General features: G+C 58.5%; 55 protein-coding genes (1 of these 55 running past the window's edge). 1 reads left to right on the top strand and 54 read right to left on the bottom strand.

What is annotated here, in order from left to right; translation table 11 throughout:
• Positions 1 to 223, top strand: a 223-nt coding sequence (locus ACESLM_RS11305; RefSeq protein ID WP_372631688.1) for a hypothetical protein, incomplete at its 5' end; no start/stop codon positions are given.
• Positions 224 to 280: 57 nt separating this feature from the next.
• Here ACESLM_RS11305 and ACESLM_RS11310 read toward each other — a convergent pair.
• The 54 genes from ACESLM_RS11310 to ACESLM_RS11575 all read right to left on the bottom strand — a co-directional run.
• Positions 281 to 1540 carry a competence/damage-inducible protein A gene (locus ACESLM_RS11310; RefSeq protein ID WP_372631689.1) on the bottom strand — a complete coding sequence of 420 codons (1260 nt, stop codon included), beginning with the start codon at positions 1538 to 1540 and terminating at the stop codon, positions 281 to 283.
• 58 nt (positions 1541 to 1598) lie between these two features.
• Positions 1599 to 2177 carry a CDP-diacylglycerol--glycerol-3-phosphate 3-phosphatidyltransferase gene (gene pgsA, locus ACESLM_RS11315; protein ID WP_372631690.1) on the bottom strand — a complete coding sequence of 193 codons (579 nt, stop codon included), beginning with the start codon at positions 2175 to 2177 and terminating at the stop codon, positions 1599 to 1601.
• Complete coding sequence (gene rimO, locus ACESLM_RS11320) at positions 2174 to 3502, bottom strand: 30S ribosomal protein S12 methylthiotransferase RimO (protein WP_372631691.1); 1329 nt, start codon at positions 3500 to 3502, stop codon at positions 2174 to 2176. Before rimO ends, pgsA begins: the two co-directional genes overlap by 4 nt.
• An 85-nt stretch (positions 3503 to 3587) precedes the next feature.
• The gene (locus ACESLM_RS11325; RefSeq protein WP_372631692.1) at positions 3588 to 4079 is read right to left on the bottom strand and encodes a YajQ family cyclic di-GMP-binding protein; all 492 of its coding nucleotides are present in this window, start codon (positions 4077 to 4079) and stop codon (positions 3588 to 3590) included.
• A 122-nt stretch (positions 4080 to 4201) separates the two neighbouring features.
• Positions 4202 to 5059, bottom strand: a complete 858-nt coding sequence (locus ACESLM_RS11330; protein ID WP_372631693.1) for a helix-turn-helix domain-containing protein — start codon at positions 5057 to 5059, stop codon at positions 4202 to 4204.
• A 53-nt stretch (positions 5060 to 5112) separates the two neighbouring features.
• Complete coding sequence (locus ACESLM_RS11335) at positions 5113 to 5883, bottom strand: DUF3388 domain-containing protein (protein WP_094043495.1); 771 nt, start codon at positions 5881 to 5883, stop codon at positions 5113 to 5115.
• Between the two features lie 224 nt (positions 5884 to 6107).
• The gene (locus tag ACESLM_RS11340; RefSeq protein WP_094043493.1) at positions 6108 to 6362 is read right to left on the bottom strand and encodes a DUF3243 domain-containing protein; all 255 of its coding nucleotides are present in this window, start codon (positions 6360 to 6362) and stop codon (positions 6108 to 6110) included.
• Between the two features lie 187 nt (positions 6363 to 6549).
• Positions 6550 to 7284 (bottom strand): elongation factor P 5-aminopentanone reductase, encoded by a 735-nt coding sequence (gene ymfI, locus ACESLM_RS11345; RefSeq protein WP_372631694.1) that lies wholly within the window; start codon positions 7282 to 7284, stop codon positions 6550 to 6552.
• The gene (gene yfmH / locus ACESLM_RS11350) at positions 7281 to 8561 is read right to left on the bottom strand and encodes an EF-P 5-aminopentanol modification-associated protein YfmH (protein WP_372631695.1); all 1281 of its coding nucleotides are present in this window, start codon (positions 8559 to 8561) and stop codon (positions 7281 to 7283) included. Before yfmH ends, ymfI begins: the two co-directional genes overlap by 4 nt.
• A gap of 2 nt (positions 8562 to 8563) precedes the next feature.
• A complete protein-coding gene (yfmF, locus tag ACESLM_RS11355) occupies positions 8564 to 9844 on the bottom strand; it encodes an EF-P 5-aminopentanol modification-associated protein YfmF (protein WP_372631696.1) in 1281 nt (426 codons plus the stop codon).
• Positions 9845 to 10047: 203 nt separating this feature from the next.
• The gene (gene sleB / locus ACESLM_RS11360; RefSeq protein ID WP_372631697.1) at positions 10048 to 10839 is read right to left on the bottom strand and encodes a spore cortex-lytic enzyme; all 792 of its coding nucleotides are present in this window, start codon (positions 10837 to 10839) and stop codon (positions 10048 to 10050) included.
• Positions 10840 to 10936: 97 nt separating this feature from the next.
• Positions 10937 to 13822, bottom strand: coding sequence for an FtsK/SpoIIIE family DNA translocase (locus ACESLM_RS11365; RefSeq protein WP_372631698.1), 2886 nt, complete (start codon positions 13820 to 13822; stop codon positions 10937 to 10939).
• Between the two features lie 64 nt (positions 13823 to 13886).
• A complete protein-coding gene (locus ACESLM_RS11370) occupies positions 13887 to 14159 on the bottom strand; it encodes a YlzJ-like family protein (RefSeq protein WP_372631699.1) in 273 nt (90 codons plus the stop codon).
• On the bottom strand, positions 14156 to 14911 hold the full coding sequence (locus ACESLM_RS11375) for a ClpP family protease (RefSeq protein ID WP_372631700.1): 756 nt from the start codon (positions 14909 to 14911) through the stop codon (positions 14156 to 14158). Before ACESLM_RS11375 ends, ACESLM_RS11370 begins: the two co-directional genes overlap by 4 nt.
• Before the next feature lie 131 nt (positions 14912 to 15042).
• The gene (locus ACESLM_RS11380; protein ID WP_372631701.1) at positions 15043 to 16722 is read right to left on the bottom strand and encodes a ribonuclease J; all 1680 of its coding nucleotides are present in this window, start codon (positions 16720 to 16722) and stop codon (positions 15043 to 15045) included.
• 388 nt (positions 16723 to 17110) lie between these two features.
• Positions 17111 to 17989: a 4-hydroxy-tetrahydrodipicolinate synthase gene (gene dapA / locus ACESLM_RS11385; protein ID WP_372631702.1), complete on the bottom strand. Its 879-nt coding sequence runs from the start codon at positions 17987 to 17989 to the stop codon at positions 17111 to 17113.
• A 15-nt stretch (positions 17990 to 18004) separates the two neighbouring features.
• The gene (dapG, locus tag ACESLM_RS11390; protein WP_372631703.1) at positions 18005 to 19237 is read right to left on the bottom strand and encodes an aspartate kinase; all 1233 of its coding nucleotides are present in this window, start codon (positions 19235 to 19237) and stop codon (positions 18005 to 18007) included.
• A gap of 69 nt (positions 19238 to 19306) precedes the next feature.
• Positions 19307 to 19903 carry a dipicolinate synthase subunit B gene (locus ACESLM_RS11395; protein ID WP_094043471.1) on the bottom strand — a complete coding sequence of 199 codons (597 nt, stop codon included), beginning with the start codon at positions 19901 to 19903 and terminating at the stop codon, positions 19307 to 19309.
• Complete coding sequence (gene dpsA, locus ACESLM_RS11400) at positions 19900 to 20799, bottom strand: dipicolinate synthase subunit DpsA (protein WP_372631740.1); 900 nt, start codon at positions 20797 to 20799, stop codon at positions 19900 to 19902. Before dpsA ends, ACESLM_RS11395 begins: the two co-directional genes overlap by 4 nt.
• A gap of 672 nt (positions 20800 to 21471) precedes the next feature.
• The gene (gene dut / locus ACESLM_RS11405; RefSeq protein ID WP_372631704.1) at positions 21472 to 21915 is read right to left on the bottom strand and encodes a dUTP diphosphatase; all 444 of its coding nucleotides are present in this window, start codon (positions 21913 to 21915) and stop codon (positions 21472 to 21474) included.
• The gene (locus ACESLM_RS11410; RefSeq protein WP_372631705.1) at positions 21878 to 23158 is read right to left on the bottom strand and encodes a M16 family metallopeptidase; all 1281 of its coding nucleotides are present in this window, start codon (positions 23156 to 23158) and stop codon (positions 21878 to 21880) included. Before ACESLM_RS11410 ends, dut begins: the two co-directional genes overlap by 38 nt.
• Positions 23159 to 23224: 66 nt before the next feature.
• On the bottom strand, positions 23225 to 24220 hold the full coding sequence (locus tag ACESLM_RS11415) for a polysaccharide deacetylase family protein (protein WP_372631706.1): 996 nt from the start codon (positions 24218 to 24220) through the stop codon (positions 23225 to 23227).
• Positions 24221 to 24381: 161 nt separating this feature from the next.
• Complete coding sequence (gene pnp / locus ACESLM_RS11420; protein WP_372631707.1) at positions 24382 to 26481, bottom strand: polyribonucleotide nucleotidyltransferase; 2100 nt, start codon at positions 26479 to 26481, stop codon at positions 24382 to 24384.
• A 210-nt stretch (positions 26482 to 26691) separates the two neighbouring features.
• Positions 26692 to 26961, bottom strand: coding sequence for a 30S ribosomal protein S15 (gene rpsO, locus ACESLM_RS11425; protein WP_372631708.1), 270 nt, complete (start codon positions 26959 to 26961; stop codon positions 26692 to 26694).
• A gap of 156 nt (positions 26962 to 27117) precedes the next feature.
• Positions 27118 to 28098, bottom strand: a complete 981-nt coding sequence (locus tag ACESLM_RS11430) for a bifunctional riboflavin kinase/FAD synthetase (RefSeq protein ID WP_372631709.1) — start codon at positions 28096 to 28098, stop codon at positions 27118 to 27120.
• 17 nt (positions 28099 to 28115) lie between these two features.
• Positions 28116 to 29075 (bottom strand): tRNA pseudouridine(55) synthase TruB, encoded by a 960-nt coding sequence (truB, locus tag ACESLM_RS11435; protein WP_372631710.1) that lies wholly within the window; start codon positions 29073 to 29075, stop codon positions 28116 to 28118.
• Positions 29072 to 30070 (bottom strand): DHH family phosphoesterase, encoded by a 999-nt coding sequence (locus ACESLM_RS11440; RefSeq protein ID WP_094043457.1) that lies wholly within the window; start codon positions 30068 to 30070, stop codon positions 29072 to 29074. Before ACESLM_RS11440 ends, truB begins: the two co-directional genes overlap by 4 nt.
• 22 nt (positions 30071 to 30092) lie before the next feature.
• A complete protein-coding gene (gene rbfA, locus ACESLM_RS11445; RefSeq protein WP_094043455.1) occupies positions 30093 to 30449 on the bottom strand; it encodes a 30S ribosome-binding factor RbfA in 357 nt (118 codons plus the stop codon).
• 29 nt (positions 30450 to 30478) lie between these two features.
• Positions 30479 to 33598, bottom strand: coding sequence for a translation initiation factor IF-2 (gene infB / locus ACESLM_RS11450; protein ID WP_372631711.1), 3120 nt, complete (start codon positions 33596 to 33598; stop codon positions 30479 to 30481).
• Positions 33591 to 33923: a YlxQ family RNA-binding protein gene (locus ACESLM_RS11455; RefSeq protein WP_094043451.1), complete on the bottom strand. Its 333-nt coding sequence runs from the start codon at positions 33921 to 33923 to the stop codon at positions 33591 to 33593. The genes infB and ACESLM_RS11455 overlap by 8 nt, the downstream gene beginning before the upstream one ends.
• Complete coding sequence (gene rnpM, locus ACESLM_RS11460; RefSeq protein WP_094043449.1) at positions 33907 to 34227, bottom strand: RNase P modulator RnpM; 321 nt, start codon at positions 34225 to 34227, stop codon at positions 33907 to 33909. The genes ACESLM_RS11455 and rnpM overlap by 17 nt, the downstream gene beginning before the upstream one ends.
• A gap of 11 nt (positions 34228 to 34238) precedes the next feature.
• Positions 34239 to 35336: a transcription termination factor NusA gene (nusA, locus tag ACESLM_RS11465; protein ID WP_372631712.1), complete on the bottom strand. Its 1098-nt coding sequence runs from the start codon at positions 35334 to 35336 to the stop codon at positions 34239 to 34241.
• 70 nt (positions 35337 to 35406) lie between these two features.
• Positions 35407 to 35868: a ribosome maturation factor RimP gene (rimP, locus tag ACESLM_RS11470; RefSeq protein ID WP_372631713.1), complete on the bottom strand. Its 462-nt coding sequence runs from the start codon at positions 35866 to 35868 to the stop codon at positions 35407 to 35409.
• Between the two features lie 216 nt (positions 35869 to 36084).
• Complete coding sequence (locus ACESLM_RS11475) at positions 36085 to 40398, bottom strand: PolC-type DNA polymerase III (RefSeq protein WP_372631714.1); 4314 nt, start codon at positions 40396 to 40398, stop codon at positions 36085 to 36087.
• A 363-nt stretch (positions 40399 to 40761) separates the two neighbouring features.
• Positions 40762 to 42210: a proline--tRNA ligase gene (proS, locus tag ACESLM_RS11480; protein WP_372631715.1), complete on the bottom strand. Its 1449-nt coding sequence runs from the start codon at positions 42208 to 42210 to the stop codon at positions 40762 to 40764.
• A gap of 27 nt (positions 42211 to 42237) precedes the next feature.
• Positions 42238 to 43497, bottom strand: a complete 1260-nt coding sequence (rseP, locus tag ACESLM_RS11485) for an RIP metalloprotease RseP (protein ID WP_372631716.1) — start codon at positions 43495 to 43497, stop codon at positions 42238 to 42240.
• A 110-nt stretch (positions 43498 to 43607) separates the two neighbouring features.
• Positions 43608 to 44750, bottom strand: coding sequence for a 1-deoxy-D-xylulose-5-phosphate reductoisomerase (locus ACESLM_RS11490; protein ID WP_372631717.1), 1143 nt, complete (start codon positions 44748 to 44750; stop codon positions 43608 to 43610).
• A gap of 47 nt (positions 44751 to 44797) precedes the next feature.
• The gene (locus ACESLM_RS11495; protein WP_372631718.1) at positions 44798 to 45589 is read right to left on the bottom strand and encodes a phosphatidate cytidylyltransferase; all 792 of its coding nucleotides are present in this window, start codon (positions 45587 to 45589) and stop codon (positions 44798 to 44800) included.
• 4 nt (positions 45590 to 45593) lie between these two features.
• Positions 45594 to 46394: an undecaprenyl pyrophosphate synthase gene (locus ACESLM_RS11500; RefSeq protein ID WP_372631719.1), complete on the bottom strand. Its 801-nt coding sequence runs from the start codon at positions 46392 to 46394 to the stop codon at positions 45594 to 45596.
• A gap of 91 nt (positions 46395 to 46485) precedes the next feature.
• A complete protein-coding gene (gene frr, locus ACESLM_RS11505; protein ID WP_094043433.1) occupies positions 46486 to 47040 on the bottom strand; it encodes a ribosome recycling factor in 555 nt (184 codons plus the stop codon).
• A complete protein-coding gene (gene pyrH, locus ACESLM_RS11510) occupies positions 47040 to 47768 on the bottom strand; it encodes a UMP kinase (RefSeq protein WP_372631720.1) in 729 nt (242 codons plus the stop codon). The genes frr and pyrH overlap by 1 nt, the downstream gene beginning before the upstream one ends.
• A gap of 67 nt (positions 47769 to 47835) precedes the next feature.
• On the bottom strand, positions 47836 to 48486 hold the full coding sequence (gene tsf, locus ACESLM_RS11515; RefSeq protein WP_094043429.1) for a translation elongation factor Ts: 651 nt from the start codon (positions 48484 to 48486) through the stop codon (positions 47836 to 47838).
• 145 nt (positions 48487 to 48631) lie between these two features.
• Positions 48632 to 49330, bottom strand: coding sequence for a 30S ribosomal protein S2 (gene rpsB / locus ACESLM_RS11520; protein ID WP_372631721.1), 699 nt, complete (start codon positions 49328 to 49330; stop codon positions 48632 to 48634).
• 207 nt (positions 49331 to 49537) lie between these two features.
• Positions 49538 to 50134, bottom strand: coding sequence for a hypothetical protein (locus ACESLM_RS11525; protein WP_372631722.1), 597 nt, complete (start codon positions 50132 to 50134; stop codon positions 49538 to 49540).
• The gene (locus ACESLM_RS11530; protein ID WP_372631723.1) at positions 50127 to 50732 is read right to left on the bottom strand and encodes a hypothetical protein; all 606 of its coding nucleotides are present in this window, start codon (positions 50730 to 50732) and stop codon (positions 50127 to 50129) included. The genes ACESLM_RS11525 and ACESLM_RS11530 overlap by 8 nt, the downstream gene beginning before the upstream one ends.
• A 38-nt stretch (positions 50733 to 50770) precedes the next feature.
• The gene (locus ACESLM_RS11535) at positions 50771 to 51091 is read right to left on the bottom strand and encodes a hypothetical protein (RefSeq protein ID WP_372631724.1); all 321 of its coding nucleotides are present in this window, start codon (positions 51089 to 51091) and stop codon (positions 50771 to 50773) included.
• 22 nt (positions 51092 to 51113) lie between these two features.
• Positions 51114 to 52529: a flagellar assembly protein A gene (locus tag ACESLM_RS11540; protein WP_372631725.1), complete on the bottom strand. Its 1416-nt coding sequence runs from the start codon at positions 52527 to 52529 to the stop codon at positions 51114 to 51116.
• Between the two features lie 15 nt (positions 52530 to 52544).
• A complete protein-coding gene (locus ACESLM_RS11545) occupies positions 52545 to 53333 on the bottom strand; it encodes a FliA/WhiG family RNA polymerase sigma factor (protein WP_372631726.1) in 789 nt (262 codons plus the stop codon).
• A gap of 16 nt (positions 53334 to 53349) precedes the next feature.
• Positions 53350 to 53778 (bottom strand): hypothetical protein, encoded by a 429-nt coding sequence (locus ACESLM_RS11550; RefSeq protein ID WP_372631727.1) that lies wholly within the window; start codon positions 53776 to 53778, stop codon positions 53350 to 53352.
• Between the two features lies 1 nt (position 53779).
• Positions 53780 to 54277, bottom strand: coding sequence for a chemotaxis protein CheD (locus tag ACESLM_RS11555; protein WP_198960624.1), 498 nt, complete (start codon positions 54275 to 54277; stop codon positions 53780 to 53782).
• Positions 54274 to 54891 (bottom strand): chemotaxis protein CheC, encoded by a 618-nt coding sequence (locus tag ACESLM_RS11560; RefSeq protein WP_372631728.1) that lies wholly within the window; start codon positions 54889 to 54891, stop codon positions 54274 to 54276. The genes ACESLM_RS11555 and ACESLM_RS11560 overlap by 4 nt, the downstream gene beginning before the upstream one ends.
• A gap of 3 nt (positions 54892 to 54894) precedes the next feature.
• Positions 54895 to 55356: a chemotaxis protein CheW gene (locus ACESLM_RS11565; RefSeq protein ID WP_372631729.1), complete on the bottom strand. Its 462-nt coding sequence runs from the start codon at positions 55354 to 55356 to the stop codon at positions 54895 to 54897.
• Positions 55357 to 55385: 29 nt separating this feature from the next.
• Positions 55386 to 57488, bottom strand: a complete 2103-nt coding sequence (locus tag ACESLM_RS11570; protein ID WP_372631730.1) for a chemotaxis protein CheW — start codon at positions 57486 to 57488, stop codon at positions 55386 to 55388.
• Positions 57489 to 57525: 37 nt separating this feature from the next.
• Positions 57526 to 57671, bottom strand: the 3' end of a protein-coding gene (locus ACESLM_RS11575) for a protein-glutamate methylesterase/protein-glutamine glutaminase (RefSeq protein ID WP_372631731.1). 1312 nt of this gene lie beyond the right edge of the window; 146 of the gene's 1458 nt are visible here — the last part of the coding sequence; its start codon lies off the right edge, out of view; the stop codon is at positions 57526 to 57528.

Raw genomic sequence — 57671 nt, forward strand, 5'->3', positions numbered from 1 at the left:
CACGACCATCCTGAATGGACGGGATAATGGCCATACGCACCTCAAAGCGCACCACTCCCGCTCTTCCACGCACATCCTGAACGAACGGGATAATGGCCATACGCACCTCAAAGCGCACCACTCCCGCTCTTCCACGCACATCCTGAACGAACGGGATAATGGCCATACGCGCCTCAAAGCGCACCATTCCCGCTATCACGACCATCCTGAATGGACGGGATAATGGCCATACGCGCCTCAAAACGAGACAATCGGCGCACCTAAGCAACAGAGAGACCGACTAATCCCTCCGCTGACCGGACAAAGACTGCCAGAGCATATAGAGAGCGCGCTTCGTCGCCCGAAGCCGAATGCCCTCCCGATCGCCCGACAGTTGAAGCTTCTCCACCCTCGTCTCGCGCCCCCGCTCGGCCAAGCCGACATAAACAAGGCCGACGGGTTTGTCCTCCGCCGCTGCCGGCCCCGCGTTACCGGTCACGGACAACGAGAAGTCAGCGTCCATAGCTGCTCGCGCGCCCTCTGCCATCGCGAGAGCCGTCTCGGCGCTGATCGCTCCCGGAGCGCCATCACCCTCCAACAGCTCCCGGGGCACTCCGAGCTGCCGCATCTTCGCTTCGTTGCTGTACGAGACGATACCGCCCCGGTACACGACCGCGCTGCCCGGAATCGTCGTGATCAGCTCCGAAACCATGCCGCCGGTGCAGCTCTCCGCCAGCGCGAGAGTACGCTGCTGTCCGGTCAACAGCCTCACAACCGAAGCTTCGATCGGCACGTCTTCCTCTGCGAACAAGAAGGCCTCCGTGCGCCCGCGAATCGCCGCAAGCGTCGCTTCCAGCTTACGCGCGGCCTCCTCCGCGTCCGCAGCCTTCGTCGACACGCGGACCGCTACTTCGCCTTCCTTCGCGTAAGGGGCGATCGTAGGGTCCTGCTGAGCCTCAATGAGATCGAGCAGCACATCCTCCAGCATCGATTCCCCGATACCGGCGAACTTCAGCATAACGGAATGGAGCGAATGAGCAGGACCTAGCTGCTCCTTCAACCAAGCCGATCCGTCGTTGTCGAACATCGGCTTCATCTCGCGCGGCGGCCCCGGCAGCAGCACATACAACGTTCCGTCCGCGCTCAGCGCGTTGCCGACGGCCAAACCCGTATCGTTGCGCAGCGGGGCCGCTCCCTCGATCAGAAGCGCCTGCCTCCTGTTGCTCTCAATGAACGAGCCTCCGCGGCCGACGAACATCTTCAAGATCTTATCCATCGTCGGCTCGTGCAGCTCTATCCCCTTGCCCAAGTATTCGGCAAGCGCGTCCCGCGTCAAGTCGTCCTGCGTCGGTCCAAGCCCGCCCGTGAATACGAGCAGGTCCGCTCTGCTCCGCGCGATGCCGATCGCTTCCATCAATCGCTGCTTGTTGTCGCCCACCACGGTCTGATAATAAACATCAATGCCCAGCTCTGCCAAACCGCGCGACAGATACTGGGCGTTCGTGTTTACGATTTGACCGAGGAGCAGTTCCGTACCGACGGCAATAATCTCTGCTCTCATGAAACCGCACCCCATGAGGTCCGGACAAATCCGCAGACGAGCCCGAAGGCCGCCCGGCTCAGTCCGAGACCGGAATCAGATTTTTGTTTTTCAGGAAATAATCGACGCCCGAATAAACGGTGATCAGCACGGCCGCCCACACGACGACGAGGTCGATGCGCAGATCGATGAAGTTAAACGGAAAATTGTTCAGCAGCAGCACGATAATCATCGTGATCTGAATCGCCGTTTTCCATTTGCCCCATTTGCTGGCGGCGAGAACCGCCCCTTCCAGCAGCGCGACCTGCCGAAGCCCCGTTACCGCCCATTCGCGGCTGATGATGATAATCGCCACCCAAGCGCCCAACTTCTCCATCTCGACCAAGGCGATCAAGACGGCGGCCATCAGCAGCTTGTCCGCGAGCGGATCGAGCAGCTTGCCGAGATTCGTCACGATTTTGCGCTTGCGCGCGATATAGCCGTCCAAGCCGTCCGTACTCGCAGCAATGATGAACAGCAGCAGCGCGCACACTTGGTTGTAGGAAATCGAATACTCTCCGATCGTGAGCGATCCCAAGTTCAACTTGACCAACAGGAAGATCGTGACGATCGGCACGAGAAAGATTCTGACAAGCGTGATCCGGTTTGCGAGGTTCACGCGATTCCCTCCCCTGACAAATCGTACTCGTACGCATGGGTAATCCGAACCTTGCTCATCTGACCGATCTCCACTGGACAGTTAGTAATGAATACTTCCCCGTCGACTTCAGGCGCATCGTATTGGCTGCGGCCGATATAGACGTCGCTGCGTCCGTCATAGCGCTCGACCAGCACGTCGATCGTGCGGCCGACATATTTGGCCGCGTTCTCGTTGGCAACCTCGCGCTGAATCTCCATCAGCGTATTGGCGCGGAACTGCTTCACTTCGTCCGGCACCTGGTTCGGCAGCCGATTCGCCGGCGTATCTTCCTCTTGGGAATACGTGAACACGCCAAGCCGGTCGAACCTCATCTCGCGGACGAAGTCGCACAGCCTCTCGAACTCTTCGTCCGTCTCTCCCGGGAAGCCGACGATCATCGACGTGCGCAGAGCAGCATCCGGAATGCGCGCGCGTATTTTGCCGATCAGTTCGCGTACGTCGCGCTGGCGTCCCGGGCGGCGCATTCTCTTCAGAATCGCATCCTCGCTGTGCTGCAGCGGCATATCGATATAGTCGCATACCTTCGGATTGGCCGCGATCGTCTCGATCAGCTCGTCCGTGAAGAAGCCCGGATAGGCATAATGCAGGCGCACCCACTCGATGCCCGGCACTTCGCTTACCCGGTTCAGCAGTTCCGGCAGTCTGAACCCTTCGTACAGGTCGGTGCCGTAATTCGTAGAGTCCTGCGCGATCAGGCTGACTTCCTTAACGCCCTGCTTCGCGAGATTTTCTACCTCTGCCAGAATCGATTCGATAGAGCGGCTGCGGAATTTGCCCCGCATGATCGGAATGCTGCAGAATGTGCACGCGTTATCGCAGCCCTCGGCGATCTTGACGAACGCCGTGTGCCGCGCCGTGCTCAGAATTCTCGGCATCGCCTCTTCATAGTTGAACACGGGATTGCCGACGTAGACCGGCTTCGTTCCGCGCAGCGCCTCGTCGATGATGTCGTTGATGCGATGGAAATCGCCCGTTCCGACGATTCCGTCGATCTCCGGCATCTCGTCCATCAGTTCCTTCTTGTAGCGCTGTGTCAGGCAGCCCGACACGATGAGCGCCTTAAGACGGGACGTCTCTTTCAGCTCCGCCAGATTCAAAATCGTGTTCACCGACTCTTCCTTCGCGGCATCGATGAACCCGCACGTATTTACGATAACGACCGTCGCGTCCTCCGGCTTCTCTACCAGCTTGAAGCCTCTCTGGTGGACGAGTCCCGACATAATCTCGGAGTCGACCAAGTTCTTCTCGCAACCCAGCGTGACGACGCTGACTTTCTCTACCATCGATGACTTCCCCCAAACGTACGTCCGTTGTGATATCCACAACAGTATAAACGAACCCGCCGAACGGTGTCAAAAGCAGGCACGGTTAACGATAGTTCGTGAATTGCAGCTCCAGCGGCAATCCCGCGCCTTTAAGCAGCGACATCACCGATTGCAGGTCGTCCTTGCTTTTGCCGGTAACCCTAAGCTGATCGCCCTGGATCTGGCTCTTGACCTTCAGCTTGGAATCGCGGATCAGCACGTTGATCTTCTTCGCGCTCTCCTGGTCGATCCCCTGCCTCAGTTTGATCACCTGACGCACCGTGCCTCCGGAAGCCGGTTCGATCTTGCCGTAGTCGAGGTTCAGAATCGGCACGCCTCTTTTGATCATTTTCGACTGAAGAATGTCGACGACGCTTTGCAGCTTGAAATCGCTGTCCGAGAGCACCGTCAATTGAACGTCCTCCAGCTTGATGTCGCTCTTGCTCCCTTTGAAATCGAATCGGGTTTCGATTTCCTTCAGCGCTTGCTGAACCGCATTGTTCATTTCCTGCATGTCCACTTTCGATACGACGTCGAACGAGTATTCCGATGCCATGTGATCCTCTTCCTTTCATCTATTACCCATTTATGGCTTTATTATATCACGACTAATCCCCCGGATTAAAACAAAAAGCCCTCCGCAGAGGGCTTGGCCTGTCTCAGGCCGGGTCGAACGCGTCATTCCGTTCCATCGGACGCGCCCGCGGCAACCGGCGTAAAAATGTATTTCGTCGAGCCCGAAGCGTTGCCGTCGTCGAACGTTGCTTCATCCACGAAAAATTCGACGAGATCGGTTCGGCCGACGTTCACGTAAAGCGGGACCGTCAAGTCGAAATTCAGCGTATCCGGCCCGGATACGTTTTTGGAGAACTTCACGGTTCCGTTCCGATTGTTCTCGCGCACCTCGATCCACGCCCGGCCGTAAACCACCAATTTGAGTTGATGTCCGGTTCCCGGCGTAACGTCGTAATAGTTCACGCTGCCGACTTTCTTGACGAAGGTCAGCGTAACCGGCTCGATCGACGGCGTCGGAGACAGCGTCTCGGAAGGCGTTACGCTTGGCGTCTCGGACGGCACGCTCGGAGACGCCGTTTCCGTTGAAATCGGCGGGTTCGGATTCAGCTCTCTCGTATCCGGATCCTTGTTATTGGTCCAGTAGACGTAAATCACGGCGAGGATCAAAATCGGAAATGCCCACATCAGCAGCGATACGGCGAATTTGCCCCACCGATCGTTATGCTGCACGCTTCGGCGCCTAGGCTTGATCATCGGCTCGGGAATAGCCGTCTCCGACGAAGGAGGCTGCGGCAGCTCCCGGTGATAGAGGCGAAGCACCTCTTCCGCATCCAGCCCGACCGTCTCTGCGTACGTTTTCACGAATGCACGCACATAAAAAGACCCCGGGAGCACTTTGTATTCGCCCGTTTCGATCGCTTCCAGATATCTTTTACGAATTTTCGTGTACTCTTGAATATCGTCCAGCGTATATCCGCGCTGCTCTCGCGCTTTACGCAGCAAAGCGCCCAAATCGGACATGCCTCTCACCTCCCGGTTTCATGATACGTTTCATGATGTCGCTTGTCTTGTTTTTAGAAGTCGTCGCCGAGCCCGGCCGTCGTAAACTTCTCGTATGTAATTTCTTCGTCCGGCGTATTGCGGAGCTCCACGATGCAGTCGAACACGTCGTAATCGAATTGCGACTCCCTTACGAAAATGTCCGGATGCTCGATGACCTTCGTCGAAGGCATGGCCATAATCTCCTGCAACAGCGCGTAATGCTTCTCGTTCGAGCGGATCGTGCTGACGATGCCGTCGATGATAAAGACGTTGTTCGGATGCATCTCGTCCTCGGACAATTGGCTTCTGACCGTCTGCCTCAGCAGCGTCGAAGAGACGAACGCCCAGCGCTTGTTCGCGCATACGCTGCCCGCGATGATCGATTCCGTCTTGCCGACGCGCGGCATCCCTCTGAGCCCGATCGTCTGATTCCCTTCCCTCTTGAACAACTCTCCGAGAAAATCGACCAGAAGTCCCAGCTCGTCCCGAGTGAACCGGAACGTCTTCTTGTCGTCCGAATCCCGTTCGATGTATCGGCCGTGGCGCACGGCCAAAATATCGGTCAGCTTAGGTTGACGCAGCTTGTTGACGGTAATGTTGTCGACTTTGCGAAGCATCTTGCCGAGCAATTCGATCTTCTCTTCGTCATCGGTTTGCAGGAGCATTCCCCGGGTTCGGTCTTCCACGCCGTTGATCGTCAGAATGTTCACTTCCAGCATCCCAAGCAATGAAGCGATATCGCCGAGCAGGCCCGGACGGTTTTTATGAATTTTGTATTCCATGTACCATTGTTTGGGTTCCATCCTGCACCTCGTTCAAATTACGGAAAATAATGCCAATATGGATAGCGTCGGTGACGATTATTCCGTTTTGTTCGCTCTTCTCCTTTATTCTACAACGCTCCTCATTATCCTGCAAAATAAAACGGATTATTACTCCGAAAGTCCTATAAAATTCGAAAGTTCGGCAAACGTCCATATGGACAGAAAAGCCCCCGTGTAGGGGCTTTCCCGAGCTATGATGCTGCTTAAGTGCTGCTGTCCGCCAACTTCACCATCAACCGGGCCATCGTTTTGCGCTCCGAGTCGTCGCCGACGTCCCAGAGCTCTTTCAGAACCCGCTCCTCGTCATTTTTCGGATCGACCTTCTGATCCAGAAACTCGCCGATTTCGTAAGCCAGCTTAGAGATGGCGTCTTCGCTGATCCCGAGCCGTTTGGCCGCTTCCACGCGATCGCCCAAAAACTTCTTCCAAGTGTCGAAATTGCTGAGTACGGTTGACATTGAGCAGCCTCCTTGCGGGTTGAAATAAAATCGCCCAACGGTAATATGCCCGTCGCTACGGGATTTTATTCTCATCGTCTGCCCATCTTCGCGTTCAGTTCGCGTTCAGTTCGCGTTCAGTCCGCCTTCTCCGCTCGACTGCGTCTTGCTCCTGCCGCCATCGTACGGACCGCGTCCCCTGCCGCCGCTACATCCGCCAGCCGCCGTTCAGGCCGAGCGTCTGCCCCGTCACGTAACCCGCTTCGTCCGACACGAGATATCGCACCAGCTGCGCCACTTCCTCCGGGCGGCCCAGCCTGCCCGCCGGAATCTCTTCGCACAACGCCAGCCTGTCCTCGGAGTCGAGCGCGCCCAGCATATCCGTCTCAATCGCGCCGGGGCTGATCGCGTTCACGGTGACGCCCGCCGGAGCCCACTCCCGGGCCAGCGATTTCGCGAACGCGTTCAAACCGCCTTTGGTCGCGGCGTATACCGCTTCTCCCGCCGCCCCGCTCTCGCCCCAAATGCTCGAGAGCAGAACGAATCGTCCCCATCTGCCCCATCGCATCGAAGGACCGAAATGCCGGGCGAGATCATACGCGCCTTTCAGGTTCACGCTCATCAGATCGTCCCAAATCCGCTCCTCCGTATCTTCGAGCAAGCCGTAGTGGGCCAGTCCGGCACAGTGCACGACGACGTTCGGCGTCCAGCCCAGCCGGTCCAGCCGCTCCTTCAGCTCCGCGACCGCCGTCCGCGACCGCAAGTCGGCCTGCAGCGCCGCGGCTTCCGCGCCGCGGCTCCGGCAATCTTCCGCCACCGCTTCCGCGGATTCCGCGGCCGAATAATACTGCAAGGCGACGTCAGCTCCGTCCGCCGCCAGCAGACGGGCGACCGCCGCTCCGATGCCGCGGGAGGCGCCCGTCACCAGCGCGACGCGCTTCAAGCCGTGCCGCTCCTCACGATAGAGATCGCCCGGCGGTCGGGATGGGCATGCTCCTTGGCCCGCTCGTTGATCTCCTCCAGCGTCAGACTCTCATAGATTTCTACGACGGCGAACAGATCCCCGCCCCGATGGCGGTATCGGGTGAACTCGCTGGCGATCGATTCCGGGCTGTTCATCATCCGCAAGAACGCCCCAATCTTTTTCCGCCGCGCTCGCTCGAATATTCCCGGTGCGATGCCGTCGCGAGCGGCCGCGTACAGCGCTTCGCTGACCCGCGACACCAATTCGTCGGGCTCGCGGGTTTCTCCCCCGATCATCGAGAACGCATAGCCCGGCCCGGTGTTGTACTCATGGCCGAAGCCGTCGGAGATCAGGTTTTCGTCGTACAGCTGCTGATACAGAGCCGTGCTGGAACCGAGCACCGCGTCCAGCATGAGCTTGGAAGCCAGCTCGCGACGCACCGCGTCGTCACCGCTGTGCGGATCGTCTTTAAATCCGAACAAGCATTTGGGCAGAGATACGGGAAGCTGCAGCTCCTTGCGATGCTGCTTGGCTTGCGGAGGCTCCTGCTCGAAGTGCCGCTTGATTTCCCCGCCGGGAGGGAACGACTTGCCCGCCTGATCCTTCCTGACGCGGGCCAGCGTCTCCTCCGGATCGATTCCGCCGACGACGAACAGCGTCATGTTCGACGGGTGATAAAACGTATTGTAGCAGTCGTACAGCATTTCCTTCGTAATCGAGCGGACCGAATCGGCCGTGCCGGCGATATCGATATGCACCGGATGCTTGTCGTACAACGCCTCGATCAACCCGAAATAGACGCGCCAATCCGGATTGTCTTTGTACATGTCGATCTCCTGCACGATAATGCCCTTTTCCTTTTCCACGTTCTCGTCCGTAAAATAAGGATTTTGCACGAAGTGCAGCAGCGTATCCAAGTTCGCCTCCACCTCGCCGGTCGCGGTAAACAAATACACGGTTCGGTCGAAGCTCGTATACGCGTTCGCGGAAGCGCCCTGGGAAGCAAACTTCGAGAAAATGTCGCCGTCCGGCTCTTCGAACATTTTGTGCTCGAGGAAATGGGCGATGCCGTCCGGCACCTTGATCGTCTCGCCGTCCGGGCGCGTAAAGTGGTTGTCCACCGAGCCGTACTTCGTCGTGAACGTCGCGTACGTCTTCGTGAAGCCGGGCTTGGGCAGCACGAACACTTCCAGCCCGTTGTCCAGCTTCTCGTGCCACAGCGTCTCCTGCAGCTTCGGATAAGCTTGCTTTGCCATGCTTACCCCTCCTCCTTCCGGTCTCGCAGGAAGTAGATCGTATCCAGCGCGACGCCTTGCGACGCTTCCGTCGCCATCTGCGGCGTCACCGCCATAATCTCGGCGATGAAGCTGTCGCCCGTCCGTTCCGCGCCGGATATGACGTTGCTGAAGTCGAAGGCGATTCTCTCGAACGCCGAGTCCTGCAGCTCCCGCAGCTGACCGACGATCATCGCCTGCGTCCGCCGCAGATCGTCTTCCGCGAACTCGCCTTTCTTCATCGCCTCGAGCTGCTCCTTGATGATCTGCACCGCCTTCTCGTAATTGGCGATCTCGATGCCCGATTGCAGCGTCATAATGCCTTTGTGGCCGTCCAGCCGCGACGAGGCGTAATACGCGAGACTCGCCTTCTCGCGCACGTTCACGAACAGCTTCGAATGCGGAAAACCGCCCAGCAATCCGTTGTAGACGAGCAGCGAAGCGTACTGATCGCTGCCGTACGTCGCCCCGACGCGAAGCCCCATATTCAGCTTGCCTTGTCCGACGTCCAGCCGCTCGACGATCGTCTGAACCTCCGGACGCGCCGACCTGAGCTCCGGCTTTGCATATGCAGCCGGTTGCCCCGGCGGAAGCCGAAACGCCTTCTCTGCCAGCGCCTGAATCTCTTCCAGCGTCGTATCGCCCGACACATACAGATCGAAGGAAGCCTCCTGCAGCCAGTTCCGATACGCTTCGTACAGCTTGGCGGCATCGTACTCGGCCAGTTGATCCTTCTTCCCCAGGGCCAGAAGCCGGAACGGTTCGTCCTTGCACATCTCCTCGACGCAGCGCTCCGCCGCGTAACGGATCTTGTCGTTAATGATCGCGTCGATCCGCTTGGAAACCGTCGTCTTCTCCGCTTCCACGTACTTGGCCTTGAACCGGCCGTCCTCTAGCGCCGGAGCGGTCAGCACCTCGCCCAGGAAAGCCATCGCTTCCCCGAGCAGCGACTGCGAAGACGACACGAAACGGTCGTTGATCATGTCGAGCCGAAACTGGACGATCTGATGGTCGCCTCTCTTGTACAGGTCGAAGCCGAAGCCCGCGCCGTACAGATCGTCCAACCGTTCCCGGAAGGAGATCGTCTCCGGATAGGATTGCGTTCCGCGCCTGAGCAAGAAAGGGGTCAACGCGACAGACGTGACGCGCTCTTCCGATAAGGGGACGCCTGCGAACAACGACAGCGCGAACGTTTTGAAGCGTTTCGTGGGCAGCACGTGCAGCCGCAGTCGCCCCAATAAGCCTCTTTGGAACTGTTCGGACATGATCTCATGCTCCTTTAATCATAATCGCAGCCCGCCGCGGATCGCGGCATTTCAGCCCCATTCTACCCGATTGGACGAACAGGAAGCAAATTCCTGGCGCAAACCCCGGTACGGAACCGGAAACCTCCGAAAATAACAACAACCAACCGCGTCGCTGCGAACGCGGGTTGGTTGCCTTGACTTGCATGTGCCGACTGGCGGGATTATCTGCAGAAAATATGCTTGCCGATCGTCTTGTATTGCGGACGCGTCCAGATCCACTTGGAAGTCGCCGTGACGGGGTTGAAGTAATAGAGGCAGCCGTCGCTCGGATCCCAGCCGCTGATCGCGTCCTTCACCGCTTTAAAGGCTTTCTCGTTGGGCGTCAAGTAAATTTGCCCGTCGGCTACTGCCGTGAACGCCCCCGGCTGGAAAATGACGCCGGAAGCCGTATTCGGAAACTCCGAAGCTTTCATGCGGTTGAGAATGACGGCGGCTACCGCGACCTGCCCTTCGTACGGTTCGCCCCTGGCTTCCCCGTATACCGCGTTGGCCATGATTTTCAGATCTTTTTCGGACAAGCCGAGATTGCTGGAGGCGGGCAGATTGTTGTTGCCTCCCCCGTCGTTGCCCGATCCGGGGTTCTCTTCGCCGCTCCCTCCGGTCCTGTCGGAAGGATGCACTTCTTCCGCCGTCGGCTTCCAATCCTTCGTCGCCTGCCACAGCTTCAGCTTCGTTTTCGGCCCGACGACTCCGTCCGACTTCATGCCGAACTTCCATTGGAACCAGGTGACGGCGTTTTTCGTTTTCGATCCGAAGTCCCCGTCCACTTTGCCGTTATAGTAGCCCAGAGCCTTTAATCGCCCCTGCAGCTCGTAAATGTCCTTGCCCGAGGAGCCTTGCTTGAGGATCGCATTGCTGAACGTTTCCTTCGTTTGGGTATGGTGCTGCAATGTATATAACCCCAGCAAGCCGAATACGACGCATACCGTTACGATCACGAGACGATAACTCACCTAAGGTCACGCCTTTCTGCATCCATGTTAGGTCTTCGACCGTTAGTATGAGAAAGGCGTTAGCCTCTTATACCCATTTTTACTCCTTTGCTTCGAATCAGGAAGGAATGCGCTGCTGGTATTGCTCCATCGTCATCAGCACCTCGCGCGGCTTGCTGCCCTCGTACGGGCCGACGACGCCTTTGGCTTCCATCGTATCGATCAGCCTTGCGGCGCGCGTATAGCCGATGCGCATGCGCCTTTGCAGGAGCGATACGGAAGCCTGCTTCGCTTCCAGCACGATCTGCACCGCCTGATCGAACAGTTCGTCGATGATTTCGTTCGGTTCGTCCGCCGCGCTGTCGTCGATCTCCGGAACCAGCTCTTCGTTGTATTCCGCTTCCGCTTGCCCGCGACAAAATCCGACGACCGCCTCCACCTCGTTGTCCGACAAGAAAGCGCCTTGCACGCGGATCGGCTTGGACGCGCCCATCGGCAGGAACAGCATGTCCCCGCGGCCGAGCAGCTTCTCCGCTCCGACCATATCGAGAATCGTCCGCGAATCCACCTGCGACGACACCCCGAACGCGATCCGACTTGGAATATTCGCCTTGATCACGCCGGTAATGACATCTACGGACGGCCGCTGCGTCGCGATGATCAAGTGGATGCCCGACGCCCGCGCCATCTGCGCCAGACGGCAGATCGCGTCCTCGACGTCTCCTGCCGCCACCATCATCAAGTCGGCAAGCTCGTCCACGATAACGACGATATAAGGCAGCACCGCGTCCGGGTTGTTGCCGCTCAGCATAAGCGCGTTGTAGCCCTCGATGTTGCGCGTTCCCGATTTGGAAAACTTCTCGTAGCGCTTCTCCATCTCCACAACGATTTTCTTCAGGGCGAGAGAAGCTCTCCGCGGGTCCGTCACGACCGGGGCGAGCAGATGCGGAATGCCGTTGTAGACGTTCAGCTCGACCATCTTCGGGTCGATCATCAGAAACTTGACCTCTTCCGGCTTCGCCTTGTACAGCAAGCTCGTAATGATGCCGTTGATGCACACCGATTTGCCCGAGCCCGTAGCTCCGGCGACGAGTAAGTGCGGCATTCTCGCCAGGTTGCCGACGATCGGCTGGCCCGAGATGTCGCGGCCGAACGCGATCGTCAGCTTCGCTTGCGACTCCTGAAACGGCTGCGTCTCCAGCACCTCGCGCAGCGTCACGACGCTGACCTCGTTGTTCGGCACCTCGATGCCGATCGCCGACTTGCCCGGGATCGGCGCTTCCATCCGAATATCCTTCGCCGCCAGCGCCAGCGCGATGTCGTCCGTCAGGCTAACGATCCGGCTTACTTTAACGCCAGTATCCGGCTGCAGCTCATACCGCGTTACGGCAGGGCCTCTGGCCACGTCCAGCACCTTCGCCCGGACGCCGAAGCTTTCCAGCGTCGCTTCCAGCTTGCGCGCCGTGTTCATGTAATCCGACGGATTGCCGGATTTGCCGCCCCCGCTCGGCTTGTCCAGCAGACTGACCGTCGGCAGCTTGTACGGCTTCGGCAGCTTCTTGATCGGCTTAGGCGCCGCTGTCACGGCCTCGCCGTCTCCCGCCGCCGCGGCCGAGATCGAACCCGCCGAGACACCCGCGCCGCCGGAGGCGCTTCGCCCCGTTTCGGCCTCGTTCGGCTCCTCGTCCGGATCGCCCTCTTCTCCGTCCGGCCAGACGGTCCCCGCTTCGTTATGTATCCCGCCGACCTCATCCGTCGGCCTCGGGAACGTATACGGACCTTCTTCCCCTGCATCGTAAGAACCGGACCATGGCTGCGACTCGTCGTCACCGTGCGGCTCCCGCTCCTCGTATTGAGGTTCGTCCGAATAGGTTTGAGCCGTAAAATCGGTAAAGCGCGGCATGTATGCCTCTTCCGTTTCCCGCTCTGGGTCGGCCGTGGCGAAGTCGGCCATCGCGGTCGTTGCCCCGGCCGTTCCTCCAGCCATTCCTGCAATCGCCGCGGCCGAAGCCGGAACGTCTGCTTCCTTTGCCGCGGGCATATCCGTACGGCGGTGAACGCCTGTACGGATTTTGATCGGATTCCGGAACGTCGTCTGCGAATCTTTCGCGGCGAACGGAAGCGGCTCCTCCTCCGCCCAATACTCCTCGTGCGAAGCGTCGTACTCCTTCTCGGACTTTCCGTGGAACAGTTGGAAAAACAGCGGCGTTTTCCGCGGAACGGGAATGAGCGAAGGCTCTTCCATGCCGTCGTCGGCCACAATCGGCGCTTGCTGTGCGACAGGTTCCGCAGCGGCTCCCGCTGCTGCGCCGCCTCTTCCTCTGCGAACGGCACCTTGAACGGGAATCGCTTTGATCGACAGCAGCTTGCGCCCCGAAGAGAATCTGGCCGCGACAAGCGGCATCACCCTCATGAGGAACAGACGCACCGAACGCCCGATTTCCACGTACGAACGGTTCGTGACGAGCATGAACGCGATCGCGATTTCGATGATCAGCACGAACTTTGCGCCGTAATAGCCGAACAGCCAGTACAGCACGGAATATTGAAGCGCTCCCAGCATTCCCCCGCCGACGTCGACGTTAAATACCTTGATGTTGTCCACAGCGGGCGCCTGCCAGAGCAGTTCCTTTAGTTGATTCATCGTTTGATTGACGATGCCGGACGGCGTAATGGCTTCCAGTACCCCGAGACTGCTGTCGATCGAAGCCATCGCGCTCCATAGCGTCATAATCAGAGAAACGAGCACGAAGCCGGAACGCCTCGCCGTCCACCCTCTCGGCCACGCGCGCTTGACCATGACATATAAGCCGAACCAGATGCCGGCCAGAGCGAGCAGATAATAATGCTTGCCTAGCAAAAATCCGAACAGCTTGGATAGAGATCGACCTACCGCGGCTTCGCCGGAGATGGCAATAACGGATAACGTAATCAGTACAATGCCGTAAATTTCGAATTTTAAGCTTGCCGCGAACGAGGCCCGCTTCTTCCTGCGCTTGGCCAAATTTGCCACCTCCCGGTTCAACATTATATCACAGTTGACGGGAGGTTGGCATGACCGCTCCGACCTACATGCCGAAGCGGGGAACGTCGTAGAGGCTCGAAGCCGGGGGAATCGGCTCGTCTTGCGGCATATAGCCGATCAATTGGCCCGGCGCGTACTCCGTCTTCAAATAACAGTCCAGCGGAGCCGACAGCAGCCGAACGATCCTCCCGACCCCCGGCGCCACGGGGACGAGTTGGACCGTCATGCCTTTAACCGTCGTTTCCACGAACGGACCCGGTTCGTTCCCCATGCCGTCGAGGACAAGCTCCAGGGGCATCGCCGTATAGATCGTCACTGCATGATCGCCCCTTCCTTCGCTCCGGTTTTGACCTTGCGTTCTTTGATGCGGCGGTTCAGCTCCCGCAGCGCGTCCCCCACTCCCCCGACCGCATCGATCAGGCCGTGCTTCACCGCATCCTGGCCGATCACCGTCGTGCCGATATCCCGGGTCAGCTCTCCCGTTTTGAACATCAATTCCTTGAACGTCTGCTCCGAAACTTTCGAATGACCGATTACGAAGCGGGTGACCCGCTCCTGCATCTTCTCCAAGTAATCGAATGTCTGAGGCACGCCGATTACCAGCCCGCTCATTCGGATCGGATGGATCGTCATCGTCGCCGTTTCCGCGATGTAAGAGGCGTCAGCCGACACCGCGATCGGTACGCCGATCGAGTGCCCTCCGCCCAGCACGAGCGCTACCGAAGGTTTCGTCAGGGACGAGATCATCTCCGCGATCGCAAGCCCCGCCTCCACGTCTCCTCCGACCGTGTTGAGCACGATGAGCAGCCCTTCGATTTTCGGATTCTGTTCGGCGGCGATCAGCTGCGGAATGACATGCTCGTACTTCGTCGTCTTGTTCTGCGGAGGCAAAATCAGATGCCCCTCGATCTGGCCGATAATCGTCAAGCAGAAAACATGGCTCTCGGCCGAAGGAACCGTCGTCTGGCCGAGCTGCACGACCGCTTCCGTAGCCGACTGTTTTCGGGCTTCCTCCGACTGCGGCCCCGGCTGCTCCGACGTCTGGCCGGGCTTTTCTTTATCGCTCATTTCATCAAGCCTCCCGATGCTCCCGATAGGTTAATGGCTTGACATAGTATGGGCTTTTCGAACAAAAAAAACCGTCTTCCGATCGCCGAAGCGGTGGAAAACGGTTTTTAGACGAGTGTGGGTTTGTGTTTCTATACTTCCATGATGATCGGCAGGATCATCGGTCTTCTTCTTGTTTGCTCATAAAGGAAACGGCCGAGCGCGTCCTTGACGTTCGTCTTGAGCGAGGCCCATTCGTTCACGTTGTCGTTCATCAGCTTGTGCAGCGTGCTCGTCACGATGCGGTTCGCCTCTTCCAGCAACCCTTCCGATTCGCGAACGTAGACGAAGCCTCTCGAGATGATGTCCGGACCGGACAGAATCGTGCCGTCCTGCTTGCTCAGCGTCACGACGACGACGAGAATGCCGTCCTGCGACAGCAGCTTGCGGTCGCGAAGCACGATGTTGCCGACGTCTCCGACACCGAGACCGTCGATCAGCACATTGCCCGCCGGAACTTTACCGCCTTTACGCGCGACGCCGCTTTGGATTTCAACCGTATCGCCGTTGTCGAGGAGGAAAATATTTTCCTTCGGAACGCCGACTTGTTCGCCCAGCAAGCCGTGATGGCGAAGCATTCTGTATTCCCCGTGAATCGGAATGAAGTATTCCGGCTTCATCAGGTTCAGCATCAGCTTCAGCTCTTCTTGGCTGCCGTGTCCGGATACGTGGACGCCCGAGATCGAGCCAGGTCCGTAGATGACGTGCGCTCCGAGTCTCATCAGCTCGTCGACCGTTCTACCGACGTATTTCTCGTTGCCCGGAATCGGCGTTGCCGCGATGATGACCGTATCGCCCGGAAGGATGTCCACCTTGCGGTGCGTAGAACGCGCCATCCGCGTAAGCGCAGACATTGGCTCGCCTTGGCTTCCCGTCGACAGAATGACGACGCGGTCCGCCGGCAGCTTGTTCACTTCCTCAGGCTCGATCAGCATTCCTTCCGGAATGTTCAGGTAGCCCAGCTCGGAAGCGATGCCGACGACGTTCACCATGCTGCGGCCGATGACCGTCATTTTGCGGCGCGTCTCAGCAGCCGCATTAATGACTTGCTGGATCCGGTGCACGTTCGAAGCGAACGTCGCCACGACGACGCGCTGCTTCGCGCTGCGGAACAGCGATTCGAACTCTTTGCCGATGTTGCTTTCGGACGGCGTATAACCGGCGCGCTCCGCGTTGGTGCTGTCGGACAAAAGCGCCAGGACGCCCCGGCTGCCGATCTCGGCCATTCTTTGCAAGTCGGCGAACTGGTCGTTCACCGGCGTGTGGTCGAATTTGAAGTCGCCCGTATGAACGACGTTGCCTTCCGGCGTTTCCAAGCATACGCCCACCGAATCGGGGATACTGTGGTTCGTGCGGAAGAAGCTCGCTTTGATCGTTCCAAACGTTAGCTCCGTCTCCTCGTTGATCAAGTGACGCTTCGTATCTCCGAGCAGTCCGGCTTCCTTCAGCTTGTTTTCGACCAAGCCGAGCGTCAGCTTCGTTCCGTAGATCGGTACGTTTAACTGCTTCAATACGTAAGGCAGTCCGCCGATATGATCCTCGTGACCGTGCGTCAGCAGGATCGCCTTCACCTTATCGCGATTTTCCAGCAGATAAGCGATATCCGGGATGACGACGTCGATTCCGAGCATTTCCTCTTCCGGGAATTTCAATCCAGCGTCAACAACAACAATGTCGTTGCCATACTGGATGCAATACATGTTTTTGCCGATTTCGCCGACTCCGCCGAGCGCGAAAATCAGTAATTTGTCTTGGATGTTTTTCTTTGACACTACTAGTACCTCCTAGATCATTCGACGCACCCGATCGATATGAAGTTTTCAATTTGCTTAAAGAGGTGGTTCAAAAAGTCCGCTTTTGATCACGAAGCCTCTCGGGAAGCAGACTCGACATCGAATCTTGAATTCAGCCGTCTCTTCCGGTGCTCACGTAGCTTCCACTACGCTTTACTAGCGTTCCTCATCAACGGTCTTCATCCAAGCTTCTCGGTGCTGAAAACCGAACTTTTTGAACTCACACTTAAAAAATTTGCCGCACCCAATCACTCTCAATCATTATACATGAAGCAATTCAGGAAAAACAAGAAGGTTATGTAACACGAAAACCGATGCCCGGAGGACATCGGTTCCCTAGTTATTCCAAGCGACCGAAAAACCTCGATTATCCGTTCAACAAGTTTTGCAGAAACTTCTCTTCCGCCTCGGTCGTCGACACGAGAGGCAAGCGCACTCCGCCTACCGGCAACCCGCGCAAGGAGAGCGCGTACTTGACCGCCACAGGGTTCGGCACCGGATGCGGACAATTGAACAGCCCTTTGAATACCGGGAACAGCTTGGCGTTAATCGCCTGCGCTTCCTGCACTCGGCCGTCCAAATACGCCGCGATCAGCTCCTTCATCTGCGCGCCGACGACGTGGCTGGCCACGCTGATGATTCCGTGACCGCCGACCGACAGCGTCGGCAGCGTCACTCCGTCGTCCCCGCTGTACAGCACGAATCCTTCCGGAGCGTTCGCGACGATCTCCGTCATCTGCTCCAGGGAAGCGCATTCCTTCGTAGCGACGATGTTCGGAATTTGCGCCAAACGAAGCGTCGTTTCCGCGGAGACGCTGACTACGGTGCGAGACGGCACATTGTACAAAATAATCGGCAGCGTCGTCGCTTCGGCGATCGTGCGGAAATGCTGATAGATGCCTTCCTGGCTCGGCTTGTTATAGTAAGGAGCGACGAGGAGAATGCCGTCCACGCCGGCTTCCTCGGCTTTTCTCGTCAGATGGACGGAGTGGGCCGTTTCGTTGCTGCCCGCCCCGGCGATGATTTTGCAGCGGCCTGCCGCGTGTTTTACCGCGAAGCGGAACAGAGCCACCTTCTCATCGTCCGTCAGCGTCGGAGATTCTCCCGTCGTTCCGGAGACGACCAAACTGTCGGTTTTTTGCTCGTCGATCAAATAATCGATTAATTTCGCCGTCGTATCCCAATCGATGTTCAAGTTTTCGTCAAAAGGAGTGACCATTGCTGTAATCAAACGACCGAAACCCATTCCCAATTTCCTCCTCTAATTTCCCCCGACCGGAGAGAGATGAAGCCCGAATGCCGTGTGCAGAGCTTGCAGCGCTGCCGCCAAATCCTGCTGAGCGATCAGCACCCAAATCGTCGTGTTGGAATCGGCGGACTGCAGAATCGGGATGCCCGAGTCGGTCAAAGCTTCGACGATAACGGCCATTACTCCCGGCTCGCCGTTCATTCCGCCGCCGATGACGGATACTTTGGCGCATTCCCTGCGCACGCGGGGCTCGAAGCCGAGCTCCCGCAGCAGCTTCACCGCCAGCGGCGTATCTTTCTCGGAGACGGTATAGTGCACGCCTGTCGGCATCACATTGATGAAGTCTACGCTGATTCCATGCGAAGCCATCGCGCGGAAGACGCGCAGCTGCAGATCCGCGGGCCCATCCAGATCGGTCACCGCCAGCTGCGTGACATCGCGTACGTGAGCGAGTCCGGTTACGGTTTTATCGTACCAGATCCCTCTGCTTCGCAAAGCCTGCGCGTACGTAACCAGCGTTCCCTCTCCGTCCGAGAACGTCGAACGGACGCGAACGGGAATGCCCGCTTTCATCGCGAGTTCGACGGCGCGGGGGTGGATGACTTTGGCTCCGTTCTGGGCCATGTTGCAGATTTCCTCGTAACTGACCGCCGCCAGAGGCCTCGCGTTCGCCACCCATCGCGGATCGGCGGTCAAGATGCCGTCCACATCCGTGTAGATGTCGACGATATCCGCCTTCAGCGCCGCTCCCAGAGCCGTCGCCGACGTATCGCTCCCGCCCCTTCCGAGCGTCGTCATTTCCCCGTCCCTCGTCATGCCTTGGAATCCGGTAACGATGACGACCTGCTTCGCGGTCAGATGCCTGTGAATGCGACCGCAGTCGATCTCGACGATTCTGGCCGAGCCGAAGTTGCCGTCGGTCACAATGCCGGCCTGTCCTCCCGTCAGAGCAACGGCAGGAATGCCTTCGGCCCGCAGCAGACTACACAACACGGCTGCAGATATAAGCTCGCCGCAGGAGAGCAGCAAATCCTTCTCCCGCTCGGGAAGCGAGTCGCCGTTGCGGCGAATCAGCTCAAGCAGAGAATCGGTCGCGTACGCGTCCCCGCTTCTCCCCATCGCCGATACGACGACGACGACATTGCCGCCGGCCTCGTACTCTCGGATAATATGACGGAGGACGTGGCTCCGACTTTGCTCGTCGGTCAGCGACGTCCCGCCGAATTTCTGCACGACCAGTTCCATCCCGTTTCCTCCGCTCATCTTTGCAGTGGGAGACCAGAGAAAGACAGACCAGACGATGGCAATTCTATCTCAAGCGTGCGTGAAACGCTCTATGAGCAAAGGTTGCAATTGCTTGCCTTGCAGCGCAGCCTCGCAAGTCTCCATCACGAGATCCATTCTCGCGACGAGAGAGTTCGGCTTGGCGATCGGATTGTCCTGTCCGAACGGCACGAAGTAGACATGCTTCATGATCAGCAGCTTGGCGATATTCGCGGCGTTAAGCCCGAGCCCGTCGTTCGTCGAAATCGCCAGCACGAGCGGTCTTTGATTGCGCATTTGCGCTTTCGCGGCCATCAGCACCGGGCCGTCCGTCATCGCGTTCGCCAGCTTGCTCGTCGTATTCCCCGTGCAAGGCGCGATCGTCAGAACGTCCAACTGCTTGGAAGGACCCAGCGGCTCGGCGTCTACTATAGAAGATATGATCTCGTTGCCCGTAATTTGACGCAAAGATTGCTGCCAATGGCTCGAAGTTCCGAATCTCGTATCCGTCGTCATGATCGTCGCCGAGACGATCGGCACAACGTTGGCGCCCGCATCCACGAAGCGCTTGATCTGCGGCATGATCTCCTCGAGCGTGCAATGAGAACCGGACAGTGCGTACCCAACCGTGATTCCTTGCCAATTCATGGTTGATTCCCCCGTAGTCGGTTGTCTCCCAGAAGAATCTGGGTCAGACTGTTCGCGATGATTCGACCGGCTGTCTTCGGTGCCACGATTCCGGGCAGACCAGGTGCCAGAAGAGCCTTGATTCCGCGCTTCTCGGCGAAGCGAAAATCGGTGCCTCCGGGCTTCGAAGCCAGGTCGAGAATACATGCGCGCTGGGGGAGTTGGGCGATCACTTGCGCTGTGACTATCATAGTCGGAATTGTGTTAAAAATCAAGTCGATATTCCCCGCCTGACGCGCCAAATCGGACATGTGGAACGGCTCGAAACCCATCTCGAAGGCGCGCGCGAACATCTCGTCCCGGCGCACTCCGACCTTCACTTTCGCCCCTATCGCCTGCAGCGTCCGAGCCATCGTAAACCCCGTTCTTCCCAGCCCGAGAACGATGCAATTCGAGCCGTGAATCGTAATATCCGTATTCTGAATGGCCATCATCAACGCGCCTTCGGCCGTCGGGATCGAGTTGTAGATGGCGACGTCGTCCCTCTCGAACAATTCGATAAGCTCGATTCTGTGTTTCTCGCACAGCTTGCGAAGATACGGCTTCGCCATCCCCGTAATCACCTTGCTTGCCTTCGGCAGCACTGCCGCATGAGCGTCCGTCAGCTTCAGCTCCTGATCCGTGAACAACGTCGGGATGACTCCCTCGTCATCCGTGCCTACCGCCGGCAATACGAGAGCATCCGCTTCCGTCAACAGCTCGGGCGACCAATCCCCTTTGGCGGCTCCGCTAAAAGGGGTATCCAGCCTGTCGAAGCCGACGATCGTCAGCGAGGCGTCCTTCTCCGTTAACTGACGGATCACTTCCAACTGCCGGGCATCCCCACCCGCAAGCACGACTTGAACTCCCGTAAGTATCGCAGCCCCCTCCTCTCGGCATACTTCGCATAGCACATCGTATGCATGCGCCCACCGGGGGGTGCCGACCAAATTCTCCTCCTTTGCGCCATTATCCCGTCTCCTCAGACGCTCTCTCCTTGCTTGCCGCTCTCACCTTTCCCCCTCTGCTTTTTGCTCTTTTTCTCGTCCCCGACCTTCCTCCTTTCCGCTCCTATGGCCATTATCCCGACGACTCAGTCTTCATTTTCCTAGCCCTATTCGTTTCTCTTTGCACGCAGTAACATCGTCTGCTTGCCATCTTCTGAACTTGGCTATACGGAGAAATGGAGCAGCAAAGTCCGCGAAGAATAGCGGCTTGGCTGGTGCGGTACTTGTCTGAGCGAAGGGGGTAGTGGTCATATCGAAATGAATAGCGGTAAGAGAAACGACGAAGAATGAGCCCCATGGGCCTGAGCAACGGGGATAATGGCCATAAGGGCAGAAAAAAGAGCCAAACCCAGGCCGCCGCCCCGCAAGAGGAGCGAGCCCGGTTTGGCCCGACGAGCGCCAGCTCGGCGCGATAACTTTGCTGCCTTTGGCAGGTGTTTGCTCTTAATAGGGCCTCTGCTCTTTAGAGCCTTGTTGCTGCACTTAAAGGCGCCGATATGCGGTTGCTCAGTAGTTGCAGCTCTGGTGTGTACGGGGCTGTTGTTACTTGCCCGTATGGCCGAAGCCGCCTTCGCCGCGGGAGGTGTCGGATAGCTCCGCTACTTCCTCCAGCATCACTTGAGGGACGCGCTGGAATACCATCTGGGCGATGCGCTCTCCGCGCTCGATCGTGAACGGCTCCTGCCCAAGGTTCACGAGCAGAACCTTCACTTCGCCGCGATAATCGGCATCGATCGTGCCCGGCGAGTTCAAGCAGGTGATTCCATGCTTGTAGGCCAGCCCGCTGCGAGGGCGAATCTGCGCCTCCAGCTCTCTGGGCATCGCCATGGCGAATCCGGTAGGAATCAGCGCTCTCTCACCCGGCGCCAAAACGACGGGGTCCGATACGGCGGCATGCAAGTCGAAACCTGCGGCCCATTCGGACATTTGACGGGGCAATGAAACATCCTCATTCCCCGGAAGTCTCTTCAACTGGATTGGATACAATGAATTCCCTCCCGATTCCGGACAACACTTTATTGTCGGCTCCGACCAAGGCGACCGCGCAAGGCTGAGCCATCATGGAGACCATAATTTCGTGAAGATCGGACATCTCGACCCGATCGATGCGCGCCAGCATCTCGTCCAGCGTATAGTGGCGCCCGAGCATCAGCTCGTTTTTCCCCAAACGGTTCATGCGGCTGCTCGTGCTCTCCAGGCTCAAGATCAGGTTGCCTTTAAGCTGCTCCTTGCCTCTGTGCAGTTCGGCCTCGCTTAACCCGTTGGCCGCGATCTCTCCGAGCAGTTCCATCGTGATGTCGTACACTTCCTTCGTCTGCTTGGGAGCGGTTCCGGCATACACGGTGAACAAGCCGCTGTCCGCATAAGAAGTATGGTAGGAATAGACCGAGTAGGCCAAGCCGCGCTTCTCGCGAACCTCCTGGAACAGGCGCGAGCTCATTCCGCCTCCGATCGTATTGTTGAGCAGAATCATCGCGTACAGGTTCGGCGCTTTGCTCGAATAGCCGGGAAACGTCAAGCAAAGATGGTTTTGCTCCGTTTTCTTGCGGTGAAACAACGCGCCGGAATGAAACGCCGGAACTTCTAGAGACGAATCCTGGCCGACGACATCGAACCGTCCGAAATGCTGCTCCAGCAGTTCAAGCACTTCTTCTCCGACGTTGCCGGCGATGCTGATGACCGTATTGTCGATGCGGTATCTTTCTTTCATATACTTCCGCAAATGATCCGGCCCCATCGGATTGAGGCTTTCCGCCGTACCCAGTATGGAATAGGCAAGCGGATGATCGCGATAAGCGGCGCGGGACGCCAGGTCATGCACCGTGTCGTCCGGCGTGTCCTCGTACATGGAGATTTCTTCGAGGATCACGTTTTTTTCTTTGGCCAGCTCTTCCTCGGCCATCTGCGATTCGAAAAACATATCCGATAAAATATCGACCGCGATCGGCAGATGCTGGTCGAGCACTTTGGCGTAGTAGCACGTATACTCTTTGGATGTGAAGGCGTTCACGTTGCCCCCGATTCCGTCGAAGCGATCGGCGATATCTTTGGCGCTGTGCCGCTTCGTCCCTTTGAACAGCATGTGTTCAATAAAATGGGACATGCCGTTAGTTTCGATATTCTCGTATCGGGAACCGGTCTTGACCCAAATTCCGAACGAAACCGAACGGTAGGTCGGAATCGTTTCGATCATGACGCGAAGACCGTTCTTCAGCGTATACTTGTTCATCCGACTTCCCCCCTTTGCCTATGGATAAATGAACAGTGATACCACTATAACAAATTCCGACAATCGTCACAACCGATCCTCGAGCCGTTCCGGCGAAAGCGTCTGCGATACGGTGCCCGGAACGTAGCCTTTTGCTTTAATCGAGCGAATCATCCCTTTAAGCGCTCCCGCTGTCGTCGAAGTCGGATGCATCAAAATCAAGCTGCCGGGACCGACCTTCCGCGACACTTTGGCCACGACGGATTCCGGATCGGGTTTCTGCCAGTCGATCGTATCCAGCGTCCACAGAACGGTTCTGAGTCCGTATTCCGCGGATACGCGTATCGTCTGCTCGTTGTAATAGCCGGAAGGAGGAGCGAACCAGACGTTTTTTACGCCGAGCTGTTTGAGCAGTTGCTCCGTTTTGCCGATTTCCTGCCTTTGCCGCTCGGCCCCCAGCTTGCTCATATCGGGATGGGTATACGCATGATTGGACGCCTCGTGCCCTTGCGCGATAATCGTTTTGGCCGTATCCGCGTTTTTCGACAGCCAGGTGCCGTCGAAGAAAAAGGTCGCCTTAACGCCTTCTTCCTTCAGAATGCGAAGAATCCCCGGCAAATACTCGTCTCCCCAAGCCACGTTGATCATAAGACCGACAGCCGGCTTGGCCGCATTGCCTCTGTAGATCGGATTCACCGGCAGATCCTGAAGCGACACACTCGGGCGAACGGTGCGATACACCCAAGGAAATCCGTCGCCGGAGTTCGGAGCGGAGCCGATCAGCTTCGCTTTCAAATAGGTTGCCCGCACGTCTACGATTCGTCCGTCGTAACCGGGGATCGCTTTCCACACCCGGTCGATCACCGCGTTAATCGGCTGCTGGCTGCGTTTGGGAGCTTCGGATTCGATCCAGCTCAGCAGCTTGTCCTCCCGCTTATCGTCCGTCAACGCCGCCATCGAAACCGTCTGCAGCTTGACGGTCTGAACGAACGGCCGAATCGGTCCGTACGTTCCGGCCAACCATACCGCGGCCAAGCATATCGCCATCGTAGCCAGCAGGACTGCCGGGATCTTTCTCGCCATTGTTCGCTCACCCCGTCTTGTCCGATTCCCTGCCTTCATCCTATGCCCGGGAAACGGTCTTTATGAGTGAGCTTCCCATAGTAACCGGTGATTTATGCAAACAAAAAGAGACCTTCGCATAGGAGTCTCTTTTGTCCATCATATTCCGTTAAGGCGTTCCGCTACACCGATACTTGCTCGGAATTCAGCAGAGCTTTGCGCGACAGGTTGATCCGGCCCATGTTGTCGATCTCGGTCACTTTGACTTCGATCTGGTCGCCGATGTTGACGACGTCCTCGACCTTGGCTACGCGCTCGTTGGCGAGCTGGCTGATATGGATCAGACCGTCCTTGTTCGGCAAAATCTCCACGAAGCAGCCGAACTTCTCGATGCGCTTGACCGTTCCGGTGTACACTTCGCCGACGACGACTTCCCTGACGATGCCCTCGATAATCGCGCGGGCCCGCTGGTTCGCCGCTTCGTCCGCCGAAGCGATGTACACGGTGCCGTCCTGCTCGATATCGATTTTGACGCCGGTGTCCTCGATGATTTTGTTGATGATTTTGCCGCCGGAACCGATCACGTCGCGGATTTTGTCCGGATTGATTTTGAGCGACAAAATTTTCGGAGCGTATTTGCTCAGCTCTTTGCGCGGCTCGGTGATCGTCTCGAGCATTTTGCTCAGAATGAACATGCGGCCTTCTCTGGCTTGCTCCAGCGCTTCGGTCAAAATGCCGCGGTCGATGCCGTCGATTTTGATATCCATCTGAATGGCCGTAATGCCGGCGGATGTTCCCGCGACCTTAAAGTCCATGTCACCGAGATGGTCTTCCATCCCTTGAATGTCCGTCAGGATCGAAGTATGCTCGCCGTCCTTGATCAATCCCATCGCGACGCCGGCTACCGGAGCCTTGATCGGAACGCCTGCATCCATCATCGCCAGCGTGCTGGCGCAAATGCTCGCCTGAGACGTGGAGCCGTTGGACTCGAGCACTTCGGATACGAGACGAATCGTGTACGGGAATTCCACTTCCGATGGAAGCACCTTCAGCAGAGCGCGTTCGCCAAGCGCGCCGTGACCGATCTCGCGGCGTCCAGGCGGACGGAGCGGACGGGCTTCTCCGACGGAGAACGGCGGGAAGTTGTAGTGATGCATGAACCGTTTCGATTCCTGCGGGCTGATGCCGTCGAGAATTTGAACCTCTCCCAGCGGCCCGAGCGTACATACGCTGAGTGCTTGCGTCTGGCCGCGCGTAAACAGGCCGGACCCATGCGTGCGGGGCAGAATGGCGATGTCCGACGAGATCGGACGGATCTCCGACAGTCCGCGGCCGTCCGGGCGCACTTTGTCGTGCGTAATCAAGCGGCGAACTTCATTTTTGACGATGTCGTACAGCACTTCTTTGACGTCGCCAAGCTTCTCCGGCGCTTCGGCGTACACGCCGGTAAAATGCTCGACCGTCTCGGCATTGATCGCGTCGATCGCTTCTTGGCGCGCATGCTTCTCGGCGATGCGCACGGCTTCGACCAAACGGTCCTGCGCGTACGATTTGACAGCCGTTTCGACTTCCGAGTCGACGCTGTGCAGCTTCACTTCCATTTTCGGCTGTCCGGCGACTTCGACCAGACGGTCGATCGTATCGACGATCTTCTTGATCTCGTCGTGGCCGAACATGATCGCTTCCAGCATGTCCGTCTCGGACACTTCGTTGGCTTCCGCTTCCACCATCATGATCGCGTCGCGCGTACCTGCCACGACGACGTACATGTCGCTGATCTCTTCCTGTTCCTGCGTCGGGTTCACGATATACTTGCCGTCGATTCTTCCGACGATGACGCCTCCGACCGGTCCGCTGAACGGAACGTTGGAGATCGAGAGAGCCGCGGAAGTACCGATCATCGCCGCGATTTCCGGAGAACAGTCCTGATCCACGCTAAGCACCAAATTAACGATCTGAACGTCGTTCCGGAATCCTTCAGGGAACAGCGGACGAATCGGACGGTCCGTCAGACGGCTGGCCAGAATCGCCTTCTCGCTCGGGCGTCCTTCCCGTTTGATGAAGCCTCCGGGAATTTTGCCTACCGCGTACAACCGTTCCTCATAGTTAACGGTCAGCGGGAAAAAATCAAGATCTTTCGGCTCGCTGGAAGCCGTTACGGTAGACAGTACTACCGTCTCGCCGTAGCGTACGACGACCGCGCCGCTCGCCTGCTTCGCCAATCGTCCCGTTTCCAAGGAAAACGGACGACCGCCAAGCTGCATTTCTACGCTTTGTTCCAAACCAATTCCCTCCTCTATGTGCGAGCTTACGCTCGTCACCTTGCAATCCTATGTACTTTCGACACTGTTCCCATTATTTCCTGCCGAGGCCTAACTTAGGCATATCTTTCGTCGTTTCTCCGCTCGTATATAGGGAAAAAGCAACCTGAGCGCCTGTTAGGGCGATAAGCCCCGAACGACATGGCCAGGTTGCTTTCATGCGAATGCGAATTAACGGCGCAGGCCCAATTTGGCAATCAGGGCGCTGTAGCGGCTAACGTCTTTGTCTTTCAAGTATGCCAGCAGCTTACGGCGTTGACCAACCATCTTAAGCAGACCGCGACGGGAGTGGTGATCTTTCTTGTGCTCCCTGAAGTGTGTCGTCAGATTGTTGATGTTCTGCGTAAGGATAGCGATCTGAACCTCCGGAGATCCGGTGTCCGTTGCATGCAGCTTATGCTCTTCGATCAACTCTTGTTTGCGTTCTTGCGTCAATGCCATCCTTGTTCACCTCCTTCTTCTAATCGCCGTTAGCCGAGCTCGCGCCGGTGAGAGCGCTTCGCCAAGCTAAGGTTCGTCGTGTCGCTGCGATAGGCGGCTGCCTCTCGGCGACAACGTTGTATAGTATAACATAACTTAGAGTGCATGCACAATGAATTAATCCCGGGCTTTCACCGAGAAAATCTCGCGCGCCCTCGCCGAATCGCTGCCGATTTGTTCGATCAGCTGATTGATCGACTCGAACTTCTTCTCTGCGCGCAGGAATGAATGAATCCGCAAAGCCAATTGGCGCCCGTACAAGTCTCCTTCGAAGTCGAACAGATGCGCCTCCAGCTTCAGCGCGCCTCCCGGCGCGTCGAACGTAGGCCGATAGCCGACGTTCAGCACTCCGTTATGACGGCTCTCCGCCGTTCCCGCATCGGACAGCACCTCGATCTCGATCGCATAAACGCCCGGACGCGGAATCACGTACGATTGGTCGAGCTGAAGATTGGCCGTCGGATACCCGAGTTGGCGTCCTCTGGCATCTCCGTGGACGACAAGCCCCTTCAATAGATAGGGTCGGCCCGTCAGTCTGCGCACGGCGGAGCAATCCCCCTCGGCGAGCCGCGCGCGAATGCGCGTGCTGCTCACCTTGCTATCGTCCAGGTACACCGGGGAAACCACTTGTACTTGCAGCTCTCCGCCTCCGAACTCCTTCAGAACCTCGGCGTTGCCTTGTCCGCGATGACCGAACGAGAAATCGAAGCCCACGGTCGTCGCCTTGACGCCGAGAGGAACGATGATCGACTTCACGAACCGTTCTGCGGTTACTTCCGAGAACTCGCGGTCGAAGCGAATGACATACGCCGCTTCGACCCCCAGCTCTTCGAACAGGGCCAGCTTGTCTTCCAGAGGGGTCAATACCCCGTCATATTGCGAGCCGTGCCCGAGAACGACTCTCGGATGCGGATCGAACGTCATGACGGCCGGAATCAGCCCTTTCTCCCTCGCCGCAGCGACAGCCTGGCGAATCACTTCCTGATGGCCCAAATGAACGCCGTCGAAAAAGCCGATCGCGAGCGAAAGTCCGCTCTTCGCGGCCCCTTGCGGCAAGCCGCCCGTTACATTCGCAACTGATAATTGAATCCGTTCCACCTGATGTGCCCTCCTGCTTAATCGGACTGACTGTCGTTCGGCTCGTCTTCCGGCGGATGAAACACTTTGACGGGGCGAATCCATTCCGCCGTCTCGTCCGCGGAGAACAAACCGAGAAAAACGCCGTCCGATCGATAGAGCTTCCACAACCCCTGCCGGTCGGGAGCGGGCAGCAGCCGCGAGGCTCGAATTCCTTTGCCCTGAAGCGCATGCCGCCATTCCGGCTCGGCGGCGGTCGCCGAAGGAAACTGCTTCAGCAGCTTGTCTGCCGCAAGCAGCTTACCTTCCAACGCGCCGTTCTCGAGCAGTTCCGGAATCTCCTCGAGCGTCACGCATTGCTCCCGGCGGATGCCCGCGCTCTCGAGGCGCACGAGTTCCGCCATCACGGCAGGCACGCCCAGCTTCCGGCCGATGTCCACGCATAACGTGCGGATATAAGTCCCTTTGGAACAGGTTACCGTAAACGTCAGCTCAGGCTCGTCCGAGCCGGCCGTCACCTCTTCGACGTCCAGGCGGTTAATCGTCACGCGGCGAGCTTGGCGCTCGACGGTCACGCCCTGCCTGGCCAGCTCGTACAGGCGTTTGCCGTCGACCTTGACGGCGGACACCATCGGAGGAATCTGATCGATCTCTCCGACGAAGGACATCGCGGCTTCCCGGATCATCGGTTCGGTCAGGAACGAAGCGTCCTTCCGTTCGATCACTTCGCCGCTAAGGTCTTCGCTGTCCGTCGCGATTCCGAATCGGAGCTTGGCCCGATACGTTTTCGGCGCTTCCTGCAAATACTCGACCAGTCGGGTCGCGCGGCCGACGCACAGAGGCAGGACGCCGGTAACGGCCGGGTCCAGCGTTCCCGTGTGCCCGATCCGCCGTTCGCGAAGCAGCCGCCTGGCCTTGGCCACGACGTCGTGCGACGTCCAGCCCGCCGGCTTCCAGATCGCCAGCACGCCTTCCCAACTCACCTTGCTATCCGTCATAATGCATCCAACGCTTTCCGCACCTCTTCGATCGTCTGCCGGATCGCTTCCGGCAGCGGGTCCGTAAACCTGCATCCCGCGGCGCGGACATGTCCGCCTCCGCCGAAACGCTGGGCCACTTCCGCAACGTTCACCTTACCCGCGGATCTCATGCTGACTTTCACCGATTGCTGCCCGTTTTGCTTGAAGAGCAGACCGACTTCGACGCCTTCGATATTCCGCGGGTAGTTGACGAGCCCTTCGAGATCCTCGTTCGTCGCTCCCGTTTCTTCCAGATCCTCCGAAGTGACCCAGAGCCAGGCGATCCGCTGGTCTTCGCTAAGCTCAAGCCTCGACAGGCCGCGCTGCAAAATCCGCAGCTGTCCTGGGGTCATCCGCTCAAGCAGATGCTCCGCCAGCTCCGGACCGTTCACGCCGGCTTGCAGCAGCCGGGAAGCCATCGCCATGACGAGCGGAGACGTGCTTGAATACCGAAAACCTCCCGTATCCGTGAGAAGCCCCGTATAGATCGCAGTCGCCGCGTCCACGTCGGGCTCCAATCCCAGCTCGTCGAGCAGCTCGAACAAAATTTCGGCCGTGGCGGCCGCATGGAACTTCATCAAGTTCACGCGGCCGAAGCCGTTATTCGTCGGATGGTGATCGATGTTGAGCAGCTCCGCGTCGGGAGCGAACCATTGCTCCGACCGGCCGACCCGGCCGTAATCGGCGCAATCGACGCAGATGACGTTTCGGTACTGTCTCGGCGTCGCCGCGCTCTCCGCTTGATCCGCATCGTCCATCGCATGGATTTCCGAACTCTTCCACAAAAACCGCAACCGCGAGGGCACAGGGCCCTCGTTCAGCATCGTATACCGCTTGCCCAGCTTTTCCAACGCCCAGGCTACGGTCACCGTCGAACTAATCGCATCGCCGTCGGGCTGCACGTGAGAAACGATCAGGAAGTCGTCCCTGTCGCGGATAAAAGCGGCCGCTTCCTTTAATTGTTCGGTCCACATGCCCGTCCCCTCCTCGCGAGCTCTAAGACTCCAAAGATTGTTGATTGATTTGCTGCAGCAAATCTTCGATATGGCTGCCGTACGCGATGGAGCTGTCGAAACGGAATTCGATCGCCGGCGTATGGCGGAGCTTCACTCGCCGCCCCAGCTCCGAACGGAGAAAACCGTTCGCGCGGCCGAGCGCCTTCAGTGTCTCTTCCTTCTGCTCCTCGCTGCCGAGAATGCTTAGATATACGCGGGCAAGGGAGAGATCGTTCGTCAGATCCACTCCCGTTACCGTGATAAAACCGATGCGCGGGTCTTTCAGCTCCGTCTGAATGACGTTGCTGATTTCTTTTTTAATTTGCTCTCCGACCCGTCCGACTCGAAATTTGGCCATTCAGATCCCACCTTCGCGTGCTGCTGGGATTAGCGCTCGACGCTCTCCATGACGAACGCTTCGATGACGTCGCCCTGCTGAATGTCGTTGAACTTATCGAGCGTAATTCCGCATTCATAGCCTTCCGATACTTCCTTCGCATCATCCTTGAACCGCTTGAGGGAATCGATCTTGCCCGTGTAGACGACGATTCCGCCGCGCGTCAGACGAGCTTCCGCGTTCCGGGAGATTTTGCCGTCGGTAACCATACAGCCGGCGATCGTGCCGACCTTCGTCACCTTGAACGTCTCGCGAACTTCCGCGTGGCCGATGACCTTCTCCTTGAATACCGGATCGAGCATCCCCTTCATCGCGTATTCGATCTCTTCGATCACTTTGTAGATGATCGAGTGGAGACGAACGTCCACTTTCTCCTGCTCGGCGATGCCTTGCGCGCGCGGCTCCGGACGTACGTTAAAGCCGATCACGATCGCGGAGGAAGCCGATGCGAGAATAATATCGGACTCCGTAATCGCGCCTACGCCGCTGTAAATCGTGCGAACGCGAACGCCTTCGATCTCGATTTTCTCCAGCGAGCCCTTGAGAGCTTCCAGGGAACCTTGTACGTCCGCCTTGAGGATGACGTTGAGCTCCTTGATATCGCCTTCCTTGATCTTGCTGAACAGATCTTCCAGCGTAACCGCTTGGTTCGCCTTCATCTGCGATTGGCGCGTCTTGATCGAACGCTTGTCGGATATTTCGCGCGCTTTGCGCTCGTCCTCGAACACCATGAACGGATCGCCCGCTTGCGGCACTTCCGTCAAACCGGTAATTTCCACCGGCGTCGAAGGACCCGCTTCTTTGATCCGGCGTCCGCGGTCGTTCGTCATCGCGCGAATCCGTCCGAAGCAGTCGCCCGCGACGAACGCGTCGCCGACCTTCAGCGTACCGTTCTGAACGAGAATGCGGGCAACCGGTCCTTTGCCTTTGTCGAGCTCGGCTTCCATGACCGTACCGCGCGCCCGTTTGTCCGGGTTCGCCTTGTAATCGTTCACCTCGGCGACGAGCAGGATCATCTCCAGCAAGCCGTCCAAGTTCAGGCGCTGCTTCGCGGATACTTCGACGAAGATCGTATCTCCGCCCCACTCCTCTTGCACGAGGCCGTACTCGGTCAGCTCTTGCTTCACTTTATCCGAGTTTGCGCCCGGCTTGTCGATCTTGTTGACCGCGACGATAATCGGCACGTTGGCCGCTTTCGCGTGGGCGATCGCCTCGACCGTCTGCGGCATGACGCCGTCATCCGCGGCTACGACCAGAATCGTAATATCGGTAACCTGGGCTCCGCGGGCGCGCATCGTCGTGAACGCTTCGTGACCCGGGGTATCCAGGAACGTAATTTTCTTCCCGTTGATCTCGACTTGATAAGCGCCGATATGCTGGGTAATGCCGCCGGCTTCTCCGCTGGCAACCTTCGTCTCGCGAATCGCGTCGAGCAGCGTCGTTTTACCGTGGTCGACGTGACCCATGATCGTAACGACCGGAGGACGGCTAACGAGATCGTCCGGATTGTCGTTCTCTTCGATCGTCTCGAACTGCGTATCCTCGACGACGATTTTCACTTCGGCTTCGACGCCGTATTCGGAAACGACGAGCAGGACGGTATCCAGGTCCAGATCTTGGTTGATCGTCGCCATAACGCCCATCAGCAGCAGCTTCTTGATGACTTCGGAAGCGTCCTTGTGCAGCAGTTTAGCCAACTCTCCAACGGTCATATTGCCGCGAACGATAACCTTCTTCGGCGTATTGTCGATCTTCTCGCGCGGCGGCTGATTGTTCTTGCGAGCATTTTTGCCGCCCTTGCCTTTCGGGCCTCTGAAGTTCGTTCTGCCGTCGTCGAACCGGCTGTTTTCCTTGCGTTTGAAATCACTTTCGCCCGGACGGCCTTTGCCGTCGCGTCCTGCCGGACGACCGCTGTCTCCCGGACGGCCACCTCTGGCTCCCGCGGCTGCCGGTGCCGGGCTGCGCCCCGCTCCGAAGCCTTGACCCGGACGGCTTGCCGCCGCACCGCCGCCTTGGCCTCCGCCTTGCGGACGGTTGCCATAGCCACCCTGACCGCCGCCTTGCGGACGATTGCCGTAGCCGCCTTGACCGCCACCCTGGCCTCCGCCTTGCGGACGGTTGCCGTAGCCGCCTTGACCGCCGCCCTGGCCTCCGCCTTGCGGACGGTTGCCGTAGCCGCCTTGACCGCCACCCTGGCCTCCGCCTTGCGGACGGTTGCCGTAGCCGCCTTGACCGCCGCCCTGGCCTCCGCCCTGCGGACGGTTGCCGTAACCGCCCTGACCGCCGCCCTGGCCTCCGCCTTGCGGACGGTTGCCATAACCACCCTGACCGCCGCCTTGCGGACGATTGCCGTAGCCGCCTTGACCGCCACCCTGGCCTCCGCCTTGCGGACGGCTGCCGGAGCCGCCTTGGCCTTGCGGACGGTTGCCATCGCGATTGTACCCGCCTTGGCCCTGCCCTTGCGGACGGTTGCCGTCGCGATTGTAGCCGCCTTGGCCTCCGCCCTGCGGACGGTTGCCGTCACGATTGCCGTAGCCGCCTTGGCCTCCGCCCTGCGGACGGTTGCCGTCGCGATTGCCGTAGCCGCCCTGGCCTCCGCCCTGCGGACGATTGCCGTCGCGGTTGCCATAGCCGCCTTCCCGCTGCCCTTCCGGGCGCGAGGACGTTTGCGGCTGCGGCGAAGAATCGCCCGCGGACGGAGCCGGCGCGGAAGCCACGCTTGCCGCCGGTGCCGCAGCCGATGCGGCCGGAGCTTGGCTTTGCTGCGGCGCTTGCGAAGGAGCCGCTTGGCGCGCCTGCTGCTGCTGGCCGCCCGAAGAAGCGCCTTGACCGCCCGATTGCGGACGGCGATCGCGCTCCGGAGCTGCGGCAGACGCCGCAGGTTTGGCGGAAGCTTGGGCCATTTTCGCGGCCGCGTTCGCCTTAATATCGCGGAAGAACTTCTCCACCGCGTTCGTCATGCCGTCCTCCATCACGCTCATATGGTTGTTGACGGGCATGTTCATTCTTTTCAGAATCGTAATGACTTCCTTGCTGCTCATGTTGAGCTGTTTCGCATATTCGTAAACCCTGAGCTTATCTTTGTTGTCCGTTTGATCTTGCTTACTCAATATTCTCCACCTCCGAGTGCTGATTCCAACCGGCCGACAGCATGTCGGCGAATCCCCGATCCGTTACCGCGAACAAGACGCGTTCGGGTTTGCCCACTGCCGATCCCAATTCGAATCGCGTAAAACCGACTAACAACGGCACGCCGTAACTGCCGCATTTATCCGTAACTTTTTTCCTCGTATTATCCGATGCGTCGCCGGCCAGCAAGACAAGCTTAGCTTCACCCGATCTGATCGCCTTAAGCACGATTTCTTCCCCGCTGATCAGCTTGCCGGCCCTTGTCGCCAATCCCAGGCGGGATAACGCCTTATTCGCCGTCTTCATCGTCGTCCGCCAGCTCCTTGTTCGCCTGGAATTCCTCTTCGACCTGAATGAAGTCGGCTTCCAGACGGTCGTAGATATCGGCGCCCACCGGCGTCTTCAAGGCGCGCTCGAACGCTTTCGACTTCTTCGCCAGCTTGAAGCAGGCGACCTTGCCGCACAGATAAGCTCCCCGGCCCGGCTTCTTGCCCGTCAGGTCGATCTGAATCTCTCCTTGGGGGGAACGCACGATCCGGATCAGCTCTTTCTTCGCCATCATCTCTTGGCAGGCCACGCATTTGCGCTGCGGTATTTTCCTTGGTCTCACGGCGATCCTCCTCAGTCGATGGATACGCTGTCCTGATGCATCGTGGCTCCGGTCGACTTCGGACGTCCGTATTCCTGCTCCGCCTGCGTCTCGCTCTTGATGTCGATTTTCCAACCGGTCAGCTTCGCAGCCAAACGAGCGTTCTGGCCCTTAATGCCGATCGCGAGGGAAAGCTGATAGTCCGGCACGATGACGCGCGCCATTTTCTCCGCTTCGAACACGATGACCTCCAGCACCTTGGAAGGGCTCAGAGCGTTCGCCACGTACTCGTCGATCGCTTCGGACCAACGGACGATATCGATTTTCTCGCCCTTCAGCTCGGTCACGATCGATTGCACGCGAGTGCCGCGTTGCCCGACGCAAGAGCCGACCGGATCGACTTCCTCGTTGCGGGAGTAGACGGCGATCTTCGAACGGAAGCCCGCTTCGCGCGCGACCGAGCGGATTTCGACCGTACCGTCGAAAATTTCGGGAACTTCGAGCTCGAACAACCGTTTCAGAAGTCCGGGATGAGTGCGCGACAGAATGATCTGAGGGCCCTTGCTCGTATTTTCGACTTTCGTAATGAAAGATTTGACGCGGTCTCCCTGCTTGAACTTGTCGGTCGGCATCAGTTCGGTGAGCGGCAGCGCCGCTTCGACCTTGCCGAGGTCGACGTACAGGTTGCGCAAGTCCATCCGCTGCACGATTCCCGTGACGATGTCCTGCTCCTTGTCTACGAACGCGTGGTAGATCAGCCCGCGCTCCGCTTCGCGGATGCGCTGCGTGACGACCTGCTTCGCCGTCTGCGCCGCGATGCGCCCGAAATCGCGCGGAGTCACTTCGATCTCGGCGATATCGTCGATCTGGTAGTGCGGGTTGATCGACCTGGCCGCTTCCAGCGAAATTTCCAGGCGAGGGTCCAGCACCTCTTCGACGATCGTCTTGCGCGCGTACACTTTAATCAAGCCCGTTGCCCGGTTGATGTCCACGCGGACGTTCTGCGCCGTATTAAAGTTGCGTTTGTAGCTGGAGATAAGTGCCGCTTCGATAGCTTCGATCAGGACGTCCTTGCTGATGCCCTTCTCTCGCTCGATTTCGGACAGCGCCTCGATAAACTCCATGCTCATGGCTTCATAATTCCTCCTCAATATACGCGGCTGCCTCGGCCTTTGCCGCAACCGCGCCTCGTTAAATAGATTAGAAAACGATGGCCAGCCTTGCGGAAGCCACTTTATCGTAAGGGATCGCCTGCTTGCGGCGGCCGACCGTCACGACCAGCGTCGCGCCGTCGAATTCCTCCAGGCGTCCTTCAAACTCCTTGGCTCCGTCGATCTTCTCGTACGTCGTCACGAACACGTGTTTGCCTACCGCCTTGGCGACGTCCTGCGTCTTCCTGAGCGGGCGCTCCGCGCCCGGCGAGCTGACTTCCAGGAAATACGCGTCTTCGATCGGGTCCAGCTCATCCAGCTTTACGCTGATGAATTCGGAAAAACGGCCGCAATCGTCGATATCGATGCCGCCTTCCTTATCCACGTAAATACGCAAAAACCAGTTGCTTCCCTCTTTCACGTATTCCACGTCCACCAGTTCCAACCCGTTCTCCTCCAGATAGGAGGTCGCGCAGTTTTCCACGATGGATTTGATTTGCGGTGAATTCAATAAGGTATACCTCCCGAAGTTCCAAATGGATGGCCGCAGCCTCCGCGACTGCTCGCAAATATGCGTTCGCAGCCTTAAAGACCCGCAGACAAAACGGAAAGAGTGGGTTTCCCCACTCTTCTGCAGACAGTGTTATCCACATGATTACCAAAAATAATATAACATAACCTTACAGCCTCTGGCAACCACAACTTTCCTGACCTGCCGCCGCCACCCTTAGAACAGACTAAGCTGATTCGATTCCGGCAACCCCCGGAACGCGCCGAGACCGGTCAGCAGCTCGACGATCGTTTTACTTGCCCGCGACCGCTGCTGGAAGTCCTCGATCGACAGGAAGTCTCCGTCGTCTCGCGAAGCGGCGATGTTGCGCGCCGCGTTCTCCCCGACTCCGGGGATGGCGCCGAACGGCGGAATCAGGCTGTCTCCGTCAACGATGAAGCGGGTCGCTTCCGAGCGGTACAGATCGACGGTTTTGAACTTGAAGCCCCGCGCCGTCATTTCCAGTCCCATCTCGAGAATGGAGATCATGTTCTTCTCCTTCGTCGTCGCCTGGAAGCCTTTCTCCTCGATCTCGAGCAGCATCTTCAAGATCGCGTCGTAACCTTGGCAGAACAGCTCGACGTCGAAGTCGCCGGCGCGCACCGAGAAGTAAGTCGCGTAGTACTGGATCGGATAATACAATTTGAAATAGGCCGTTCTTACCGCGGAAATAACGTAAGCGGCGGCGTGCGCTTTCGGGAACATGTACTCGATGCGCAGGCAGGAATCGATGTACCACTGCGGCACTTTGCAGCGCTTCATCTCCTCGATCCACTCCGGCGTCAAGCCCTTCCCTTTCCGCACGCTTTCCGTGATCTTGAACGCGAGCGACGCGTCCATCCCCGCCTTGTAAATCAAGAAAAGCATAATGTCGTCCCGGCAGCCGATAACCGTCTTGATCGTACACGTGTTGTTCTTGATCAGCTCCTGGGCGTTGCCCAGCCATACGCCCGTTCCGTGGGACAGTCCCGAAATCTGCAGCAGATCGGCGAACGAAGACGGTCTCGTCTCCTCGAGCATCTGGCGCACGAACCGCGTTCCCATCTCCGGCACCCCGAACGTCGCCACCGGTGAACGAATCTGCTGCGGCGTAACGCCGAGCGCTTCGACGGAGTTGAACAGGCTCATGACCTTCGGATCGTTCATCGGAATCGTCGTCGGATCGACGCCGGTCAAATCCTGCAGCATCCGCATCATCGTCGGATCATCGTGTCCGAGAATATCGAGCTTGAGCAAGTTCGCGTCGAAGGCGTGGTAATCGAAGTGCGTCGTTTTCCACTCCGCGCTCGTATCGTCGGCCGGATACTGCACCGGCGTAATGTCTTCCACTTCCATATAGTCCGGCACGACGACGATGCCGCCCGGGTGCTGCCCGGTGCTTCGCTTGACGCCTGTACAGCCTGCGGCCAGACGTCCCACTTCCGCCCCCCGCCACGACTTGCCGAGCTCTTCCTCGTATTTCTTCGTGAACCCGTACGCGGTTTTCTCGGCAACCGTGCCGATCGTTCCGGCGCGAAAAACGCTTTTCTCGCCGAACATGACCTTCGTGTAATTGTGGGCGTTAGGCTGGTATTCGCCCGAGAAGTTCAAATCGATATCGGGAACTTTGTCCCCTTTGAATCCAAGGAACGTCTCGAACGGAATGTCCTGCCCTTCCCCGCGCATCATCGTGCCGCAATTCGGGCACGTCTTGTCCGGCAAGTCGAAGCCGCTCGGAACGCTGCCGTCGAGAAACCATTCGCTATGCTTGCACTCCGGATTGCTGCACAGATAATGCGCCGGAAGCGGGTTAACCTCGGATATGCCCAGGAACGTCGCGACGATCGACGAGCCGACGGATCCCCGCGAGCCGACAAGATAGCCGTCCTCGTTCGACTTTTTGACGAGTCGCGCCGAAATCAGGTAGTTGGCCGAGAAGCCGTACTTGATAATCGGCACGAGTTCTTTCTCCAGTCGGGCCGTCACCACTTCGGGCAGCTCGTCCCCGTACATCGAGCGCGCCGTCGCGTAGCACGTATTGCGGATTTCGTCGTCCGCGCCCTCGATAATCGGCGTGAACAGCTCGTCCGGGAACAGCTTGATCTCCTCGAACCGATCGGCCAGCTCGGACGTGTTGGCGACGACGACTTCGTAAGCCTTCTGTTCCCCGAGAAACTTGAACGCCTCCAGCATCTCCGTCGTGGTGCGGAAGTGTGCGTCCGGCTTGCGCTGGTCCTTAAGCGGGCTGAACCCGGTTATCCCGTGGATTGTGATGTCCCTGAAAATTTTGTCCCGCGGCTGCAAGTAGTGGACGTTCCCCGTCGCGATGACCGGCTTCGTCAGCTTCTCCCCGAGCCGGACGATGCGGCGCAGCGCCTCCTCCAGAGAAGCTCTGCTGGAGACGAGCCCTTTCTCGAGCAGATGCATATAGAAGTCGATCGGCTGGATTTCCAGCACGTCGTAGAAGGCCGCGACTTCCTCCGCCTCCTCGATCGATTTGTTCAGCACCGTCTCGAACAGTTCGCCCTTCTCGCATCCCGAGATGACGAGCAGCCCTTCGCGATGCTCGATCAGCTTGCTCTTAGGAATACAAGCCACGCGATGAAAATACTCGGTATGAGACATGGAAATGAGCTTGTATAAGTTCTTCTTGCCGACCGCGTTCAGCGCGTAAATGCCACAATGGAACGGACGGGTCGTCTTCCAGCCGTTCTCGTTAAGGTCGTTGAGCCGGTGCAACTCGTTCACTCCGCGGGTCAGCAAATCCTTCAGCAAGCCGTTCAAAATGCCGCCCAGCGCAACCGTATCGTCGATCGCGCGGTGGTGATTTTCAAGCGAGACCTTGTAGAGCGAAGCGAGCGTGTTGAGCCGGTGATTTTTCATCGTCGGGTGAAGGTAGCGGGCGACCTCGAGCGTGTCCAGCGCCGGATTGGACAGCGGGGGCAAGCCGAATTGCTTGCAAGAATGCTGGATGAAGCCCATATCGAAGCGTGCATTATGCGCGACAAGCACCGCATCTCCAACGAACGTAATGAATTCCTTCAGCTTCGGCTCCAGCTCCGGCGCGTCCCGGACCATGTCATCGGTAATGTTCGTCAACTGCTGGATGTTATACGGAATCGGCTCGTGCGGATTGACGAACGTCTCGAATCGGTCGATCTCCTGGCCATTCTTCATCTTGACGCCGGCAAGCTCGATAATCTTGTTGTCGGTGACCGAGAGACCGGTCGTCTCGATATCGAATACGACGTACTCCGCGTCTTCCAGCGTCTGCTCCCGCGGTTGAATGACCATGCCGACCGAGTCGTTGACGACGTTCGCCTCCACGCCGTACATCACCTTGATGCCGTGCTTCTTGCCGGCCTTCGCCGCATCGGGGTAGCATTGCACGTTGCCGTGATCGGTTACCGCAATCGCCTTGTGCCCCCACTTGGCCGCCGTTTTGATGTAGACGTCGACGGGAGTTACCGCGTCCATCGTGCTCATCGTCGTATGCAGATGGAACTCGACGCGCTTCTCCTCGGCCGTATCCTTCGGCTCCGGCGGAGCCGGAACTTCGCGAATATCGTTCGGGAATAGGACGAGCTCGGGTGGATTAAGGAAGCGGTCGTATTCGACTTTCCCCCTCATCTTCACCCACTTGCCGTTGGCCAGTAAGCCGAGCATCTTGATGTCCTCTTTATTTTTGCCGAAAATCTTGATCGACAGCGAGTCCGTAAAATCGGTGATCGAGCACGTGAACAGCGTGCTGCCCGTCCTCAGCTCCTTCGTCTCGAGGCCGAAGATGACGCCTTGCACGGTCACCTTCTTCTCTTCCTCGCGAATTTCCTGGATCGGAACCGGAGGCTCCTTGATCTCGTAGCCGTGCTGAAGCACTTGCGGCGCTTCGCCTTCCTCGACCGCCGGCGCTTCTTCCCGGGCGCTCGCCATAAGCTGTTCGATCGCGGCGCGGTTCTCCTCCTCGATCTTCTGCGTAAATTCGGTATACGTATCGGGACTCGGCTCCCCGACCGTCATTTTCACGCGAAACGTCCGAAGAAACCGCCGCTCGAAAAACTTGACCGCGTAAACGTCGATCTCCTTCTTCCGGGCCAGCCCAAGATTCGTCTCGTTCATCAACTCGATCGTCAGGACGTCTCCGTCCACCCCCACGTTCGCCTTCGCGAGCCATCCATTGACGGACGCGACCTCCCTCTGCATCCGTTCCACGAAAGCCTGCCAATATTCCTTGACGATGCTGTCCGTGGCGACTTCCGGCCGGTAATTCAGAACGATGTCGACGTCCGCGATATGTCCGAGCTTCGCCTTGACCCGCTCCAACAAACCTATGTAAATGTTTCTCGGAAGCAAGGCGTCCTTGCCGATTGTAATCGACCATCGTTTGCGGGACCGGCTGATCTCCACCTTCTCGATATACCCGTCCCGAAAATGCTGCCCCAGCCACTCGGTCGGGAGCTCCGCCTGCTGCAGCAGCACTTCGAATCGCTTGCGCCTATCATCCGTCGGCTGCATCCTACGTTCCTCTCCTTGCCTATCGCCTGAAATATAAAAGCTTCCGTGAAAAAGGCCGACGCGGGAAACCCGCGCCCGGACACCGTCTTCCATCAGAAGCTGACGTTGCGCTTTCTATTTATTCTACTAGAAGGCTACTGAACGGGCAACCCACATCCTGTCGGAAAATGTAGCAAACGAGCCGTATCGATTGAAGCGTACCGGGACATCTATCTCCTTCCGCAGCTGTTGCGGTCATGAAATCGGAATTGCCAAACCCGTGGAGAGGTGATTTCATGACCGCAAGAGGCTGGCGCTTCGCTCTCCAGGAGATAGATGTCCCTCTTCTATATCGATACTCTCTGTATTCTCATTATTCCTCTATCAATACGCCCGGGCGAACACGACCGTATGCTCGGCAGCCTCGCCGCACACGAGACATTTGCTCTTCTTCTCGGCAGGCTCGAACGGAATGTTCCGGCTCGTGGCGCCGGTCTCTTCCTTCACCTGCTTCTCGCAAGCTTCGGAACCGCACCAACCGGCCAAGGCAAAGCCGCGCTTCTCTTCCATGGCCGCCTTGTATTCGTCGAGCGTGTCCACGGAGAAGAAATTCTCCTCGCGGAAAGCGCGGGCGCGCTCGTACATGTCGGCGTGGATCTGCTCTAGCAGCGCCTGAACTTCGGCGACCAGGTTGTCCAGCGGAACGGACTTCTTCTCCCCGGTGACGCGGGAGACGAGCACGCACTGGCCGTTCTCCAGATCGCGGGGTCCCAGCTCCAGTCGGATCGGAATGCCGCGCATCTCGTATTCGTTGAACTTCCAGCCCGGCGAGACGTCGGCGCGATCGTCCACGCGCACGCGGATTCCCGCGGCTTTCAGCTGCGCGTACAGCTCGTCTGTCTTGCCGATGACGACTTCGCGCGTCTTCGGCGGGCCGATCGGAATCATGACGACTTGCGTCGACGCGACCTTCGGCGGCAGCACGAGGCCGCGATCGTCGCCGTGCACCATGATCAGAGCGCCGATCAGGCGCGTGCTGACTCCCCAAGAAGTCGTATGGCAGAATTGCTGCGTATTCTCGCGGTCCAAATATTTGATATCGAAAGCGACGGCAAACTTCGTGCCAAGGTAATGGGACGTTCCCGCCTGAACGGCTCGTCCGTCCTTCATCATCGCTTCGATCGAATACGTGTCGACCGCGCCGGCGAATCGCTCCGAAGGCGTCTTCTGTCCTTTGATGACCGGAATCGCAAGGACGTTCTCTACAAAGTCGGTGTACACGTCGAGCATCTGCATCGTCTCTCTGCGCGCATCCGCTTCGTCCTCGTGCGCCGTATGGCCTTCCTGCCACAGAAACTCGCTCGTGCGCAGGAACGGCAGCGTTCTTTTCTCCCATCGCACGACGTTGGCCCACTGGTTGATCAGCAGCGGCAGATCGCGGTATGAGTTGATCCACTTCGCGTACATATGGCCGAACATCGTCTCCGACGTCGGACGGATCGCCAGCTTCTCTTCGAGCTGCTCGCCGCCCGCTTCAGTCACGAAAGGCAGCTCGGGGTTAAAGCCCTCGACGTGCTCCTTCTCCTTCGTGAAGAAGCTTTCCGGAATGAACAGCGGGAAGTAGGCGTTGCGATGGCCCGTCTCCTTGAACCGTCTGTCCAGCTCCCCCTGCATGTTCTCCCACAGCTCGTAGCCGTCCGGGCGGAATACGATGCACCCGCGCACCGGCGAATAGTCCATCAGCTCCGCTTTTTTGATAACATCGATGTACCAACGGGAGAAATCCTCGCCCTGCGGCGTAATTTCCGTTACGAATCCTTTATCCTTCGACATGACGCTCCTCCAACTCCAGCATACGGCTTAATTTCTGACCAATCCAACAATATCGTTATAAGTGACGACGATCATCAGCAGCATCAGCATGGCAAAGCCGACGAGATGGACCATGCTCTCCCGGTTCGGGTCGACCGGCTTGCCGCGGACCGCTTCCAGCCCAAGGAACAGCAGACGGCTTCCGTCCAGCGCCGGAATCGGCAGCAGATTGAAGATGCCCAAGTACAGACTGAGAATGCCCGCCCACAGCGTCAATTGCGCCACGCCCTGCTGCGCGATCTCCACCGTCACTTGTGTCGTCTTGACGGGGCCCCCTACTTTGTTCAAATCAAAGTCCCGAATGAGCATCTGGAAGCCCTCGAAAATCCGCTTTGTCATTTCGACCATCGTCTCGCCGGAGAAGCGCAGCGTCTCGATCGCGCCCGGCGCGCGCATCTCTCCGATCGGATAGATGCCGATCTTGCCCGTCTCCGAGTCGGGAGTCACCTTGATCGGCAGCTCCACGCCGTCCCGGTCGACGACGATCTGCAGCGGTTTGCCCGCCGAGGCGCTGATCTTCTCCACCATCGCGTTCAGGTCGCCTCCGATCGGCTCCCCGTTGATCGACTTGACCCAGTCGCCCTTTTCGATGCCCGACTGTTCGGCCGGAGCGTCCGCCACGACTTTCGAGATAAACACTTTCGAAGAGTTCTCGAGCGGCACTCCCTGCATCACCAGATACAACGCGAACAGTACGAAAGCGAGCACGAAGTTCATGACCGGGCCGGCGAAAATCGAAAGCGCCCGCTGCCCGACCGTCTTATGTCCGAATTGGCGATCGATCGGCGCGATTTGCGTCTCCCGGCCTTTGGCGATAATCTGCGCCTGAGGGTGCACGGAATACCGTTCGATGTCTCCGTCGATATCCAGAGCGACGAACAAGCCCTTCTCCAGGTCGAGCGACTTCACTTCCCCGCGCATGACATCCGACCGTTCGTCCAGACGGTCCAAGTAGATGCGCGTGACTTTGTCGTCCTTCACGCGGAGCGCCACCGTCTGCCCCGGCTGCACCTCGACGATCTCCGGGTCCTCCCCGGCCATTCGGACGAAGCCGCCGATCGGCAGCAGCCTCAGCGTATAGCGCGTCTCGCCCTTCTTGACCGAGAACAGCTTCGGTCCGAAGCCGATCGCGAACTCGCGCACGAGTATGCCCGCCCTGCGGGCGAAATAATAGTGGCCCCATTCATGCAAGGAAACGAGCAAGAAAAACATCAATATCGTCAGCAGCGCAACCTGTAAATTTCCCATCTGTCCAACCCCTTTGCGATTCGAAAGCAACCGTCCGGGCTTGCCGCCCCGGCTCGGCTGATCTTAGATTAACATTATTGCCCGAGCCGTTACAAGCGAGCCCGCAGGGGTCAACCGGCCGATTCCGCCTCGCGGCGCGCCCATGCGTCCGCCTCGAGAATCGCCTCCAGGCTCGGGGACGGAACCGCCTCGTGCTTGGCGAGCGCGCGCTCGATCGTATCCTCGATCGCGAGGAAAGGGATCTCGCCCTTCAGAAACCGCGCGACGGCTACCTCGTTCGCTGCGTTGAACACGGTCGTGGCCGTGCCTCCGGCCCGCCCCGCCTCGTATGCGAGACGCAGGCAAGGATATCGCTCGAGGCTCATCGGCCTGAAGTTCAGCGTTCCCTGCTTCAGCAGATCGAGCGGGGATGCCGGAGAGGCGACGCGATCCGGATACGTAAGCGCGTATTGAATCGGCACGCGCATGTCAGGGTTCCCGAGCTGCGCCATCACGCTCGTATCGACGAACTCGACCATCGAATGAACAATGCTCTCCGGATGCAGCACGACGTCGATCTGATCGTACGGCAAGCCGAACAGCCAGTGCGCTTCGATCACTTCCAAACCTTTGTTGGCCATCGTCGCCGAATCGATCGTCACCTTGGCGCCCATGCTCCAGTTCGGATGCTTCAGGGCGTCTTCCACCGTCACGTTCTGGAGCTGCTCTCTCCCGAGATCGCGGAAGCTTCCGCCAGAGGCGGTCAGCATCAGCCGCTTGACCGCCTTCGCAGGCTCTCCGTTTAAGCATTGGAAGATCGCGGAATGCTCGCTGTCGACCGGCAGAATGGAGACGCCCTTCTCCTTGGCACGGCTCATGACGAGATGCCCGGCCGTCACGAGCGTCTCCTTGTTCGCGAGTCCGATGTCGGCTCCCGCCTCGATCGCCGCCAGCGTCGAAGTGAGGCCCAGACTGCCGACGAGCGCGCAGACGACGTAATTCGCGCCTGATTCACCGGCGATTTGCCGCAAGCCCTGCTCTCCGTGCAAGACTCTGACGCCCGAAGGCGCTTCCGCTCTTACCTGGGCGGCCAGCTCCTCGGTGCCGGCGGATACCCATTTCGGCTTGAACCGCCGCACTTGCTCGAGCAGCAAGCCGATGTTGGCTCCAGCAGCGAGACCTACGACCTCGTAGTCTTCCGGACGCCGCGAGATCACGTCGAGCGTCTGGGTGCCGATCGATCCCGTGCTGCCGAGAACGGCTATTTTTTTCATAGTCAACCTCCGCTGTCCACTCTATGTTTATGTAACCAATCGCCGGATTATCCTGCCAGTAGCCCAATCAAATGGACGAGCGGAAACACGATCAGCCAGCTGTCCGTTCTGTCCAGCACGCCGCCGTGCCCCGGCAGCAATTGGCCGGAATCCTTCACACCGCGAAACCGCTTGTACGCGGACTGCACAAGATCGCCCAATTGTCCGGCGACCGCCGCCGTCAGACCGATCAGCGCCGCCCGGCCGTAACCGAGCCATTCCGGCTGCGCGTAAGCGAAGATCAAGCCGGCCAACACCGCGATCGCCAGGCCGCCGAGGGCCCCTTCGATCGTCTTGTTCGGGCTGATCGACGGCCACAGCTTAGTCCGTCCGAGCGCCTTGCCGACAAAATAAGCGCCGGCGTCGGACGCCCAGATGCAGGCGAACGTCAGCGCCGACCAGAAGATGCCGTGCTCGAGCTCCCTCGTCGCCGCCATGTAGTGGAAACCCATCCCCACGTACACCGCGCCGAGGAACAGCACGCTCGCGTTCTCCAATTGAATACGGTTTTTGCTGAACACCGTCGCTGCCAGCAGCGCGAACATGAGCAGCCAGGCGACCGTCTCCATCGACGGAAGCGTTCCTTCGAACGGAAGCTCCGGCAGAGCGATCAGCAGCACCGCGACGAAGCCGAGCAGCACGTCGGGACGCGTCCAGGCTTGTCCGTTCAGCCTCGCGAACTCCCAATATCCGATAACCGCCATGGCCAGCAGGAGAGCGGTGTAGTACCAGCCTCCCGCGACCAGTAAACCGATGAATATCGCTCCAGCGACGACGCCGGTAACGATCCGCTGCCCCATGCCGTCACAGCCCTCCGTAGCGGCGCGCGCGCCGCTGATATTCTCTGATCGCATCGTACAGATGCCTTTCGCCGAATTCCGGCCAGAACACGTCGGTGAACCAGAACTCGCTGTAGGCAAGCTGCCACAGCATGAAGTTGCTGAGCCGCAGCTCGCCGCTCGTCCGGATCAGCAAGTCCGGGTCCGGCAAGCCGCTGCTCAGCAGCCTTTGCTCGAAATCGGCTTCTTCCAGCGCCTCCGGATCGACCTTCCCGGCAGCGGCCTGCCGGGCAACCTCCTTGACCGCTTCCAGCATTTCGTGCCGGCTCCCGTAATTCAGGGCAAAGTTCAAAATGAGACCCGTATTGTGCGCCGTCCTGCGTACCGCTTCTTCGACCGCGGCCACCGTATGGTCGGGGAGTTGCCCCCGATCGCCCATCATCCGGACCTGAACGTTGTTTTCGATCAATTCCTCCAGCTCGATCGCCAGAAACTCCTGAGGCAGCTTCATCAGGAATTCGACTTCCGCCTTCGGCCTTTTCCAGTTTTCCGTGGAGAAGGCGTACAGCGTCAACACTTCGACGCCGACGCGATCGGCGGCTTTCGTGATGCGCTTCACGGCCTTCATTCCGTTATGGTGCCCGGCGATGCGGGGCAGTCCTCTCCTCTTCGCCCAGCGTCCGTTCCCGTCCATAATGATCGCCACGTGCTTCGGAATGTTGTCGCCGGACGGCAGTTCGTCATCGTCCGCCCGCATCCGTTCTATATCTTCTGCCGTGAACGCTCCGACGCGCAGCTTGCGGAACCATTTTCCGAACAGACCCATCTTTGCTTCCCCCTAGTAGCGGCAACGCTCACCCTGTAGCCAGTCAAAAGAGAATAAACCCCACCTTGCGGAGGGGTCGTGCGCTTACCCTTTACACTTCCATGATTTCTTTTTCTTTGGCGGCCAAAATTTTGTCCACCTCTGCGACGAAACGGTCCGTCAGCTTCTGCACGTCGTCCTGGTGACGACGGGATTCGTCCTCGGAAATCTCGCCTTTTTCCTTCTTCTTGATCTCGTCGTTGGCGTCGCGACGAATGTTGCGGATCGCCACCTTCGCTTCTTCTCCGAACTTCTTCGTCGATTTCGCCAGCTCCGCGCGGCGCTCTTCCGTCAGCGGCGGAATGTTCAGGCGGATGATCGAACCGTCGTTGGCCGGAGTGAGGCCGAGATCCGACTTCTGGATCGCTTTCTCGATCGCCGACAGCGCCGTCTTATCCCACGGCGTAATGATGATCGTGCGGGAATCCGGCGTGTTGATCGCGCCCATCTGGTTGATCGGCGTAAGCGTCCCGTAATATTCGGCTTGCACGCGGTCCAGCATCGCGGCCGACGCGCGGCCCGCTCTCAGGGTAACAAGATCCCGTTTCAATGCGCCCAACGCCTTCTCCATGCGTTCTTCGGCGTCTTTTTTAATCGCTTGCGGCATTAGTCCATGCTCCCCTTTACGATCGTGCCGATTTTCTCGCCCATGACGGCACGTTTAATATTGCCTTGCTCCGTGATCGCGAATACAAGAAGCGGAATATTGTTGTCCATGCATAACGAGGATGCGGTCGAATCCATGACGCCAAGGTTTTTGTTGAGCACGTCCATGTAGGTGAGCTGCTCGTACTTCTCCGCGCCCGGATCTTTGAACGGATCGGCGCTGTAGACGCCATCGACCTTGTTCTTGGCCATCAGAATGACTTCGGCCTCGATCTCGGCCGCGCGAAGCGCCGCGGTCGTGTCCGTAGAGAAGAACGGATTGCCCGTTCCCGCTGCGAAAATGACGACGCGTCCCTTCTCCAGATGCCGGATCGCGCGTCTGCGGATGTAAGGCTCGGCGATCTGCTGCATCGCGATCGACGTCTGCACGCGGCTCGGCACGTCCATCTGTTCCAGCGCGTCCTGCAGCGCAAGCGAGTTCATGACCGTAGCGAGCATGCCCATGTAGTCGGCCGTCGCGCGATCGATTCCCTTCTGGCTGCCCGCAATGCCGCGCCAGATGTTGCCCCCGCCGCAGACGATCGCCACTTCGACGCCCAGCTCGATCACTTCCTTGACCTGCTCCGCGATCGACAGAATCGTCGCCGCGTCGATGCCGTATCCGTTGTTGCCAGACAGAGACTCGCCGCTCACCTTTAATACCACGCGTTTATAAACGGGACGTTCCAACTTTTTGTACCTCCAGCATGCATATTTAAAAAAGAGGGAACACGCCGTGTTCCCGGATCGGTAAATCTTATTGGTTGACTTGCGCCATAACTTCTTCTACGAAGTTGTCGACTTTTTTCTCCAAGCCTTCGCCCAGCTCGTAACGAGCGAATCTGCGGATGGAGATTTTCTCGCCGATTGCGGCGATCTTCTCGTTCAGCAGCGTCGTGATCGTCTTGTCCTGGTCCTTGACGAACACTTGCTCGAGCAAGCAGTTCTCTTCGTAGAACTTGTTCATGCGGCCCTCGACCATTTTGTCGACGATTTTCTCCGGCTTGCCTTCGTTCAGCGCCTGGTTGCGGAGAATTTCTTTTTCCTTGTCGAGCTCGGCTTGGGATACTTCTTCGCGGCTCAGGAATTTCGGGTTGGCCGCCGCGATTTGCATCGCGATGTCCTTCACGAACGCGCGGAATTGATCGGTTTTGGCTACGAAGTCGGTTTCGCAGTTGACTTCGACGAGAACGCCGATCCGGCCGCCTGCGTGAATGTAAGATTCCACGACGCCTTCGGTTGCAACGCGGTCGCCCTTCTTGGCTGCCGCCGCAAGGCCCTTCTCGCGGAGCAGCTCGGCCGCTTTCGTCAGATCGCCGCCCGCTTCCTCCAACGCCTTTTTACAATCCAACATGCCTGCTCCCGTTCTTTCGCGGAGCGTTTTAACGTCTGCTGCATTAATTGCCATGGGGGACTCCTCCTAAGTAGGTGCTCCCCGCGCTCTTGAGCGCGAGTGAGGCTGATCTTTTTTTTGGAAAAAAAGGGCGGTGAGAAGTTACCCTTCTGACCACCCTTCGATCGTGACTGTATGTTCGAACCGGAATTTTCCTTGATTAAGCCGTCGTCTCTTCGCCTTGGCGGGATTCGACGATCGCGTCGGCCATCTTGGCCGTCAGCAGCTTAACCGCGCGGATCGCGTCATCGTTACCAGGGATAACGTAGTCGATCTCGTCCGGATCGCAGTTCGTGTCGACGATGCCGACAATCGGGATGCCCAGCTTGCGAGCTTCCGCTACCGCGATGCGCTCTTTGCGCGGATCGATGATGAAGAGGGCGTCCGGCAGCCTGCGCATGTTCTTGATGCCGCCGAGGAATTTCTCGAGACGCTCCTTCTCCTTGCGGAGAATGATGACTTCTTTCTTAGGCAGCACTTCGAACGTGCCGTCTTGTTCCCATTTGTCCAGCTGGTGCAAACGGTCCGTACGCTTCTGGATCGTGGAGAAGTTCGTCAGCGTACCGCCCAACCAACGTTGGTTGATATAGTATTGCCCGCTGCGCTCCGCTTCTTCCTTAACGGAATCCTGAGCTTGCTTCTTCGTTCCTACGAACAGCATCGTTCCGCCGTTCTCTGCGAGTTGACGCACGAAGTTGTACGCCTCGTCGACTTTCTTAACCGTTTTTTGCAAATCGATAATGTAAATGCCGTTACGTTCAGTAAAGATGTACTTATCCATTTTCGGGTTCCAACGACGTGTCTGGTGACCGAAATGCACCCCTGCTTCAAGCAGCTGCTTCATGGAAATGACTGCCATCTTCCTGCACCTCCTAGTGGTTTTTGGTGAATCGTCCGCCGCTTCTCGCGCTTTCCGCCAAAACTCGTCCGGATCTCCCAAACAAGCACCGTTGACGGAATTGAAAAGCGTGTGTTTTTTACACCGAGAAATAATATACCATATCGTCAACCGTCGCGCAATGGCCCAGCGCTTTGCTTCGGCAAATTTCTTGCCAGCGTTCGCCTCTTATTTCTTGCGCACGAGCTCGTCCATGATTTCCTGATAGGTCGGCTTGCCCGTGAATACGGCCGTTCCGACCCTCATCTTGTTGGCGACCGGTCTCGTTCCTTCGATAAAGTCCTTGACGTCGTCGATGACGCCCAGCTTCAGAAGCTCCTCACCGACTTCCGTCAGACTCATTCCGTAGCTGATGTACAGGGACACCTGCTCCGGCGCTTCGGCAGCGGGGGGCGCCTCTTCACCCTCGGCCTTAGGCGTCGCGGACTGTGCCGCGTTCGTCTCCGAACCGTCCGTCTCCTTCGGAGCCGTCTGCTCCTCACCTGAGTCATCCGGCTGCCCGGAATCGCCTTCCTCTCCGGAGGATTCGCCCTGGCCCGCCTGCTCCGACGCGGCCACGGCCTCCTGCACGCGTGCGTCGAGCTGCTCCTGCGTAAGCAGCAGCAAGCCTGCCTTCTTCGCTTCGTCGCTAAGCTGCTCCGGCGCCATCGGCTCCTGGGCCAGCGGCGCGTTCTGCTTCTCTGCGAACGTAATCATCTGCAGCATGATCGCGCCGACGATCAACCCGATTCCGAATCCCATCAGCCAGCTTCGATGTTTACGCATGCCGCTCCTCCTGTCTGGCCAATTGCAAAATGAGCTGCACTTCGCCCTTGTTCATGCCGGTCGCTTTGGCGATCTGATCGACGGATTTGCCCTTCTCGTGCAGGTCCAGCAGCTCCGCGTATCGACCGCGTATCGTCGTCGGCTGCAGCTCGGTCTCCGGGGAGGCCGACGGTTCCGGCGCCGCATCCGCGTCGTAGGAGCCGATCGTCGGCGCAGCGGCATCGGCGACGGATGGAGTTTCCGCAGGGTGGGACATTCTGGTTGAACGGGCGGGAGTTGTAGCAAGAGGCGAAGCCGAGGGGGGGTAATCCGCTGGCGTTGCGGGGAGGCGGGACTGTTCCGTCAGCGACTTCATCTGCTGCTCCAATTCGACGATTCTGCTTCCGAGCGTCTCGACCGTGCCGTCGTGCTCGCGCTTGAACTTGGCGACCGCGCCCAACAGCTCGCGATTCTCCGCCTCCAAATCCTCGAGCAGTCGGTTATACGACTCTTCGCTGACGAACTCCTGCTTGGGGCCGGCATCGCCGGATTTGGGCATCATCCACGCAAACCCGGTTATCGCGGCCCCTAACGCAACAATGTAAAACCACGGTTCCACCCTGAACTCTCCTCTCATGCTTGCCGATCATGCTGCGGTCAGCCCATAAAATCGATGTGTCTTCCTTTATACGGATGCTCCGGGACTTTGCTCTCCTCCGCGGCCTGATCCTGCGACGAGGACGTCTTCGCCCCGGGCTTCCGCTTATTCCGCTCGCGGGGTTCCCGCTCGGAGATCGTCCCGCCCGAGGCGGATTCCGCTTTGTTGCTTCTCGTCGCGTTCTGCTCCGCCGTCTTCATCGCCTGCTGGCCGAGCAGGCCCTGCTCCGTGGTCGGGCGCTGCTGCTGCTGATGCTGCAGCGAAGTCATCTCCACGGAACGCGGCATTGAAACTTGCATATCGATCGGTTTGTAGCTCACGCCGTATCACCTCGATTCGGGATCAATAGAACGGAACCATCACGATGTCTCCGTCCGCAAACCGGAAAGTGACTCTCTGCGAAGCGTCTTTCACGAATCTCGTATATCTTCCGATCACGATTTTCGTGCCGCCCCACAACGTATGAACCGCGTCCACGCGCGCCGTCGTCGCGTCTTCCAGCGTCTTCTCGATGTCCAGCACGCGTTCCTTGGCGCTCTGCAGCTCCTCGGTCGTCTGCCGCTTCGTCGCCGTCAGCTTGACCCGCAGCGCCAGCTTGTCGCCGCTAAGCTGTCCGACCGAAGCCATCTGGTCGAGCATGGACAGCGCTTTCTCCGTCTTGTCCAAGCTTTCCGACAATTGGCGCATCGTCGTGCGCAATTCTCCGAGCTCCTGACGGAGTTCCGGCCTGACGCCGACCTCGACGACCGTGGCCGTCGACATCGAGTTGCCGATCATCCTCGCCGTCACCCGTTCTCCCGCCTGGATCGTGCCGCCCACGATCAGCCCTTTGGCTCCCAGGCATTTGACCGATTTGCCGGCGCGGACGTTCGAGTGCATAATGCTCTGGGTCACCAGCACGTCCTCGCCGGCAATGACGTTCCCCTCTTGGACAAAAGAGCAGCGAACGTTGCGTCCGGCCTTGACATATCCTTTGTTCGTTCCGATGATTCCGCCCGTAACTTCGATCGAGCCGTCGGATTCGACCTCGGCGCCCTCGATGCCGCCCGTCACGCGGATGTCTCCCGACGCCTTGACGCTGAAGCCGGTCAAAATATTGCCGCGGACGACGACCGTGCCGACAAATTCAATGTTCCCGATATTGTAATCGACGTCGCCGTTCACTTCATACACGGGAAAGACATTCAGCTTGTCCTTGTCCGTCTTCGTCACCAAACCGTCGATCGCCGCGTACATCGCGATGTTCTCGGGATTGACGACGACGTTTTTGCCGATCTTGAAGTGGACCTCCCTGCCTTCCTTCGGAGCGATTTCTTCTCCGGTGACGGCTTTGCCCGGAACGCCCGGTTCCGCGGGAGCCCGCTCGGCGATCAACTGCCCCGCCTTCACGTTGGCCAGCTTCGTGACCTGCTTGTAGTCGACGCTGCCGTCCTCGCGCTCGACGGGACCGCGGCTCTCTTCCTCGTCCTCGCCGTACAGAAGCTTGATATAGCCGTCCTTGCCCGGCTTGGGCGGCGTACCGACGGCGACGACGTTCTGAGCGAAATAGAAGTCCTGGGGCCGTTGCGAAATCAAGTAGATCGCATCCGACTGCAGCCCCGACTTGATGCCTTGCGACGACAAGTACTGCTCCAGTTCGCGGGCGGTAAACTTAGGATCCCCTTCCACCCGCTTGAATACCAGATACGCATTCATTTTGTCTTCGGAAATCGTAACTTGCAGACCTTCCTCCATGGAGAAGCTTCCATTGTCAGGCATCGTCAACGCCCCCTATTATCCGTTTTGAAGCAACTGTTCCTTATGTTTCGCGAGCGCTCCCCGAAGCCTCAGAATCGCTTTGGAATGCAATTGGGAAATTCTCGAAGGCGACAGGCACATCACCTCCGCGATCTCGCTTAACGACAAGTCCTCGTAATAAAACAAAGAGATTACGGTGCGTTCCTTCTCCGTAAGCTTCTCTATGCCGTATTTCAGAGAGTCCTTCAAATACGTCTCGTGAACTTTGGATTCCGGGCTGACCGCTTTGTCGTCGACGAGCAGCGACAGACGGGTCTCGGATTCTTCCTCGCGAATCGGATCCTCCAGAGAGAATACGGCCGCGACCGCAACTTCCTGAAGCATTTGCTGAAACTCTTTGTTGCTAATATTCAAATAGTCGCATATCTCGTCGTCCGAAGCAGATCTTAATTGCCGCTGCTCCAGTACCGCATAGGCGTCCTCGATTTTTTTCGCTTTATCACGAACCGAGCGGGGCACCCAGTCTCCTTGCCTAAGCCCGTCGATGATCGCCCCTCTGATTCTCCATGAAGCATACGTCTCGAACTGCAAGCCGCGCCGATAGTCGAACTTCTCGATCGCGTCGATCAGCCCCATGGCGCCGTTGCTCGCAAGATCGTCTTTCGTTACGTTTTTCGGCAAACCCACCGCCATACGGCTGGAGACGTAGTCCACGAGCGGCAAATAGTGTTCGATCAGCTTTTTTCTCGCATCCGGGTCCTCGTCGTCTTTCCATCGCTGCCATAAATCCTGATGGGACAACCGGGAACGTGTTTGATCGACCATTCTAGCCTCACCATCCTTATTCGTCCGTCAGGCGCCGTATCGCCTGAGCCACTTCCTCCGGATTCGGATTATCGAGCGACACCACCCGCTTGGGCTGCAAAGGCTGGAAGCCCTTGACCTCCTCTTCCTTCGCCGTTTCCGGCTTGCCGTCGGTCCATTGCTCCTTCAGCATCTCCGACAAGGCGTCGCCTTCGTCCGGCGTCGTCAGATCGAGCAAGCTTCCGCGGTCGTCCTCGGCCGGGATCCCGCTTACGGCCGGCTTGCCAGGAGCAAGCAACTGCCCGAGCACGAAGCTTGCGACCAGCGCCAATGCCGCGAACGCCAGAAAAGCGTAAAAGCTTCTGAGCAGCGTCGTTCCCAGCGGATTGCTCGACAGGGAGATCAAGCCGGTGAGCAGCGCTCCGAAAACTCCGAATCCGATGATGAATCGCCAGGAACCTTTCATCTTAAATCTCCTTTACTCCGTGCTGCACGCTGCGAATAAGAAAAATGCCGGTATGGCTGTACAGCTCCACCGTCCGTCCGTAGTTGCCCCCGGTGTCCTCGGACACGAGACGGATCGAGAACCGCTCCAGCTCCAACTTCGTCGCTTCAACGTTGCGAGGTCCGATTCTCATCGTATCCGCGCCGCCCATGAAGGCGAACATTTGCGCTCCCCCGGCCATTTTGGCGATCAGGCGATGGATCGCCGCGCCTCTGCTTCTCAGCCTGTTCACGAGCTCGGGGACGGCCGTGTCCGCGTATTTGGCGATATTCAGCTGACCTTCGCGCGCGATGTCGGACGACGGCAGCATAATGTGCGCCATTCCGCCGATGCGCAAGTCGGGATCGAATAACGTCAAGCCGACGCACGAGCCTAATCCCGTCGTCTTGAGCACCGCCCCCCCTTCCGCGATATTCAGATCAGCCATTCCGACTTTAATCAACGTGCCCTCGGTCATCAGAACGGCACTCCTAACGCACGAAAGAGCTTCTCGAACGACTCCGGGTCCGGAATGAGGAAGAAATGGCCTTCGGCCTCCTGCTGCCCTTCCAGGAAAGTCGTATCTATGAGCAGAGCGTCGTCGCCCATCGTGCCGAATTGAAGCAGACCGTAGCTCAGGATCGCCCCCGCCATGTCCACCGCCAGGGAAGGCACGGTAGGCGACATCCTGAGACCGGTGAAATCCGCCAGCGAGGACAAGTACGAGCCTGCCAGAATGTTGCCGATCTCGTTCAGCGCGGACAGCTCCAGCTCGCTGTATTCGTCGTTCTCCGCCGCGTTGAATCCGAGCAAGCCTTGCAAAATCCGGCGCGCCGGCTCCCGGTTGATAATGAAGAACATATTGCCGGGAGCGTCGCCCTCGACGCGAAGGAAAATGGCGATTACGACCGCTTCCGAACCTCCGACCCGCTTGGCGATCTCCTCGAACGGAAGCAGGTTTACGGTAGGCACCGCCATGTCCACCGGTTTGTTAAGCAGCGTAGACAACGCGGTCGCCGCATTGCCGGCGCCGATGTTGCCGACCTCCCGAAGCACGTCCAGCTTGAAATCCGCGTTATTCCTGAACAGATTCACGGCTTACTCCCCGGACTGTTCCAATTGGATAATTTCGCTGCGGTTCAGCACTTCGGACAGATTCAGCAAGATGAGCAGACGGTTCTCCCCGATCTTGGCCACTCCGCTCAAGTACTTCGCCTTAATCCCGCCGACCACTTCCGGAGGATTTTCGATCGCGTCGCTCGAGACGTCCAGCACGTCGTTCGCCGAATCGACGATAAATCCGACTTCCAGCTCGTTGGCCGCGACGATGATAATGCGGGAGTTCTCGGTGTAATCCGACTCGGTCAAGCCGAACCGGCCGCGCAAATCGATGACCGGAATGACGACGCCCCGCAGATTGATGACTCCTTTTACGAACGCAGGCGTTTTCGGTACGCGGGTGATCGGAAGCATCCGCTCGATCGTGCGCACCTTGTCCACCTCGATACCGTACTCTTCCTGCGCCAGCGTGAAGACGATCACTTTCAATTCCTCTGCCATGAATGATTCCTCCCTTAGAGTCCGGACTGTTATTTGATAATCGCGTTAGGATCCACGATCAAGGCGACTTGCCCGTCCCCGAGTATCGTCGCTCCCGAGACGACGCCTTTGACGCCGGTCAAATATTTGCCCAGCGGCTTGAGCACGATCTCGCTCTGGCCGATGAATTCGTCGACGAGAACGGCAGCCAGCTTGTCCCCTTTGCGGATGACGAGCATTTCGGTCTCGATCTCGTCGTCGTCGCGGTAATCCGGCGAATCGATCAGCTGGGCCAGCGAAATGACGGGAATGATGGACTGGCGGTAATCGATCATACGATTGCCGTGCAGCGTACGGATGTCCGAACGTTTCAGCGAGCCCGTCTCCACGATCGAAGACAGCGGGAACGCATACTTCTCGGAGCCCTGCTTGATCAGCATCGCGGCGATAATCGACAGCGTCAGAGGCAGCTGGATCGAGAACTTCGTTCCCTGTCCGAGCGTCGACAGCACGGTGACGTTGCCGCCCAAGGAAGTAATCTTCGATTTGACGACGTCGAGCCCGACGCCGCGGCCGGAGATGTCCGATACTTTGTCCGCCGTACTGAAGCCAGGAGCGAACAGCAGCATGTTCACTTCCTCGTCGCTGAGCGTCTTCGCCTCCTCCGGAGTGACGACGCCCCGCTTGATCGCCGTCTCGAGCACTTTCGGCCGGTTAATGCCTTTGCCGTCATCCTCGATCTCGATGAACACGTGATTGCCGCTGTGGAACGCGCGCAGCACGACGGTTCCGGTCTCGGGCTTGCCCAATGCGACGCGGTCCGCGATCGATTCGACGCCGTGGTCGACCGAGTTGCGGATCAAGTGCACGAGCGGATCGCCGATCTCGTCGATAACGGTGCGGTCCAGCTCGGTTTCGGCGCCTACGACGACCAGATCTACTTTCTTGTCCAGCGATTTGGCCAAGTCCCTGACCATGCGCGGGAAGCGGTTAAAGACGCTGTCCACGGGAACCATGCGCAGCTTAAGCACGATATTTTGCAAGTCGGCGCTGACGCGCGCCATGTGCTCCACCGTCTCCGTCAAGTCATTGCGGCGGATTTCGAAGGCGAGCTGCTCGAGGCGAACGCGGTCGATGAGCATTTCGCTGAACAGATTCATCAGCGTGTCCAATCGCTCGATATCGACCCGGATCGTGCGGGGAGCGGCATTGCCGGAAGCAGCCGGAGCCGCGGGGCGCGCCGCGCCCTTATCGGAAGCGGGAGCTTGCGTTGCCGGCGCCTTGGCCGAAGCCACGACAGGAGCGGGAGCCGCAGCGGCGGCCGCTTCCTTCGCCGCCGACGCGCTCTGCTCGGAAGCGCGCAAATTGTCTTCCATCTCTTGCAAGGACGCTTTGTCCACCGCGTTCAGCGTTACGGATTCGATCTCCGACACTCTGGAGAGCTGCTCGTGCAGCGTCTGCTCCGCCGTCTGGGTAATGTAGTACACGGAGAAACCGCGGTCGAATTGCTCCTGCTCGATCTCCTGTACGGACGGGTAGGATTTGACGACCTCCCCGTTCCTCTCGAGGACGTCGAACACCATGTAGGCGCGGGCCGCTTTCAGCAAGCAGTCCTCCCGCACCCTTACTTCGATGAAGTAAGCCGTATGCCCGCCCTCGATCGATTGCGCCAGAATCGACAGCTGGTACTGGTCGAGCACGAGCGATGCGGGCAGCGCCGCGGCGGCCTTGGCGGGAGCGGAAGTCCCGGACGCGGATGCCGCGGCTCCGGTATCGCCTTTAACGATGCCTTTCAGGCGTTCGACCAGCTCGTCGACTTCGCCTTTGCCCGTTCCGCCGCCGATAATATCCTGGACCATCGCTTCAAGCGCGTCGAGGCATTTGAACAGCGTGTCGAAAATATGGCCGTTCATGCTGAGCTTCTCGTTGCGCACGAGGTCGAGCACGTTCTCCATCTCGTGGGTTAGCGAGGCAAGATCCTCGAATCCCATCGTCGCGGACATCCCTTTTAACGTATGCGCGGAACGGAAGATGACCTGAACGATGCCGATATCCTCCGGCTGCTGCTCCAGCCGAAGCATATTTTCGTTTAGCGCTTGCAAGTGATCGTTGGACTCGTCGATAAACATGGACATGTACTGATTCATTTCCATGGCCGGACACCTCCTTGTTGGCTGAACTTTCAGCGCGCTAGGTTTTGCGCGATTTCATTTCCTGCACGAGAGCCGGAGCGATGCCCTGCAGCGGCACTTGATGCGTCGCGGCGCCGAGCTCGACCGCCGAACGGGGCATCCCGTACACGACGCAAGTCTGCTCGGCTTCGGCGATCGTCGTCT

It is taken from the genome of Cohnella sp. (genome assembly GCF_041641335.1).
Taxonomy (GTDB): domain Bacteria; phylum Bacillota; class Bacilli; order Paenibacillales; family Paenibacillaceae; genus Cohnella.

Coding starts and splice junctions, on each gene's coding strand:
- ACESLM_RS11310 (WP_372631689.1), bottom strand. CDS start 1,540: ATGAGAGCAGAGATTATTGCCGTCGGTACGGAACTGCTCCTCGGTCAA.
- rimO (WP_372631691.1), bottom strand. CDS start 3,502: ATGGTAGAGAAAGTCAGCGTCGTCACGCTGGGTTGCGAGAAGAACTTG.
- ACESLM_RS11325 (WP_372631692.1), bottom strand. CDS start 4,079: ATGGCATCGGAATACTCGTTCGACGTCGTATCGAAAGTGGACATGCAG.
- ACESLM_RS11330 (WP_372631693.1), bottom strand. CDS start 5,059: ATGTCCGATTTGGGCGCTTTGCTGCGTAAAGCGCGAGAGCAGCGCGGA.
- ACESLM_RS11335 (WP_094043495.1), bottom strand. CDS start 5,883: ATGGAACCCAAACAATGGTACATGGAATACAAAATTCATAAAAACCGT.
- ACESLM_RS11340 (WP_094043493.1), bottom strand. CDS start 6,362: ATGTCAACCGTACTCAGCAATTTCGACACTTGGAAGAAGTTTTTGGGC.
- yfmH (WP_372631695.1), bottom strand. CDS start 8,561: ATGGCAAAGCAAGCTTATCCGAAGCTGCAGGAGACGCTGTGGCACGAG.
- yfmF (WP_372631696.1), bottom strand. CDS start 9,844: ATGTCCGAACAGTTCCAAAGAGGCTTATTGGGGCGACTGCGGCTGCAC.
- ACESLM_RS11375 (WP_372631700.1), bottom strand. CDS start 14,911: ATGAGCGATAAAGAAAAGCCCGGCCAGACGTCGGAGCAGCCGGGGCCG.
- dapA (WP_372631702.1), bottom strand. CDS start 17,989: ATGGGTTTCGGTCGTTTGATTACAGCAATGGTCACTCCTTTTGACGAA.
- dapG (WP_372631703.1), bottom strand. CDS start 19,237: ATGGAACTGGTCGTGCAGAAATTCGGCGGGACGTCGCTGACCGACGAG.
- ACESLM_RS11395 (WP_094043471.1), bottom strand. CDS start 19,903: ATGAATTGGCAAGGAATCACGGTTGGGTACGCACTGTCCGGTTCTCAT.
- ACESLM_RS11410 (WP_372631705.1), bottom strand. CDS start 23,158: ATGAACAAGTATACGCTGAAGAACGGTCTTCGCGTCATGATCGAAACG.
- ACESLM_RS11415 (WP_372631706.1), bottom strand. CDS start 24,220: ATGGCGAGAAAGATCCCGGCAGTCCTGCTGGCTACGATGGCGATATGC.
- rpsO (WP_372631708.1), bottom strand. CDS start 26,961: ATGGCATTGACGCAAGAACGCAAACAAGAGTTGATCGAAGAGCATAAG.
- truB (WP_372631710.1), bottom strand. CDS start 29,075: ATGACGGATAGCAAGGTGAGTTGGGAAGGCGTGCTGGCGATCTGGAAG.
- ACESLM_RS11440 (WP_094043457.1), bottom strand. CDS start 30,070: ATGTGGACCGAACAATTAAAGGAAGCGGCCGCTTTTATCCGCGACAGG.
- rbfA (WP_094043455.1), bottom strand. CDS start 30,449: ATGGCCAAATTTCGAGTCGGACGGGTCGGAGAGCAAATTAAAAAAGAA.
- ACESLM_RS11455 (WP_094043451.1), bottom strand. CDS start 33,923: ATGAAGACGGCGAATAAGGCGTTATCCCGCCTGGGATTGGCGACAAGG.
- nusA (WP_372631712.1), bottom strand. CDS start 35,336: ATGAGCATGGAGTTTATCGAGGCGCTGTCCGAAATCGAGCGAGAGAAG.
- ACESLM_RS11475 (WP_372631714.1), bottom strand. CDS start 40,398: ATGCAGCCGACGGATGATAGGCGCAAGCGATTCGAAGTGCTGCTGCAG.
- proS (WP_372631715.1), bottom strand. CDS start 42,210: ATGTCGAAGGATAAAGGATTCGTAACGGAAATTACGCCGCAGGGCGAG.
- rseP (WP_372631716.1), bottom strand. CDS start 43,497: ATGGGAAATTTACAGGTTGCGCTGCTGACGATATTGATGTTTTTCTTG.
- ACESLM_RS11490 (WP_372631717.1), bottom strand. CDS start 44,750: ATGAAAAAAATAGCCGTTCTCGGCAGCACGGGATCGATCGGCACCCAG.
- ACESLM_RS11495 (WP_372631718.1), bottom strand. CDS start 45,589: ATGGGGCAGCGGATCGTTACCGGCGTCGTCGCTGGAGCGATATTCATC.
- ACESLM_RS11500 (WP_372631719.1), bottom strand. CDS start 46,394: ATGGGTCTGTTCGGAAAATGGTTCCGCAAGCTGCGCGTCGGAGCGTTC.
- frr (WP_094043433.1), bottom strand. CDS start 47,040: ATGCCGCAAGCGATTAAAAAAGACGCCGAAGAACGCATGGAGAAGGCG.
- tsf (WP_094043429.1), bottom strand. CDS start 48,486: ATGGCAATTAATGCAGCAGACGTTAAAACGCTCCGCGAAAGAACGGGA.
- rpsB (WP_372631721.1), bottom strand. CDS start 49,330: ATGGCAGTCATTTCCATGAAGCAGCTGCTTGAAGCAGGGGTGCATTTC.
- ACESLM_RS11525 (WP_372631722.1), bottom strand. CDS start 50,134: ATGCGTAAACATCGAAGCTGGCTGATGGGATTCGGAATCGGGTTGATC.
- ACESLM_RS11540 (WP_372631725.1), bottom strand. CDS start 52,529: ATGCCTGACAATGGAAGCTTCTCCATGGAGGAAGGTCTGCAAGTTACG.
- ACESLM_RS11545 (WP_372631726.1), bottom strand. CDS start 53,333: ATGGTCGATCAAACACGTTCCCGGTTGTCCCATCAGGATTTATGGCAG.
- ACESLM_RS11550 (WP_372631727.1), bottom strand. CDS start 53,778: ATGAAAGGTTCCTGGCGATTCATCATCGGATTCGGAGTTTTCGGAGCG.
- ACESLM_RS11565 (WP_372631729.1), bottom strand. CDS start 55,356: ATGGCAGAGGAATTGAAAGTGATCGTCTTCACGCTGGCGCAGGAAGAG.
- ACESLM_RS11570 (WP_372631730.1), bottom strand. CDS start 57,488: ATGGAAATGAATCAGTACATGTCCATGTTTATCGACGAGTCCAACGAT.